58 protein-coding genes, 1 tRNA gene and 3 pseudogenes (2 of these 62 running past the window's edge) are annotated in these 56,222 nt (G+C 44.9%); 25 read left to right on the forward strand and 37 right to left on the reverse strand.

The window, feature by feature from the left end:
* Positions 1-564, reverse strand: partial view of a PhoH family protein gene (locus tag ACKU41_RS15445; protein ID WP_319778368.1) — the start only. 627 nt of this gene lie to the left of the window's left edge; 564 of the gene's 1,191 nt are visible here — the first part of the coding sequence; its start codon is at positions 562-564; its stop codon lies off the left edge, out of view.
* Positions 565-885: 321 nt separating this feature from the next.
* Entirely contained in the window at positions 886-2,736 is a 1,851-nt protein-coding gene (locus tag ACKU41_RS15450; protein WP_321402042.1) for an NTP transferase domain-containing protein, read from the reverse strand.
* 199 nt (positions 2,737-2,935) lie between these two features.
* Between ACKU41_RS15450 and ACKU41_RS15455 the strand changes: the two genes are divergently transcribed.
* The 3 genes from ACKU41_RS15455 (at position 2,936) to ACKU41_RS15465 (ending at position 5,225) form a co-directional block, all read left to right on the forward strand.
* Positions 2,936-3,712: a transporter substrate-binding domain-containing protein gene (locus tag ACKU41_RS15455; protein WP_319778370.1), complete on the forward strand. Its 777-nt coding sequence runs from the start codon at positions 2,936-2,938 to the stop codon at positions 3,710-3,712.
* A gap of 165 nt (positions 3,713-3,877) precedes the next feature.
* On the forward strand, positions 3,878-4,669 hold the full coding sequence (locus ACKU41_RS15460; RefSeq protein ID WP_319778371.1) for a 4Fe-4S binding protein: 792 nt from the start codon (positions 3,878-3,880) through the stop codon (positions 4,667-4,669).
* Between the two features lie 160 nt (positions 4,670-4,829).
* Complete coding sequence (locus ACKU41_RS15465; protein WP_319778373.1) at positions 4,830-5,225, forward strand: DUF3574 domain-containing protein; 396 nt, start codon at positions 4,830-4,832, stop codon at positions 5,223-5,225.
* Here ACKU41_RS15465 and ACKU41_RS15470 read toward each other — a convergent pair.
* From ACKU41_RS15470 to hmcA, 14 genes are all read right to left on the reverse strand, one after another.
* Positions 5,218-5,754, reverse strand: a complete 537-nt coding sequence (locus tag ACKU41_RS15470) for an ATP-binding protein (RefSeq protein WP_321402045.1) — start codon at positions 5,752-5,754, stop codon at positions 5,218-5,220. The two genes, ACKU41_RS15465 and ACKU41_RS15470, sit on opposite strands and share 8 nt — an antisense overlap.
* Complete coding sequence (gene pnuC, locus ACKU41_RS15475) at positions 5,742-6,362, reverse strand: nicotinamide riboside transporter PnuC (protein ID WP_321402047.1); 621 nt, start codon at positions 6,360-6,362, stop codon at positions 5,742-5,744. The genes ACKU41_RS15470 and pnuC overlap by 13 nt, the downstream gene beginning before the upstream one ends.
* A gap of 137 nt (positions 6,363-6,499) precedes the next feature.
* On the reverse strand, positions 6,500-8,767 hold the full coding sequence (locus ACKU41_RS15480; RefSeq protein ID WP_321402049.1) for a PAS domain S-box protein: 2,268 nt from the start codon (positions 8,765-8,767) through the stop codon (positions 6,500-6,502).
* Between the two features lie 70 nt (positions 8,768-8,837).
* Positions 8,838-9,269: an Rrf2 family transcriptional regulator gene (locus tag ACKU41_RS15485; protein WP_321402051.1), complete on the reverse strand. Its 432-nt coding sequence runs from the start codon at positions 9,267-9,269 to the stop codon at positions 8,838-8,840.
* A gap of 102 nt (positions 9,270-9,371) precedes the next feature.
* Positions 9,372-11,321: a response regulator gene (locus tag ACKU41_RS15490; RefSeq protein WP_321402054.1), complete on the reverse strand. Its 1,950-nt coding sequence runs from the start codon at positions 11,319-11,321 to the stop codon at positions 9,372-9,374.
* Between the two features lie 70 nt (positions 11,322-11,391).
* Positions 11,392-11,754 carry a DVU0259 family response regulator domain-containing protein gene (divK, locus tag ACKU41_RS15495; protein WP_319778380.1) on the reverse strand — a complete coding sequence of 121 codons (363 nt, stop codon included), beginning with the start codon at positions 11,752-11,754 and terminating at the stop codon, positions 11,392-11,394.
* 140 nt (positions 11,755-11,894) lie between these two features.
* Positions 11,895-12,248 (reverse strand): DVU0259 family response regulator domain-containing protein, encoded by a 354-nt coding sequence (divK, locus tag ACKU41_RS15500; RefSeq protein ID WP_319778381.1) that lies wholly within the window; start codon positions 12,246-12,248, stop codon positions 11,895-11,897.
* 99 nt (positions 12,249-12,347) lie between these two features.
* Positions 12,348-13,241 (reverse strand): universal stress protein, encoded by an 894-nt coding sequence (locus tag ACKU41_RS15505; protein ID WP_321402057.1) that lies wholly within the window; start codon positions 13,239-13,241, stop codon positions 12,348-12,350.
* Positions 13,242-13,298: 57 nt separating this feature from the next.
* The gene (gene hmcF, locus ACKU41_RS15510; RefSeq protein WP_321402058.1) at positions 13,299-14,687 is read right to left on the reverse strand and encodes a sulfate respiration complex iron-sulfur protein HmcF; all 1,389 of its coding nucleotides are present in this window, start codon (positions 14,685-14,687) and stop codon (positions 13,299-13,301) included.
* Between the two features lie 33 nt (positions 14,688-14,720).
* A complete protein-coding gene (hmcE, locus tag ACKU41_RS15515) occupies positions 14,721-15,398 on the reverse strand; it encodes a sulfate respiration complex protein HmcE (RefSeq protein WP_321402062.1) in 678 nt (225 codons plus the stop codon).
* Positions 15,399-15,420: 22 nt separating this feature from the next.
* Positions 15,421-15,582, reverse strand: coding sequence for a sulfate respiration complex protein HmcD (gene hmcD, locus ACKU41_RS15520; RefSeq protein WP_015851255.1), 162 nt, complete (start codon positions 15,580-15,582; stop codon positions 15,421-15,423).
* 24 nt (positions 15,583-15,606) lie between these two features.
* Complete coding sequence (gene hmcC, locus ACKU41_RS15525; protein WP_321402067.1) at positions 15,607-16,779, reverse strand: sulfate respiration complex protein HmcC; 1,173 nt, start codon at positions 16,777-16,779, stop codon at positions 15,607-15,609.
* On the reverse strand, positions 16,779-17,840 hold the full coding sequence (gene hmcB / locus ACKU41_RS15530) for a sulfate respiration complex iron-sulfur protein HmcB (protein ID WP_319778384.1): 1,062 nt from the start codon (positions 17,838-17,840) through the stop codon (positions 16,779-16,781). The genes hmcC and hmcB overlap by 1 nt, the downstream gene beginning before the upstream one ends.
* Before the next feature lie 29 nt (positions 17,841-17,869).
* Positions 17,870-19,507 carry a sulfate respiration complex hexadecaheme cytochrome HmcA gene (hmcA, locus tag ACKU41_RS15535; protein ID WP_321402069.1) on the reverse strand — a complete coding sequence of 546 codons (1,638 nt, stop codon included), beginning with the start codon at positions 19,505-19,507 and terminating at the stop codon, positions 17,870-17,872.
* Positions 19,508-20,122: 615 nt separating this feature from the next.
* Here hmcA and ACKU41_RS15540 point away from each other — a divergent pair.
* Positions 20,123-20,815: an amino acid racemase gene (locus tag ACKU41_RS15540; protein ID WP_321402071.1), complete on the forward strand. Its 693-nt coding sequence runs from the start codon at positions 20,123-20,125 to the stop codon at positions 20,813-20,815.
* A 58-nt stretch (positions 20,816-20,873) separates the two neighbouring features.
* Here ACKU41_RS15540 and ACKU41_RS15545 read toward each other — a convergent pair whose 3' ends face one another.
* On the reverse strand, positions 20,874-21,488 hold the full coding sequence (locus ACKU41_RS15545) for a LysE family translocator (RefSeq protein ID WP_321402073.1): 615 nt from the start codon (positions 21,486-21,488) through the stop codon (positions 20,874-20,876).
* A 125-nt stretch (positions 21,489-21,613) separates the two neighbouring features.
* Between ACKU41_RS15545 and ACKU41_RS15550 the strand changes: the two genes are divergently transcribed.
* The gene (locus ACKU41_RS15550; RefSeq protein WP_321402074.1) at positions 21,614-22,786 is read left to right on the forward strand and encodes an MFS transporter; all 1,173 of its coding nucleotides are present in this window, start codon (positions 21,614-21,616) and stop codon (positions 22,784-22,786) included.
* Positions 22,787-22,843: 57 nt separating this feature from the next.
* Complete coding sequence (locus ACKU41_RS15555; RefSeq protein WP_319778390.1) at positions 22,844-23,287, forward strand: nucleoside deaminase; 444 nt, start codon at positions 22,844-22,846, stop codon at positions 23,285-23,287.
* A 108-nt stretch (positions 23,288-23,395) separates the two neighbouring features.
* On the opposite strand, the gene ACKU41_RS15560 is transcribed toward ACKU41_RS15555, so the two are convergent.
* Positions 23,396-23,581 carry a 4Fe-4S binding protein gene (locus ACKU41_RS15560; RefSeq protein WP_321402078.1) on the reverse strand — a complete coding sequence of 62 codons (186 nt, stop codon included), beginning with the start codon at positions 23,579-23,581 and terminating at the stop codon, positions 23,396-23,398.
* Between the two features lie 454 nt (positions 23,582-24,035).
* Between ACKU41_RS15560 and ACKU41_RS15565 the strand changes: the two genes are divergently transcribed.
* Positions 24,036-24,191, forward strand: a complete 156-nt coding sequence (locus ACKU41_RS15565; protein ID WP_321402080.1) for a hypothetical protein — start codon at positions 24,036-24,038, stop codon at positions 24,189-24,191.
* Between the two features lie 315 nt (positions 24,192-24,506).
* Here ACKU41_RS15565 and ACKU41_RS15570 read toward each other — a convergent pair whose 3' ends face one another.
* The 3 genes from ACKU41_RS15570 to ACKU41_RS15580 all read right to left on the reverse strand — a co-directional run bounded on the left by ACKU41_RS15570 (position 24,507) and on the right by ACKU41_RS15580 (position 27,473).
* Positions 24,507-25,796: a TRAP transporter large permease gene (locus ACKU41_RS15570; RefSeq protein WP_321402083.1), complete on the reverse strand. Its 1,290-nt coding sequence runs from the start codon at positions 25,794-25,796 to the stop codon at positions 24,507-24,509.
* A gap of 1 nt (position 25,797) precedes the next feature.
* Entirely contained in the window at positions 25,798-26,280 is a 483-nt protein-coding gene (locus ACKU41_RS15575; protein ID WP_321402085.1) for a TRAP transporter small permease, read from the reverse strand.
* 122 nt (positions 26,281-26,402) lie between these two features.
* The gene (locus tag ACKU41_RS15580; RefSeq protein WP_321402087.1) at positions 26,403-27,473 is read right to left on the reverse strand and encodes a DctP family TRAP transporter solute-binding subunit; all 1,071 of its coding nucleotides are present in this window, start codon (positions 27,471-27,473) and stop codon (positions 26,403-26,405) included.
* A 119-nt stretch (positions 27,474-27,592) separates the two neighbouring features.
* Here ACKU41_RS15580 and ACKU41_RS15585 point away from each other — a divergent pair, with 119 nt between their 5' ends.
* Both ACKU41_RS15585 and ACKU41_RS15590 read left to right on the forward strand, forming a co-directional pair.
* Positions 27,593-27,835 (forward strand): hypothetical protein, encoded by a 243-nt coding sequence (locus tag ACKU41_RS15585; RefSeq protein WP_321402089.1) that lies wholly within the window; start codon positions 27,593-27,595, stop codon positions 27,833-27,835.
* Positions 27,836-28,251: 416 nt separating this feature from the next.
* Positions 28,252-29,430 carry a glycosyltransferase family 2 protein gene (locus ACKU41_RS15590; RefSeq protein WP_321402092.1) on the forward strand — a complete coding sequence of 393 codons (1,179 nt, stop codon included), beginning with the start codon at positions 28,252-28,254 and terminating at the stop codon, positions 29,428-29,430.
* Between the two features lie 104 nt (positions 29,431-29,534).
* Here ACKU41_RS15590 and ACKU41_RS15595 read toward each other — a convergent pair whose 3' ends face one another.
* The 8 genes from ACKU41_RS15595 to ACKU41_RS15630 all read right to left on the reverse strand — a co-directional run bounded on the left by ACKU41_RS15595 (position 29,535) and on the right by ACKU41_RS15630 (position 34,480).
* Positions 29,535-30,227, reverse strand: a complete 693-nt coding sequence (locus ACKU41_RS15595; protein WP_321402094.1) for a glutamine amidotransferase-related protein — start codon at positions 30,225-30,227, stop codon at positions 29,535-29,537.
* Between the two features lie 134 nt (positions 30,228-30,361).
* Entirely contained in the window at positions 30,362-30,517 is a 156-nt protein-coding gene (locus ACKU41_RS15600) for a hypothetical protein (protein WP_321402096.1), read from the reverse strand.
* Positions 30,475-30,762, reverse strand: coding sequence for a HAMP domain-containing protein (locus tag ACKU41_RS15605; protein ID WP_407944433.1), 288 nt, complete (start codon positions 30,760-30,762; stop codon positions 30,475-30,477). The genes ACKU41_RS15600 and ACKU41_RS15605 overlap by 43 nt, the downstream gene beginning before the upstream one ends.
* Positions 30,763-31,117: 355 nt before the next feature.
* The gene (locus tag ACKU41_RS15610; protein ID WP_321402098.1) at positions 31,118-32,374 is read right to left on the reverse strand and encodes an HD domain-containing phosphohydrolase; all 1,257 of its coding nucleotides are present in this window, start codon (positions 32,372-32,374) and stop codon (positions 31,118-31,120) included.
* Between the two features lie 447 nt (positions 32,375-32,821).
* A complete protein-coding gene (locus tag ACKU41_RS15615; protein ID WP_394700620.1) occupies positions 32,822-33,109 on the reverse strand; it encodes a type II toxin-antitoxin system RelE/ParE family toxin in 288 nt (95 codons plus the stop codon).
* Entirely contained in the window at positions 33,110-33,340 is a 231-nt protein-coding gene (locus ACKU41_RS15620; protein ID WP_319778400.1) for a type II toxin-antitoxin system ParD family antitoxin, read from the reverse strand.
* 270 nt (positions 33,341-33,610) lie between these two features.
* Positions 33,611-34,048 (reverse strand): hypothetical protein, encoded by a 438-nt coding sequence (locus tag ACKU41_RS15625; RefSeq protein ID WP_319778402.1) that lies wholly within the window; start codon positions 34,046-34,048, stop codon positions 33,611-33,613.
* A 3-nt stretch (positions 34,049-34,051) separates the two neighbouring features.
* The gene (locus tag ACKU41_RS15630; protein ID WP_319778404.1) at positions 34,052-34,480 is read right to left on the reverse strand and encodes a type II toxin-antitoxin system antitoxin SocA domain-containing protein; all 429 of its coding nucleotides are present in this window, start codon (positions 34,478-34,480) and stop codon (positions 34,052-34,054) included.
* A 44-nt stretch (positions 34,481-34,524) separates the two neighbouring features.
* On the opposite strand from ACKU41_RS15630, the gene ACKU41_RS15635 reads away from it, so the two are divergent.
* Both ACKU41_RS15635 and ACKU41_RS15640 read left to right on the forward strand, forming a co-directional pair.
* Complete coding sequence (locus tag ACKU41_RS15635; RefSeq protein WP_321402101.1) at positions 34,525-35,622, forward strand: RHS repeat-associated core domain-containing protein; 1,098 nt, start codon at positions 34,525-34,527, stop codon at positions 35,620-35,622.
* Positions 35,564-36,259 carry a hypothetical protein gene (locus tag ACKU41_RS15640; protein ID WP_321402103.1) on the forward strand — a complete coding sequence of 232 codons (696 nt, stop codon included), beginning with the start codon at positions 35,564-35,566 and terminating at the stop codon, positions 36,257-36,259. The genes ACKU41_RS15635 and ACKU41_RS15640 overlap by 59 nt, the downstream gene beginning before the upstream one ends.
* A 508-nt stretch (positions 36,260-36,767) precedes the next feature.
* On the opposite strand, the gene ACKU41_RS15645 is transcribed toward ACKU41_RS15640, so the two are convergent.
* Complete coding sequence (locus ACKU41_RS15645) at positions 36,768-37,067, reverse strand: type II toxin-antitoxin system RelE/ParE family toxin (RefSeq protein ID WP_321402105.1); 300 nt, start codon at positions 37,065-37,067, stop codon at positions 36,768-36,770.
* Positions 37,060-37,317, reverse strand: coding sequence for a type II toxin-antitoxin system ParD family antitoxin (locus ACKU41_RS15650; protein WP_321402106.1), 258 nt, complete (start codon positions 37,315-37,317; stop codon positions 37,060-37,062). The genes ACKU41_RS15645 and ACKU41_RS15650 overlap by 8 nt, the downstream gene beginning before the upstream one ends.
* A gap of 286 nt (positions 37,318-37,603) precedes the next feature.
* Here ACKU41_RS15650 and ACKU41_RS15655 point away from each other — a divergent pair, with 286 nt between their 5' ends.
* Both ACKU41_RS15655 and ACKU41_RS15660 read left to right on the forward strand, forming a co-directional pair.
* Positions 37,604-37,801: a hypothetical protein gene (locus tag ACKU41_RS15655; protein ID WP_321402109.1), complete on the forward strand. Its 198-nt coding sequence runs from the start codon at positions 37,604-37,606 to the stop codon at positions 37,799-37,801.
* Positions 37,802-37,873: 72 nt separating this feature from the next.
* The gene (locus ACKU41_RS15660) at positions 37,874-38,797 is read left to right on the forward strand and encodes a hypothetical protein (RefSeq protein WP_321402110.1); all 924 of its coding nucleotides are present in this window, start codon (positions 37,874-37,876) and stop codon (positions 38,795-38,797) included.
* A 497-nt stretch (positions 38,798-39,294) separates the two neighbouring features.
* Here the strand turns inward: ACKU41_RS15660 and ACKU41_RS15665 are convergent, their stop codons facing one another.
* Complete coding sequence (locus tag ACKU41_RS15665) at positions 39,295-39,981, reverse strand: hypothetical protein (protein WP_321402112.1); 687 nt, start codon at positions 39,979-39,981, stop codon at positions 39,295-39,297.
* Position 39,982: 1 nt separating this feature from the next.
* Positions 39,983-42,817 (reverse strand): N-6 DNA methylase, encoded by a 2,835-nt coding sequence (locus ACKU41_RS15670; protein ID WP_321402114.1) that lies wholly within the window; start codon positions 42,815-42,817, stop codon positions 39,983-39,985.
* A 256-nt stretch (positions 42,818-43,073) separates the two neighbouring features.
* Between ACKU41_RS15670 and ACKU41_RS15675 the strand changes: the two genes are divergently transcribed.
* Positions 43,074-43,472: a DUF6573 family protein gene (locus ACKU41_RS15675; RefSeq protein ID WP_321402116.1), complete on the forward strand. Its 399-nt coding sequence runs from the start codon at positions 43,074-43,076 to the stop codon at positions 43,470-43,472.
* Between the two features lie 79 nt (positions 43,473-43,551).
* Here the strand turns inward: ACKU41_RS15675 and ACKU41_RS15680 are convergent, their stop codons facing one another.
* Entirely contained in the window at positions 43,552-43,875 is a 324-nt protein-coding gene (locus tag ACKU41_RS15680; RefSeq protein WP_321402118.1) for a helix-turn-helix transcriptional regulator, read from the reverse strand.
* 217 nt (positions 43,876-44,092) lie between these two features.
* Here ACKU41_RS15680 and ACKU41_RS15685 point away from each other — a divergent pair.
* From ACKU41_RS15685 to ACKU41_RS15730, 10 genes and pseudogenes are all read left to right on the forward strand, one after another.
* Positions 44,093-44,521, forward strand: a pseudogene (locus ACKU41_RS15685) (flagellin); the annotation flags it as partial.
* A gap of 216 nt (positions 44,522-44,737) precedes the next feature.
* Positions 44,738-45,079, forward strand: a pseudogene (locus ACKU41_RS15690) (LamG-like jellyroll fold domain-containing protein); the annotation flags it as partial.
* Between the two features lie 42 nt (positions 45,080-45,121).
* Positions 45,122-45,601: pseudogene (locus ACKU41_RS15695) on the forward strand (flagellin); the annotation flags it as partial.
* A 306-nt stretch (positions 45,602-45,907) separates the two neighbouring features.
* Positions 45,908-46,078 carry a hypothetical protein gene (locus ACKU41_RS15700; protein WP_321402120.1) on the forward strand — a complete coding sequence of 57 codons (171 nt, stop codon included), beginning with the start codon at positions 45,908-45,910 and terminating at the stop codon, positions 46,076-46,078.
* A gap of 447 nt (positions 46,079-46,525) precedes the next feature.
* Complete coding sequence (locus tag ACKU41_RS15705; protein ID WP_321402122.1) at positions 46,526-46,981, forward strand: hypothetical protein; 456 nt, start codon at positions 46,526-46,528, stop codon at positions 46,979-46,981.
* 622 nt (positions 46,982-47,603) lie between these two features.
* Entirely contained in the window at positions 47,604-48,479 is an 876-nt protein-coding gene (locus tag ACKU41_RS15710; protein WP_321402125.1) for a hypothetical protein, read from the forward strand.
* Between the two features lies 1 nt (position 48,480).
* Positions 48,481-49,416, forward strand: coding sequence for a hypothetical protein (locus tag ACKU41_RS15715; RefSeq protein WP_321402127.1), 936 nt, complete (start codon positions 48,481-48,483; stop codon positions 49,414-49,416).
* A 365-nt stretch (positions 49,417-49,781) separates the two neighbouring features.
* Positions 49,782-50,831 (forward strand): replication initiation protein, encoded by a 1,050-nt coding sequence (locus ACKU41_RS15720; RefSeq protein ID WP_321402129.1) that lies wholly within the window; start codon positions 49,782-49,784, stop codon positions 50,829-50,831.
* Between the two features lie 793 nt (positions 50,832-51,624).
* Positions 51,625-52,182, forward strand: a complete 558-nt coding sequence (locus ACKU41_RS15725) for a tyrosine-type recombinase/integrase (protein WP_321402131.1) — start codon at positions 51,625-51,627, stop codon at positions 52,180-52,182.
* 612 nt (positions 52,183-52,794) lie between these two features.
* A complete protein-coding gene (locus ACKU41_RS15730) occupies positions 52,795-53,823 on the forward strand; it encodes a site-specific integrase (protein ID WP_321402132.1) in 1,029 nt (342 codons plus the stop codon).
* Between the two features lie 359 nt (positions 53,824-54,182).
* On the opposite strand, the gene ACKU41_RS15735 is transcribed toward ACKU41_RS15730, so the two are convergent.
* The 3 genes from ACKU41_RS15735 to ACKU41_RS15745 form a co-directional block, all read right to left on the reverse strand.
* A tRNA-Pro gene (locus ACKU41_RS15735) sits at positions 54,183-54,259 on the reverse strand.
* A gap of 111 nt (positions 54,260-54,370) precedes the next feature.
* Complete coding sequence (gene amrS, locus ACKU41_RS15740; RefSeq protein WP_321402134.1) at positions 54,371-55,384, reverse strand: AmmeMemoRadiSam system radical SAM enzyme; 1,014 nt, start codon at positions 55,382-55,384, stop codon at positions 54,371-54,373.
* Between the two features lie 19 nt (positions 55,385-55,403).
* On the reverse strand, positions 55,404-55,670 hold the full coding sequence (locus ACKU41_RS15745; protein WP_321402137.1) for a hypothetical protein: 267 nt from the start codon (positions 55,668-55,670) through the stop codon (positions 55,404-55,406).
* 158 nt (positions 55,671-55,828) lie between these two features.
* Here ACKU41_RS15745 and purM point away from each other — a divergent pair, with 158 nt between their 5' ends.
* A protein-coding gene (gene purM, locus ACKU41_RS15750) for a phosphoribosylformylglycinamidine cyclo-ligase (RefSeq protein WP_321402138.1) crosses the window boundary here: on the forward strand, positions 55,829-56,222 show its 5' portion. 653 nt of this gene lie beyond the right edge of the window; 394 of the gene's 1,047 nt are visible here — the first part of the coding sequence; the start codon lies at positions 55,829-55,831; the stop codon falls past the right edge of the window.

Raw genomic sequence — 56,222 nt, forward strand, 5'->3', positions numbered from 1 at the left:
AAGGGCAAGGTTCTGATAGATATTGCGCGGTTTCACGCCCCAGACTTCATGGGTGTAGGAAATGGTCTTGCTGCCCTTGTCGCCGTAGAAAACCGGGCTGCCGTTCTCCCAGCGGAAGCTGTTTACATAGGGCGTGTGCCCTTCGTCCACGAACCCGGTGTACATCTGGGAATCTGAGCGGAAGGGGTCGGAATCTTTGTATTCCTCGCATTTCAGGCTGTAGATTCCGGCTTTGATCTGTAGGATGCGGTCATTGGTGACCAGGATTGGGTTCTCGATGGAAGCGTTGAGGGTTTCCTTGAGGATGCGGTCATCCGGGCTGAGTTCGCCCAGTTTTTCCGCGAATTCTGGGGAAAGGATAGTTACCTTGTCATCCTTGAGGATGGAATGGACGGCCTGTGAGACAATGTGACCGATGCGCGGGTCCCGCTTGAGCTTATCAAGCTCGGTCAGTACCGTGTAAGGGAGGTGGACCTTGTTTTCCACTCCGTTGCGCAGGGCGGTGATACATTTGGGGTTTTCAATGAGCACGTTGGTGTCCAAAATAAAATTTTTCTGTCCCATAATTCCTCAACTCTTTTTGCGGTTTTACAAAAGAGAAAAGGCGACCTGTAGTCAGATCGCCTTGGCTATGAAAAATACATCCGTGATGTTCCGGTGGATATGCAGGTTTGCCCTGCCGGCTTCACTCTCATATTTATTTAGTACACATGAAGAGTAAGTTGTGAAACCTCAATTTATCCCGGTTGGGTTAATGTTTTGTAACATAGCTTAAGTGAGTTTTGGTTTTTTTCTGTTGAGGATTATTTTGGTAAATTCAGTGCCGTGAAATTAATGAGAAATTATACCAGAATAGAATTAAAGTTATAATTATGCCTGAAGTAATCAGCAGAACCTGATTACCTGAACCGTTTCGTCCTTTTGAACCTTTCCACAGTCTGCAGGCAGGATGATTATCCCGTTGCTTAAACTCATTATCTTGCGTGGTGAAAGGGATTTATCCAGCAGTGGGTCGGCAAAAATTTTTCCGTCCTTTTCATTTAACAGGCAGGGGCGCAGTTTTTCCCGCTCCCGTCCGCCTTTTACTTCTTCTGTAAGAATTGCCGTGATAGTGGATGAAATTTCCGTTTTGCCCTGCAGCATGGATAGCACCGGGTTGATAATGGTGTGGAAAGCAAGGTTAACAGCATTGGGCGGACCGGGCAGGCCGATTACAATGGATTTTTCCATTTTGAAGGCAAATATTGATTTTGCCGGGTGCATGGCCAGACCTTTGAATACAGGAATGCCTCCGGCCTGTTGGATGGAATTAAAAACAAAATCCCGGTTTCCGGGACCAGTGCCCCCGGTGGTGATGATGAGTCCGCAATCCCTGCAGGCCTGCACGGCTTCCGAAATGGCTTCAGGAGAATTTGCGCAGGGAGCAATGCGGATATCACGGATTCCGTATCGGCTGCAAAGAGACTTCATCAGAATGAGATTATCCGCCGGAATAAGGCCGCATTCTGTCTTTTTAGCCGGATCGCAGAGTTCATTGCCAACAGCCAGTACAGCTACCTTTGGCAGGGGATTGACCGGAATTGAGCATATTCCGGCATAAGCGAGCAGAGCGGCGCTACAGGGAGAGATAACCTTTCCTTTTTCAATAATTGTTTCACCTTCTAAAATATCTGATCCGGCTTTGCGGATAAACTCGCCCTTGCTGATCGGGGAATTGATACTGACGGTGCATTCGTCGCTGATTACTTTTTCAAAGGGGATAACCGTATCCGTTCCGTCAGGGATAATACCCCCGGTCAGAACCCTGACAGCCTGTCCTGCGCTGTTTTTATCCGGAACGGAACACGAGGGGCGAATTTCACCGGAATAAGCAAGCGCGACAGGATTATCGGCTGAAGCCCCGGAGGTGCATGCGCTGGGGATTGCAAAACCGTCCATGGCTGAGCGGTCATGTTCCGGCAGGGAGATATCAGAACATATCTTTTCAGCAGCGACCATACCGGAGCAATCTGTTACCGGGATATATGCGGCCTGAACCGGGAGCAGATTTTTGCGGATAAGTTTAAGGGCCGCGCTACGGGGAATGGTTTGGGGATAGCTGGCCTGTCCTGGAGCTTCTCCTTTCAGGCTTTTACGTATGCGGTCCAGTTGATCCGGGGTGTTTATATTGATGAATGTTTCCAGTTCATGGTCTGTGCTTTTCAAAACTTCCGTTTCAACTGTCCTGACCTTTACCTGCGGGAAAAAGCGGATGATCTGGAAAATATTGTTTTTCAGATTTTGTTCGATAAAAGGCAGGCAGCGTTTGGAGTATACAGCACAAAGAGGTTCGTAGAATCCGTCCGGGTGGATGGGTATGAGTACATCGTCTTCCTCTGTAACACGGCTGAGCAATTCGCTGATTAAACCTCGGTTCAGGAACGGGGAATCACAGGCTGTAACGAATACATGTCCGGTCTGCGCGTGATAGAGGGCCGCATGTATGCCGGTCAGTGAACTGCGGGCCTCGAAAATGTCACCCACCAGCCGCAGATCAAGGTCCGGGTGGTTTTCCGGGGTGCGGGTAATGACAAATGTTTCAGCACAAAGCCCGTCAAGAGTGCGGATAATTCTGCCGACCAGTTTTTCACCGGAAAGTTTCAGGCAGGATTTATCGGTCCTGCCCATGCGGCGGCCTTCGCCTCCAGCCAAGATGGCTGCACTGATATCGGGGTACTCTGCGTTGCTTCCGGTCATACCCCTTTATATTGCACAAAAGAGTTTTCAGTTCCATAACCTTTTATTATGCTGAAAAAAACCTGATTGTAGACAGTGGTTGTTAAAATAGATATTCCCAGTATAAGTGTTTACTTACTGTTTGCCGTCAGCCCGGCCCTTTTTTCTTTCATCTCACCATAATGTACTGTTCAGTGCAAAATTATAAGGAGTTATTACCATGAACCGTTATTTAGTACTTGCTGTAGTTGCCGCTGTTGCTGTTATGTTCTGCGCCACAATCAGCCATGCCCGTGATCTTGATGAAGTTCTTTCCACCAAAACTCTTAAGGTCGGAACGACTGGTGATTACAAGCCTTTTTCTTTTAAGGACAATGGTAAATATGAAGGTTTTGACATTGCCGTGGCCCAGAGTTTTGCTGATCGTCTAGGAGTAAAACTGGTGCTGGTACCCACTACATGGAAGACTCTGATGCAGGATCTCAAAGCTGGTAAATACGATATCGGTATGAGCGGCATTACCCGGACCATCGCCCGCCAGAAAGAAGCCTGTTTTTCGCAGGGGTACGTTACTTTCGGTAAGACTCCTCTCGTTGCTGCAGCTAAGGCCGGCGAATTCAAATCCATGGCCGACATTGATCGCAAGGGGGTCAAAATCGGGGTCAATCCCGGTGGTACTAACGAAAAATTTGTACGGGCTAATATTAAAAATGCGGAAATAGTTGTTTTTGAATCCAACCTCGCCATTCCTCCGGCTGTTGCTGCAGGAAAGGTTGATGTTATGATCACTGACAGTGTGGAAGCTGTTTATTACGCTGCCACCGACTCCAAACTGGCCGCGCCAATGCTCGACAATCTTTTTACCCGCAGTCAGCTCGGCTACCTTATCTCCGCAGATGCCGGCAGGCTTCAGGATACCGTTAATTTTATGATGGACCAGATGATCCTTAAAGGTGAAATGGCAAAGCTGAAGGCAAAATACCTGCATATGAACTAGCTATTCAGGTGGTTTATTCAGAGATTCAAAGCCGGGATCGTTTTGCCTTTCCCGGCTTTTTTGCGTCAGGCGGTTTACAACATCACCTCTGTAGCTGTACTTATGCATTCAGAAAGTAAAGTCACTTGGCGGATGTCTTACTTAGTAATCTGATATGGAGTTTTTATGTCCTGCAAGAATTTGAAAATGATCTGTTTTTCTCCCACCCGGACAACCCGTCGTATTCTGGATGCCATTGCTGAAGGAGTCGGTGCTGAGCAGACGGAAGTGATTGATGTCACCCGTGCGGACCGGGTACCCGAGGTCTGCGACTGTGCTGCTGATGATCTGGTGATAATCGGTGCTCCGGTATACAGTGGACGCATCCCCCTTACCGCCGTTGAGCGTTTTAAGGCCTTGAGGTCCTGTGGCAGTCCTGCTGTTCCTGTTGTGGTTTACGGCAATCGTGCTTATGAGGACGCCCTCATAGAACTCAGTGATATTGCAGCTGAAGCGGGATTCAAAACAGTTGCCGGTGCCGCGTTTATCGGTGAACATTCTTTTTCCACCGAGAAAACGCCCATTGCGGTCAGCCGTCCGGATGAAGACGATTTGGATAAGGCCTGCGAGTTCGGTAAATCCCTTGCCTCAAAGCTTGCTGACGGGGCCTTTGACGACTCAGCCTTTGAAGTTCCGGGAAATCGTCCTTACAAGGACCGTTCTCCCGGTATGTCAGCATCTCCGGTTTCCAGTGATGATTGCCAGCTTTGCGGAGCCTGTGAAAGGGTCTGTCCCACAGCGGCTATTGTTACAGGAGCTTCTGTGGAAACAGATCCTGATAAGTGCATTTTCTGCTGTGCCTGCGTAAAGGTCTGTGCCTTCGAAGCCCGTAAACTGGAAGTGCCCCGCCTGCTGGAAGTTTCTCAGTGGCTTGTTGATAATTTCAGTGAACGCCGTGAGCCTGAAGTCTTTATCTAACTTATGCTGTACGGGACTGCGGCGTCCCAGAAACCGGATACCCCTCTGAGAAGGGGATCCGGTTTTTATTGCACTTCTTTTATCTGGTTTAGCCGCCTTTATGCATAGTTTTGTGCTTCTATCTTAAAGTATTGCTGCTGATCCGGAGGATTTATTTTTTATGCGTGATCATATAAAAGTTCTGGCTGTTTTCGTTTTGATGCTGGCTTTTGGCTTGTCCGGCTGCGCAACAGGCAAATGGAACCGCTATGAGCTATATATGGGTCAGAGCTATCAGGATGGCAAAAAGAGGATCAGCTCCAAACAGTTCCAGACTTTCCTGAGTAATGAAGTTACTCCCGAATTCCGTGACGGCTATACCATCTATGATGCGCAGGGATTCTGGGGCGGCAAAAGCGGTTTTACCTATTCCGAAAGATGTAAAGTGCTCATGATCGTTTCCCCGGACAAGGATGCCGAACAGCGTGTTGATGCCATTGCCAAAGCCTACAAGGATAAATTCAAGCAGGAATCGGTGTTGAAGATTGTCAGCCCGGTTGAGGTTGGATTTAATTAAAAAAGTTTTTTTTTACCGCATCTAGGGCCTCATCAATTGCCCGGATGGATTTAAGAGTCCTTTCATTTAGTGGCCCATCTATGGCGTGAAAAGGAATGCCGCGTGATTTCAGCTCGTTTATGAACAGACCCTGCATGTAGTTACGCTTTTCCGGCATATCGCGCTGCCCGTCGGCCTCCCAATCAATATCAATGCCGCAGAGCAGGTAAAGACTTGGTCCGAGTCTATTGAGCTTATCGTCAAGCCAGCCCGGGGCTTCCTCAAAATAGTGTTTGGAATAGACAATGGACGAGATGATGTCCGTATCGCAGATTAGCGGATTATAACCTTTTGCGGCAGCTTCGGCTTCATACTGCAGTTGTCCCTGCGCTATGGGGATCACATCCTCCACAGCCAGAATTCCGTTTTTCATTTCGAAGTATTCGCGCAGGTATTCGGGTACGTATTCTATCTTGTAGTGTTTCGCCAATGCTGCTGCGAGGGTTGATTTTCCGGTGCACTCGGAACCGGTCAGAACTACGCGAAGCATTCTCGTTCCCGGTCTGCACGGTACGATTTAAGCCAGCTGATGAACCCGAGAACGGCCATGGCAGTGTAGACAACCATGAGTCCGCTGTATCCGGTCCAGCCTTTAGCGTAATATATGCCGATATACATAACATCGGCTGTGATCCAGAGCAGCCAGTTTTCCATGTATTTCTTGGCCAGCAGATATTGGGCGATAAGGGAAATTACAGTAGTCAAGGCATCCCACCATGGGAATGAAGCTGCAAGGTAATTCTCCATTAGATATCCGGCTGGAATGAAAGCAGCCACCCCTATGGCGGTAAGCCATAGAGCCAGTTTGCGTTCCATGCGCCGGACCTTGAGCGGAGTATTGTCGGTTCCGCCACGCAGCCATTGATACCAGCCGTAAAATCCGAGCACCACGTAGACAAATTGCAGGAAGGCATCGGAATAAAGTTTTCCTTGAAAGACGATGACCATCCATATTCCCACACTGACGATGCCGAAAGGCCAGCAGAGCGGATTCTGGCGAACGCTCAGTAGAATATAGATGAGTCCGGTGGCAATGGAGAGTTGTTCACCGAGGCCCATGGCAGTGATAAAATTTATGATGATGTTTATGATTTCCACTAGAAAGCCTATTGAAAGTTAATGTGATTCTAAAATATGTTATCCAGAAATTATCAGGAATGAGCATCCTTCTGAGGCGGATCAAGAAGGTTTAAGCCGCCGGAGGCGAAGTCCATTCATAAGAATTTAGCTGGTTATCAGCTTTCCAAATCTCCACGCGGAAAAGTTATGGTGAAGCAGGCTCCTGTGTCCTGTTTGGTGGATGCGCTGATGGTTCCGTTGTAGTCCTTGATAATACCATAAGATATGGAAAGGCCAAGTCCGGTTCCCTTACCAACGTCTTTGGTGGTGAAGAAAGGCTCGAAAAGACGGCCTTGAATGGGGTCGGGGATACCCGGCCCGGTATCGCAGACTTCAATAATGATCTTCTTGTCGGTGAAGTCGGTGGAAATGTATATTTTTTTGTTATCAGCCAGAGGAACAGCATCTTTCCAGCGTTCCTCAATGGCGTCGCGGGCATTGATGAGCAGGTTGATGACAACCTGTTCAAGCCGGTTGGCATCAGCCATGATTATGGGCAGGTGGCTGTTGAGATTCCATTCTACGCTGATATTGCGCAGGGTAAGCTGCCTGCTGAAGAAATCAAAGCCCCGGCGCAGGACATCATTAACCTGCACAGGTGTGGTTCTCATGTCCGACTTGCGGCCGAATTCACGCATGTGTTCAATTATCTTGCTGGCCCGGTTGACGTGCGTATCCACTCCTTCAGCCATTTCCTGCAGGATTTTGGGCTCAATCTGCTGATCACGTGACACTTTGCGTTTGAGCAGGTTGCTGATGGTCTTGAGGATGGCAAGAGGCTGATTCAGCTCGTGGGCAACACCGGAAGCCATTTCACCCAGCGTACTCATTTTACTGGCCTGAATCAGTTGCTGTTCCGCCTCCAGTTTCTGGGTAACGTCACTGCAGGTTATGATCAGGGTGCGGTTGCCGTCAAATTCAGCAGGGGAAATCCTGAGCATGGCGTAGATGGCGGTCCCGGATTTCGTAAACTGAGAACATGGCCCTATTTCCTGTTTGACTTTTAGCAGGTGAGCATAGTCGGCTTGTTCTTCTTCACGGAAAAGGAGCAGAAAGGAACTGCCCAGAATCATCTCTCGGGTATATCCGTATATTTCTTCTACAGGATCATTGCAGTTGAGGATGGTCAGATTTTCGGAATCCAATACAAAAACAGCCTGTGGGATGGAGTCGAAAATGGCGTGGTAGCGTTGTTCGGAAGCAGCCAGACTTTCTTCAAGCTCCTTGCGTCTGGTGATGTCGAGCATCATTTCCATGGCCGCTACAATATTACCATCCCGGTCCTTGATCGGCGAAGTGTATACAATCCAGTGGATGGGTTTGCCGTCCTTGGAAAGACCGGACTCTTCACTCATATGAGGAGTGTGGTCTGCGAAAGTTCTTTCAACCGGGCATTCCTCGCATTTGCAGTCCTGATCTTTGTTAATCTGGTAGCATTGCCTGCCGCGTGGCTTGCCGAAGTGCTTTTCATAAGCCTTGTTGTGACGGATAACCCTGAAGTTTAGGTCAACCACGGAAACCAGACAGGGGACGTTATCGAAGAGATCCCGGTATTCTTCCTTCTGTTCCAGCAGGGCGTGGTGTTTCTCCTGCACCTGCCTGCCCATCATGTTGAATGCGTCGGCCAGTGTCCCTATCTCATCTGTCTGGGCCAGTTGTATTTCTACAAAATCCTGGGCCGAACCAAGTTTGCGGGTGGCCTTAATAAGTCTTCTGATGGGTTTAAAGATGAAATTGAATGCAAAGATGAATAGTGCTCCGAAAGTAGCGATGAAGACCACCATTGCAATACCGACGTTTGCTTTCTCAAAGGTCATCAGAATGGCATTCTTTTTTTCAGTGGAGACTTCAAGGTCCAGCAGTCCGAGTAATTGTTCATTTTCATTATGAACATGGCACGGACCGGGAGCACATCCTTTTGAGTTCGGAATCGGGGTCATGATGCCCATGAAATCTTTGCCGTTTACTGTTTTCAGACGGGTGCGCTGCTCGAGTTTCATGGTGGCCGGGGGAGTTTCGTGTTTATGGCAGTTCCAGCAGGGCGGGCTTTTAATGTCTATGACGTTATTGATTTCATCCGGGTCGTTAGAGTAGATGATCCGCCCTTTTTTGTTAATGACCCGGATTGATTTGATTTCTCCCTGCCTGCTGATGTTGTTGATGTCGTTCTGGATGAATTCCTTGGAATCAAGCATCATGGCGTGGTGCAGGCTCAGGAGCACTGTGTCGGAAAGCATGGCAATGTCGGACTGAATATTGCCGGTAACATTCTTTTTGAAAAAGACTACATTAAAGCTTGTCCAGAGGATAACACTCAAAAGAAGGGTCACTCCGCCGGAAAGGAGCATTTTCATGATCAGGGTATGACGGTATTTTTTGAACAAGGAACACCCCCTGATCCGGCCTTGATCCGAATTGGAGATTGCGGCTGGTCAGCGGAGCAGCCAGAATTAATTATTCCGGTCTGTCCATGGGGCAGAGCCGGGCATCTTTAATCAGGTCGGCCAGAGTGTATGAATCGAGCATTTTGTACATAGCCTGATTAGCGTCATCCCATATGGAACGGCGCAGACAGACTGCAGCCCTTGGACAGGTGGTTACATCACCTTCACAGTCGAGGATTTTGTCTTCCCCTTCCAGAGTTTCGGTAAGTTTGCCGAGGGTTATTTTTTCAGGAGCCATTGTCAGCACATTGCCGCCGTTAGGACCGCGTTTGCCAATGATGTATCCGGAATCTTTAAGTATCTTGAGTATCTTTTCCAGATATTTAAGAGAAATATTTTCACGGCGTGCGGAATCTTTGCTGGGCACGGGACCGTTTTCAGAATGCAGGGCAATGTCGAGCAGAAGTCTTGCTCCGTATCTTGAGCGGGTGGTAAGTTTCATTAATTCTAAGTATATTTGGTTAAAATTATTAAGATATCCTATAGATTATTTTGCCCTTATAGCAGGATGCAGACAAGATTGAAAGCCGCAGTATGCTGGGTGTTATGAACAGGGAATCGATTGCTGTGCTTTTTTCTTTTCAACCTTACGCGGCAGCATGATGGTAAAGGTTGTTCCCTGCTGAGGTTCAGATTCCACCTGTATGCGGCCTCCGTGTTGCTCTATGGTCTGGTTGGATATGAACAACCCTATTCCGGTACCGCGTTTTCCTTTGGATGAGAAAAAGAGGGTAAATATTTTTTCTTTTGTTTCGCGATCCATTCCAGCACCGTTGTCGCTTATGGCAAGTTCAATTTTATCTCCCAGATCGCGGGCTGAAACATCAATTTTATATTTACGGTCAGGCTGATTAGGGGAGCATGCATCAACACCGTTTTCAAGGAAATTGACTATGGCAGCGGACATGGAACTGCTGTCCACGTCAATGTTTCCAAGATCTTCCGGAATATCGACACTGTACTGAACGTTCGCTGCTGCGGCTTTGGGGACGATCAAGGCCGCGGTGTCGCGCAGAAAATGTGCGGCTGAAACTGTTTCAACTTCTATTTCACGCGATTTGGCGTAATAAAGTATATCCAGAACCATCTTTTTGACCCGGCCCACAACATTTTTAAGTACGGCAGCGGCCTCGGTCACGCGTTCCTGATCATTTTTACGCAGGCCGGATTCAAGGCGGTAGATGCCTCCGTCAAGGGCGGTCAGCATGCCCTTTACCCCGTGGGACATGGAGCCGAGCATGAAACCGAGAGAAGTAAGATGGTCCTGCAGACGGCGTATCTCGGTTATGTCGGTGGACATCTCCATGACCTGTTTGATTTCTCCGTAAGCGTTGCGTAGGGGAGCAGACCAGACCAGCATGTTCTTCTGTTCCCCGTTTTGGGTGGTGACCACGGTTTCGGTCTGGTGGGATTCTCCGTCTTGAAAAGTGCGTTGTACAGGGCATTCATCGCAGGGACGTTCACGGTGTTTATAGGACGCGTAGCAGGGAGCCCCGAGATGTTCCGCAAAGTCTTCTTTGAAGCGGCGGTTAACCTCGGCGATGGTGAAGTCCCGGTTCTGGACCGAAATATAGCAGGGGGCCTCATCAAAGAGGCGCTGAAATTTGTACTGCGTTTCAAGCAGTTCGTCGTTAAGCCGTTTGAGTTCGGTCATATCCACGGAAATATCAAGGACTAACTCGATTTCCCCGTTCTTGTTGGGGATGGGAGCGGTGTAGACCGTAACCGGAATTTCCTCACCCTCTTTACCGATAAAAGTTTCTTTGCTGCGCTGGCCCTTGCCTGTATCAAAAGTCAACTGAACAGGACAGGCGTTTCCAGGAGTTTCTCGGTCTGAATATATGTCGAAGCTGTTTTTGCCGACCACATCTCCGAGCCGTTCTTTGAGCAGTTCGTTGGCGGCGACAATTTCAAGATAGCGGTTATGGATGGAGACAAGACAGGGCAGTTCGTTGAAAAGACCGCTTCCGGTTTCAACCTCGTGCGCAGCGCTGGAAAGGGCTTCGCTCAGGCCTTCAACAACCTGACAGGCTGCATTCTGGCGTTCAAGTTCAATAATCCGCTGGGTTTTTTCTTCTACCAGCCGTTCAAGGTTTTCAGTGTGCTCGCGGAGTTTATCCTTGAGCTCAATTTTTTCCATGACCCGGCCCAGTGAAATTTCTAGAACTTCATCATCAATCGGTTTGGTGATGAAATCAGCAGCGTCAAATTTGAGGGATTCAATGGCAAGGTCAATATCTCCATGCCCGGTGAGCATGATGACCTCAATGTGCGGGTAGTCTGCTTTGACAGCCTTGAGCAGTTCAATGCCGTCCATGCGCGGCATTTTAATATCAGTAAGAATTATGGACGGAGATATTTCGGGAATTGCCTTGAGCGCGGATTCTCCGTTTTCTGCCGTTTCCACCTCATAGCCCAGATCCATCAGGGTCAGTCCCAGAAAACGGCGGATTCCTTCTTCATCATCAACCAGCAGCAGCTTTTTAGTACTCATCGGCACACCTTAAGAAAAGCGATAAGTCCGGCATTGCCGGACGTAGGGGATAAGACGGGGAAAAGTCCTGTCAGCAGTCTTCTCCCAATGCTTTTCGCACAATTTCAATGACCTCGGTGGGGTCAAAGGGCTTTTTGATCGTAGCGACCGCGCGCTTGATGGCCATATGGATGCCGGGTAGACCGCTGATTACGATTACCGGAATCTCGGCAAATTGATCTTCCTGCGTCAGTCTGCGGTAAAATCTCGGTCCCCATTCATTGGGCATTTCAAGATCAAGCGTGATCAGATCGGGATTTTCAGCCATAGCTACGTCGTAGGCTGAAGTCCCGTCAAAAGCGCGGCAGGTGAGGTATCCGTGATCCTCGAAAACATTAACCAGGTAGTCCACAATGTACGGATCATCATCAACTACCATTATTTTTTTAGGCATGCTTGTCACCTTTTTAGGTATTGCAGGAGGTTATAAAGCCCCCGTGGGGAAAAGCGTACACCTTACTTCCGCACTCTTTCAAGTTAAAAAAAATGGCCGGTCAGCATATACTTGCCGACCGGCCCCGATATGGATTTCCGTTAGCCGATTGTGTCTTTCACAATCCTGATCAGCTCTTCGGCGTCGAAGGGCTTGGTCAGGGTGGCTACAGCCTTGGGAATTGCGTACTTGTTTGCCTGAAGGCCGCTGATTACTATTACCGGAGTTCTTTTGAACTCGTCGCTCTGGGTGAGCTTACGGTAAAAACGTGGCCCCCACTCGCCCGGCATTTCAAGATCAAGGGTGATCAGATCGGGTTTTTCAGCGGTTACAACCTCCATTGCAACTGCCCCGTCTTCGGCCATAACGGTTTCATAACCGTTGTCACCGAAAAGATCGCCAAGGTATGAACGGATATCCTGATCGTCATCTATAATTAAGATCTTCTTAGACATAATAACTCCTCCTGTTGAATCTTCCCCTTTATCATTCCCGGCAGCCTGAAGGTGTTTGGCCGCCGGGCGATAATAATTAGATTCAGTATTGCTTACAGCCTAAACTTTATCGGGCTTGCTGACACTGACCACCGGGCAGTTGGCCCGGAGAATCACCTGTTCGACAGTTGAGCCGATACGTGCTCTTTCCGGATCAAGCTCATTGGTGTGATGTGCGAGGCAGATAAGGTCCACGCTTTTTTCACGGGCGAGCTTGACGATTTCGACGTAGGGAGTTCCTTCCCATACTTCGATGTCATAGTTCTTGAAATCGCCCATGAGCGGGACATAGGTAGCCCTGATACGCTTGCGTGCGGCAATCAGTTTTTCCTCGATTTCATTCTGGTCCAGAACCTTGCCGCTGATGTCCAGGGCATGGAAGATAGTCAGGTCGCAGTCGAGTTCGCGGGCAGTTGAAAGAGCAAATTTAAATGCGCTTTCGGCCTGCTTGGAGAAGTCGGTACCAAAAAGGATGTTGGAGAACCCGCCCCAGTAGGATGCGGATTCACGGTGTATGGAAAGGACCGGGCAGCGGGCGGCTTTGGCCACCTTCTGCAGGGTGCTTCCGGGGTAGCCCTTATGGAAGGAAGCGTTCTCACCGGAGCTTGCAGCCATGATGATGAGGTCGCTGTCCGCCTTGCGGGCTTCGCGAAGGATTTCGCGTGCAGGGACACCGGTTGTCAGTACGATCTTGGCGTTATCAGCCCCTTCGAACTGTTTGGCGAAGGTGGTCTTGAGTTCTTCTTCGACCCAAGCGAGATATTCTTCATCAATCTCAACCTCTTCGCCGGTACGCACGTCGTTGACTACGTGGGAAAATGCCTTGGTGGGCACCCCCACAACATGGAAGATTGTTACTTCAGAACCGTAGCGTTTCGCCATGTCGAAAGCTACTCGGGCGGCACCAAAGCTCGCGGGGGAGCCAGTGCTTGCCAAAAGGATTTTTTTAAACATGTGACACCTCGTTCGTTGCGGACAATATCAGATCACCTGTCACGGAGACGGGTGTTACTACCATTCGACACGCATGCCTTCAGGAACATCGAGCATACCGATGATCAGAGGCTTGAGGAAAGACCAGCGGATGCCGATTTCATATTCCTCTTCAAGGTCACGGATGGCGTCCCAGCAGTTATGGCAGGGCGCGATGACCAGCTTACACCCGGTGGCGAGGATCTGGTCCATCTTTTTGCGCAGGGCCACGTTACGCTGTGCACGGTACAGGCCGACTCCGTTGAAGCCGCCGCCACCGCCGCAGCAGTAGTTGTGTTCCTTGTTGGGTGCCATTTCAACGAAATAGCCGGGCTCAACAATATAGCTGATGATTTCCCTGGTGATTTCCTTGAGACCGTGGTTACGAACGTAGTTACAGGAATCCTGCAAGGTTACGGGTTCCTTGATCCTCTTGGCAGGGTCAATCTTCAGTTTGCCTTCACGCAGGGCCTCAGCCAGCCATTCCACATAGTGGATGTACGGTTTGGGAGGCAGACCGTCTTCACGACCGGCCCAATATGGACCTTCGATGACTGTTGCACGGTGAGCGTGTCCGCATTCGGTGCCTATTACCCGGGCAGGATTGAGGCGTTCGATGGCGGAGTATACGTTGTTAACGTTATCCTTACAGCATTCCCAGTCACCGGCAAACATGGACAGAGAGGTCTGTTCCCAGCCTTCAGAAGGCACGGTCCAGTTTTCGCCTGCCACATGGAAGAGGATTGCGGCTTCAGCCACATCTTCAGGGTAGTGCTTGGGTTCACGGGCGTTACAAGTATACATGATGTCGGCGTCCTGCTTATCGACCGGGATGGTCAGACCTGGCCATTCTTCCTCGGTCTCTTCAGCCATCCATTCACATGTTTCAACCCAGTCCTCGGTGGTTACGTCCATCTGTGCGCGGTAAACGCGGTGCATGCCGGAACCGATTTTCAGTTCCCAAGGAACAAATCCCTGAGAGTAGAGGAGTCCGCGCAGGTAAGAGAACATGACCCCCATATCGATACCGTGGGGGCAGTACATGCCGCAGCGGTTGCAGCAGGTACACTGCGACCAAGCGACTTTCATGCAGTGGCGCATGAACTCGTTGTCCACCTGTCCTTTTTTCTTAACCATCTGTCCGAGTGTGGACTGGATCTTATAAGAAGGAACCTGCTCGGGAACGCAGTCGTTTACCTGATAGAGGAAACAGCTGTCCGCGCACATGCCGCAGTGGGCACAGATTTCGAGCCAGGTTTTAGTTCTGGATTTCATGGTTTTCTGGATAGTGGCCCACAAAGCGTTGGTATCCACATCCAGCTGTTCCATTTCAGCATAGTATTGCTTGCCGCTCTTATCTGAGAGAGTCAGCTTGAGCTGCTCGTCAGTGGTGATCGGCTGTCTGTTACAAAGCTTACCTTGAGGCATTTTGTTACTCCTGTTTTGGCTGTGTTTTTCCTGTTACCAGGAGAAGCTGGAGCCTTTCATGCCGCCGCGTTTGATGCCGTAGTCCATTCCGAGCTGGGCACGGGAACAGAAGAAGAGCACGCAGTGGCTGAGTTTGGTGAAAGGCAGGCACAGCAGCCAGATCTGGCCGGTGATGATGTGTGCCAGCAGCCAGAACTGGTAGTCACCCATGTGGTAACGGGCGATGAGGCCGGTTACAAAGGGAGCTACGGTGATCACCAGCAGCAGATAATCATAAGCTGTGGTGAGGATTCTCACTTCCGGGAGTGCGATGCGGCGCAGGATGATTGCAATACAGGCCACGATCACAGTCCATGAAAGCAGATCCGCAAAGAATGCGGGCATCTGCGGCAGACTGAATCCAAGGTTCTCCTGCAGCATGACGTTGTGTGCTGCAAGGAAAATCGGAGTTGCGAGCAGTCCGATATGGAAAGCAAAGAATATAAAGGTATAGCCGGGTTTTTTTCTCCATGCGCGTGCGCCCACGGGGTTCAGCCAGCTTATTATTGAATTGAATGCACCTTTAAGTCCGTAAGACATGTGGGCTCTGTATGCCACACGGTCGAGCTGCTGGTTGAGGCCCTTGAAGTAGAGCACTACGCGCACCAGCAGGCCGCCGAAGCTGATTGCGAAAACCAGCCAGCACCAAGGCCCGGTCAGAAGTTCGTACATTTTGTTTCTCCTCGTCTAGCGCTTAATGGTGGTCGCCATAGTTCTTTTTGTTTTCGTCACGGTAGGCTTTTCCGCCCATGAGGAACTGCCAGAACATAGTAACACCGACCAGTGCTCCACCCATCAGAAGGTACATGATACCTTTTGTGAATGTGTAGTATTCCTGAAGGTTATGTGCTTCCATTTTTCTGTCTCCTTGCGGGGCGGCCTAATGGTCGCCCTTGTAGTCGGGATGCTCGAAGAAAATGGGCATCCGGGTAGTGATGAAACGGAAGATCACGACACCGAGGGTAACGATGAAGATGGAAACTCCGATTTCAGTCATGCTGGGGAAGTACCTTTCAGACGCGGGCAGATGGTAGTTGAACGCGATCATGGAAACGTTGAACCTGTTGAAGACGATACCGAGAACGGTGATGATAGCCGCCTTCTTGATCAGGCCGGAGTTTCTGTCACGTACACCCACTGCATAGAGAAAGCAGGGCAGAGCCACGAAGCCGAGCATTTCGGTCAGGAACAGCAGTCCGTAACCGGATGCAAGGTAATGCCAGTTGTTATCGTAAGCTACGCCCATGGTTTTAATGAAGAAGTAGCCGAAGAGAACAAGTGATGTGGCCTTACCGAACCCGAATACCACGCTGTCGTGGTGCTTGAGGTATTCTTCGTCCATCATGCGGTGCAGGCCCTTGTGGGACATGGTGCCTTCGAAGATGACCATGGACATACCTGCAGCAATACTTGAAACAAAGAAGTAGAGCGGCATATAGGGTGAATACCAGAGCGGATGCAGCTTGGACGGGACGATGGTGTACAACGCGCCGAGGGATGACTGGTGCAGGGTGGAGAGCACTACGCCGAAGATGGTCAGGACCATGGTCAGTTTAACAACCACTTTTCTGATTTTCTTCCAGCCCAGCCATTCGAACATGGCCGGAGTGAACTCGATAAAGAGCACAGTCAGGTAAAGCATAACGCACAGACCTACTTCGAAAAGCAGGGAGGTGGTACCCTGGGAAACGAAGATGGGGTAAGGCAGCCTCCACGGACGACCGAGGTCGTACTGCAGTGCGAATACAACCAGAGCGTAGCCGAGGAATGCGGTCAGGATTGCCGGACGTACAGCGGAGTGAAAGCGCTTGAGTCCGAATACATAGCAGGCTGCGGAAGTTGTGTATCCGCCGGCTGCAAGGGCAACACCGCAGAGCAGGTCGAATCCGATCCAGATTCCCCACGGGTTGTTGTCATCAAGGTTGGTTACGGGGCCGATTCCCTGAGTGAACCTGAGCACAGTGAGGATCAGGCCTACTACGAGGATGGCGCCGGTTACCAGATTGAAGGTATTGAAGGCCGATTTAGGGCCGTTATTCGCGGGAGTGGACATTAGGATTCCTCCTTCTCGCTGTTTTCATCCTGCTCTTCTTCTTTGGGAGCAAGTGCTTCTTCTACAGCTTTCTTGACTTCGACTTCGATCTTGCGCTTGTTGGCAACATCAGCCTTTTCAAGAGCTTCGGAGAGAGTTTTTTCAGCTTCTGCGCTTGCCCTGGCAAGAGCGTTATCCACAGCTTCCTTGCGTTCTTCGTCGGCGATTTTGCTGTTGCGTTTGCTTACAGCGTAGATGCCGCCGAGAAGCACGGGCCAGAGGCCCGCAACCATGGGAACCGCTGCCAGAGCGCCGGCAGTGAGTTCGGGGGCGGATTTGGTGCCGAGATCCTCGCGCATGCCTATTTCTTTGAAAGGCACACCGGAGAGGTACATCCAGCTGGTACCGCCCATTTCATCTTCACCGTAGAGGTGGTCGACGTAACGGTCGGGATTGCGGCGGATGCGTTCGCGGGCGATCTTGATCAGCTTGTCCCTTTCACCGAAGACGAGTGCTTCTTTGGGACACTCGGCAACACAGCCGGGAAGCTGGCCCTTGGCCTGACGGGGTGCGCACATGTCGCACTTCATAACCCGCGGGGTCAGGGGTTCGTCATATTCGTAAGTCGGGATTTCAAATGGGCAGGCTACCATGCAGTAGCGACAGCCGACACAAACCGACTCATCATAAACAACTGCGCCGTTGGGCAGTTTCTTGAATGCTTTTACGAAGCATGCGGACGCACAGGCAGGCTCAAGACAGTGGTTGCACTGGGACTTGCGGAATACGGGATGTTCCGGAGTTCCGTATTTGTTGACCACGGTGAAGGTCTTGGCATCTGTTCTGCGTTTGGTGTCCAGCACGGAAAGGTCATCGAATTTCTTCTCGGGTTCGGGAAGTTTGTTGACCTTGTTGCATGCTGCTTCACATTTGCGGCAGCCGATGCAGCGGGTAGCGTCAAAGAGTACACCCTTACTTCCGGGATAACCTTTGAACTCTTTGCCTCCGGCCTCAGCTCCTGTGGGGAGGGCTGCTCCCACACAGGTTGCACCCAGCACTCCGAGGAATGTTCTGCGTAACATTTATCTGTTCTCCTTCAGGCTATCCGTTACTATTTCTTCGCGTGACATGCGGTGCAGTCAGTTGAAGCAGGCTTCTTGAGGTTCATAGCGTCATGACAGGTCATGCACTGAACGTGGTAAGCAGCCTTGAGGGCCGGACGTCCGTCCTGAACTTTTCCACCGTGACAGCTGGCGCAGCTCGGAGGAGTTGCACTTGCAGGGCTGTTGTGGTGGCAGCTTCCGCACACGGTAAGAGGTGTGCTGTGGAAAGCGTTAGCCATTTTGTCACCCTTCATGCCGTCGACCAAGGACATGATGATCTTACGGTGGGGCAGCTTGCTGGCTTTGTATTCATTTTCAAGGACGTTGATGGTCACGAATTCGGGGATGTCCTTTTCTGCAACCAGAACCGGGGACTCGGGACGCTCCATGATCAGCTCAGTTGCCATGGCAGCCTTGGCGGAGGCATCCATTTCAACAGGTTCGCTGGAGGTGGAAGCAGGTCCGTTGTGGCAGACCGCACAGGTCTCCTCGGACTTGATTGCGTTTTTGGGCATGAGTTCGTGACAGCCTGCACATTTGGGATCTTTTTGCTTTACGGCATGACAGCCCACACAGGATCTGGTGCTGTCTGCTTTGTGCATAGCCTTGTCGAGAGTTACAAATCCGCCTTCTTTGGAACCACGAACGGTGTGACATGAGGAGCATGACTTATTCATGGTTTTGTGGTGGCAGGAGCTGCATGAATCAGTGTATCCTTCGTGGGCCTTGTGGTTGAAGGATACTGCAGCCATGGTTGCCTTTACAGCAACGTTATCCTGCACCGGAGCGGTGAGCAGCACAGCATCGGGCTGTTGTCTGGGGAGGCGGGGCAGTTTGTTGCCCAGCTTTTTCATAACAGCAGCGTTGTCTTCCTTGATTTCTTCAGCCTGCATTTTACCGTGGCAACCGGCACAGTCGACAGGACCGGTCTTTTCGGCTTTGGCAGCTTTCATTTCAAGGTGGCAGCTTACACACTGACCGTGGTAGGCTTCAGATGTAGTCAGTTTCACATCACCTTTGGGTTCTGCGGTGTGACATACGCTGCAGTTTTCTTCCTGTCCCTTCACGTACTCAAGCTTCTTGTCGATGCTGTTATATACGTGGTGACAGCTTCCACAGTTGGTGTCCTGCCCATCATCTTTGGCAATGAGTTTGGAGTCCCAGTGGCGGTAGTGGAGGATGTTCTCCATGCCTGCGGGAGCCCGATCAGCCTTGATTTCAGGTTCGGCCACGTGACAGCTGCGGCATTCACCAACCTGAGGTCCGGTTTTCTTTCCGGCCTTGGCGTCGGCAGCATGACAGCTGATACAACCGTTGTGGTAAATTTCTTTGAGCTGTTTGGGAGTACCGTTTTCAAGTCTTTTGAACTTGTAGGATACAGTCCCTTCGTTTTTCTGATGGCAGGCAGTGCAGTCTTTGCCCTGCTCAACCATAGCCTTAGTGTGTGTATCGTGGAGAAACACAACAGAAGGCAGTTCCAGTTCTTCCTGAGCGGCAATAGTGTCGATCATAATAAGATCAGGACGCTTGTTGCCGTTTTCCTGCGGGGTTCCGACCATGCTCAGCGCTTCCATGTGGAAGCCGAGCACCCCGGCCAGGACAATCAGGATACCGGACAATCGCAATAGTTTCTTTCCGTTTGCCATGATATGGATCCCCTCTCAATGCAATTGGTCTCGAAGTTGAATACTCCGGGCCTTTGTTGCTCCGGTCGGTTTTTTATCGTTATTCCGGGCTGTTACTTCCCCCATGGAAAGCCGTGTAATGGAAATACGTTCAAGACCGTTCCGGCGCGCCTCATTCCCCATCAACCGGGTTGGTATTAATACCTCCTAGGTCGATAGGTTTTTATACCTGCTCGATAGGTATGTTATTAATCAAGGGTACGTCAAGGGAGTTTTGTAAAAAGTGTGGGTAAAAAAAGTGCTCTTTTTCAGAGTATCTTGGTCTGGATTTAGTGTTTGTAAAGTTTACAAAAAAATAAGTTTAATATCCCGTAATAACTTATAAAATTAATATTTTTTCTTATTTTAACTTTTAATGATTTACAAAATTTATTTATCTTTATTATTTCTATTTTTGAAAAATGATTATTGAAGTATGCAGAGAGGGTTATTGCAGTTTTAGCTCGGGGCATGTTTGTGCATGATGTGATGTTTTACTCTGTGCTGATTGGTATGGACTGTTTTGTGTATTTTACAGTACAGATTTGCATGGTACTCCTCTTGAGTTTATAAATAATCTGAACATAAGGAGGTCATATGAAGACTTTAGGCGTTCTTGGCGGAATGAGTTGGGAGTCGACTGTTTCATACTATAAATTACTAAATGATGGTGTGCGAGAGAGAAGGGGCGGTTTGCATTCCTGCCCTATGGTAATGCACAGTGTTGATTTTGCCCCTTTTGCGGAACAAATGGGGCAAAACGACTGGGAGAGTATTACGGCCGGATTGGTAAGGGGGGCGATGAGTGTTGAAGCCGGGGGGGCTGAAGCTTTGATCATTGCCACCAACACCATGCACAAAGCTGCGGATAAAGTTCAGGCTGCGGTGAATATACCCTTGTTGCACATGGCTGATGCTATTGCAGCGGGAGCCAAAGCCGTAGGAGCTTCGAGTCTGGGGCTGCTTGGAACTGCTTTTACCATGGAGCAGGATTTCTTGTCCCGTCCGCTTAAAGAGAATTACGGGTTGGATGTGATGGTGCCGGACAGTGATGGACGGGCAATGGTTCACCGGACAATTTTTGCAGAACTTTGTTGTGGAAAACTTATCGATAAGACTCGTGAAGAATATATCGAAATAATAGAAAAAATTGCTGCAAACGGAGCCGAAGCAATTGTCCTGGGCTGTACCGAGATAGGTTTATTGGTAAAGCCTGAGGATGTATCTGTGCCGCTGATTGATACAGTAGAGGCTCATGTGGAACTGGCTTTGAATTACGTGTTGAAATAGTTTTATTGTTTCAGTGAAGAGAAAAAAATGTGACCTCGAACAGCATCCGAAGGTCTGGTTATTCGGTAGCTACCGCAATTCCGGAGCCGATCAGGACCGATCCGGCACAGCGGTTGGCTATTTTCCAGACTTTCGGGCTGCGGATGGCAGCACGGCTGCGGTCACCCAGCCATGCATAGGCCAGCAGCACTGTGAGTACCGTCGGAATGACTGAGCAGGTTACGACAATTACATCTGCAGCGGTCAGAGCTTGCAGATTTATGAATCCGGGCAGGAATCCGCAATAAAATGCGATCAGTTTAGGGTTGCCCAGTGACACGCATAAACCGGCAAGGTATGTCTTGCCGGTTCCTTTTGCCTGGGGCAGACTGGAGTTGGCGGCAACAGGCCGGGTTGCCCTCCAGCTTTTGATCCCAAGGTATATCAAATAGGCCGCACCGGCCCATTTCAGGACTATAAATCCCGTCCCCAACTTCTGGGCTACCAAGCCCATGCCGAAAATAGCCATAAGCAGATAGCAAAGATCGCCACTGACTACGCCCAGACAATAAATAGCAGTGGATTTAAATCCACGCGCAACAGACTGCGCGATAATGGACATGACCCCCGGTCCGGGGATCAACGCAAAAATCGTAACAGCAAATATCAGCGCAATTGTTGATGTAAAGGTCATTTTTTTACTCCATGGTTCTTCATTTGATTACCCATCATGTTTTGGGAGGTCCACCATTTTGTCATTGGCAGTGCGGGCAGAGTCGTCTACTAATAACTATCAAAAATCAAACTGGAAACCGGTGCATGGCTGAAAAGCAATCTCTTCCCCTCCTTGAGTTTATTACTTTGTGTTGCGTAGTCTTCATGGCTGTTTGCAATATTTCCGTTTACTACAGCCTGAATGTTTATCTGCTGGGTCTAGGATTTACGAAAACTGTTTCAGGCTTCTTGATAAGTGTCTATTCGCTGTCCGGTATGCTTATGTATCTTACGGTCAGTAGTTTGATTACTGCCGGAAATGCTTACCGATTCATGTTTGCGGGTATGGTGCTGGTGAGTCTGTGCGGTGGCGGTTATCTTTGTATGCACGATTTTTGGCCGCTTTTGCTGCTGCGCATAGGTCAGGGGGTAGGCATATTCATGGTCCTTGCCCCCTGCGTGGCCATTCTTGTTTCCATGGTCAGTCAGGAAAACGTGGGGTCGGCATTCAGTTTGTATTCTACGGCCCTGTTACTTCCCTATGCTGTAATGCCTCATGTCTCAGAACAGTTGGGGCCTTTTGTAGATGGTCCTGAATTGATTTATGCCGCAACAGCCGGACTTATTCCGGTGGCTTTTCTACTGACCTTGTTTCTCCGTTTCCGTACTTCCGGTATGAAAAAAAATGGACAGGAAACGATGAGAGATATTTCTACCCGTGAATCCTATGCCAATCTTTCGCGCTTGAAAATTATCTCTGTGCTGGCAGTTAACGGTGTGTATTTCATGATTTTTACCGGGCTGTTTTTTCTGTTTCAGGATTTTGCCCATTCTAGGGGAGTGGTCCGGGCCGGATACTTCTTTTCGTTACAGATGGGCGTGATGATCGCCATCCGTTTATTCGGCGGAACTCTTTTTGACCGTTTTTCAAAGCGTGCGCTGATCGTGACTGCCTTTGTCTTTACGGCTGGCGGTTTTATCCTGCTCAACGGGTTGCACGATGAAGGCATGCTGTTGCCGGTAGCCGTGATTTTCGGGATAGGTATGGGACTAAGCGCTCCGGCTTTGAATTCTCTGATGTTTGTGGTCAGTGAACCCCGTTTTCGCAGCTTTAATGTAAATATGATGATGTTTACCGTGCATATGGGATCTTTTTTCGGACCGTTGCTTGGTGGAATTGCGGTTGATTCAATCGGGTATAACGGTTTTTGGGATATTGCTGCTGCAGGGACATTGGGCACGGCTTTGGTTTTTATGTTGCTGGGCAGGGTCAAGTAATTCTGTTCTGGCTTGATTCAGTAAATGCCGTTAAGTTGAAGGGTAAAGGGGTTGTGTATGTCTGATATGGATATGATCTTTATGGAAGAGGCTTACAAGCTGGCGAAGAAAAGTTTTGATGAAGGCGGCTTGCCGATAGGAGCTGTGCTGGTTCGTGATGGTGAAATTATAGGCAGCGGTCATAATCAGCGGGTACAGAAGGGGGATCCCATCGCTCACGGCGAGATGGACTGCATCCGCAATGCCGGGAGGCAGAAGACCTATAGGGATTTAACCATTTATACTACCTTGTCCCCATGTATGATGTGCTCCGGAACAATTGTGCAGTTCGGCATTCCTCGTGTTGTCATCGGTGAAAATCGCAACTTCGGCGGTAACGAGGAGTTTTTGAAATCCAGAGGAGTACAGGTAACTGTTTTGGATCACCCGAAATGCATCGAATTAATGGAAAGACTGAAAGCCGAAAAGCCCGCACTCTGGGCGGAGGATATTGGGGAGTAGTCTGTTGTTCCTGATTTATGGGAAGATGTTTTAATGGGTCAATTTACCCTGTTGTAGAGTTTGTCTATTTATTGACCGGCTGTTTTTGAAACAGCCGGTCAAAGTTTTTTAATCGCCGGTATTGTCACTGATAATTGCATTGAAACCGCATTCGGCTTCGCATGCACCGCAATCAATGCAGTTGTCATTTATTTCATAATAATTGGTACCGGCGGCATGGATGATTGCCTCTGAAGGACAAGCGCTTTGACATGCACCACAAAACTGGCATTCATCCGGGTCTATTTTACGCATTCTAATCTCCTTAAAACTACATTAATGTTAAATGTCTTTTGTCTTGGCGTTAATCTGTCGATTCAGATTTACACTTTTGGGTGTAGTGGTGTCAATATGAAGGTTTTACATCTCGCGCTAAGACGTATAATGTCATTCTAGTCGCTGTGAGTGGTTGTGTTCAGGCTTATAGGGGGTAGATTTTGGTCAGACATGCTTAAGAAAGTTTATTCTTGCCTGTTTTTCATATTTCGTAAAAAAAAATGAATTATGGCGTGTTTGCTTGTCTGACTTTGGCGAATTTGAAAAATATCCTTTAGATGCAATCTTGATTCATTTTGTCACTATGATTAGTTTTTTGCGTAGAAAATGGGCATCTGTTGGCGCCCAACTATATTTTGTAAATGTTCAAGTCAGGTAGCATATGTGTTTAAATTCCATACAGGTTCCTATTTTTAAAAAGTTTAGTAAGGCAATGAATCTTGATGTTGATTCTTATATCTATGAATATTCTCTGGAATTTATAGGTGTGCGTAGAAATGCTCTTGAGGAGCTCAGTGAGCAGGAAGGGGATGTCTGGATCAACAAGGCTTATGTTGATTCGTTGAAGGATGTAGATTTAGGGTGTTGAAAATATCATAGAGCTTAGAGTTTCATCCGCTCCAAATATTAAAAAGCTTAGTGTGGTTCTTCTAAAAACGGTTTTATATCTATCAAGCATAAGGTCTCGGGCTGCAGATAAGTGTTATCTGCAGCGTAATTGGAAAGGCTGAACTTGCGTATGTCTAAGTGCGCAGTTCAGCTTTTTTATCTTTCTGATCTCCAGCCCATTTTCAATCGTCTGCAGGGCCGGACCCAGTAGACGATGGCTCTTTGTTAGGGATAAAGAAAGCCCCCGAAATACACATCTTTTCGGGGGCCTTGATTGAATTTAAGTTCATACCTGCTAAGGTGAATAAAGCCCTGCCCAGACAGGCAGGTACAGGGAGAGAATCGGCAGGCAGGAGAGAATTATCAGTACAATGAAGTCCATAGCCACATAGGGAATGGCTTCCTTGGCTATTTCGTCCACTTCACATCCGGCAAGGTTGGCTGCTGTAAACAGGTTAACCCCTACAGGTGGGGTCGCCTGACCTATAGCCAATGCTGAGATGAAAATAACACCGTAGAAAACCGGGTCGATGTTGAATGCGCTCAGCACCGGGATGAGTATCGGCATAACCAGATAGGATATGGAAATGGCATCAAGCAGCATTCCCAGACCGAACAGGAGCAGGTTGACAAGAATGATCATGACCACTGCGTTGGGGGATACCTTGATAATGAAGTCTGCAAGGGTGTCGATTACTCCGGTAACGGATGCCGCCCAAGTGAAAATTCCTGCAAAAGCGACAATAAACATGATTACCGAGCTGGTGACGGCAGAGTCTACAAGGATTTCCATCAGATCTCGCCAACTGATGGACCGATAGATGACCACTGCTACGAAAAGACTGTAGAACACAGCTACTACGGCAGCTTCTGTCGGTGTAAACACGCCTGTGTATATTCCGCCCAGAATTACCATCGGAGCAAGAAGTGCCCAGAATGATTTTCTCAAAGCGGTCATCAGCTCCGCAAAGCTGCCGCGTTTGCTCAGTCCCCGGTATCCACGTTTGTGTGAAATGTACCATGCCACCACAATGGTTCCGATCCCGGTGAGGATGCCGGGAATGATACCGGCAACAAAAAGTGCAGAAACAGAAACGGAAGTGATGTTGCCGTAAATAATGAAGGCGATGGAAGGCGGGATGATGATGGACAGGTCCGAAGCGTTGGCAATGGTCGCTCCTGCAAAGGCTTTGTCGTAACCGTTCCTGAGCATGGGAGCCATTAGAATCATGCCCACAGCAGCAGTTGTTGCCGGACCTGAGCCGGACATGGCCCCCCAGAACATGCAGGTCAGCACCGCTACGATGGAGAGACCTCCTGTGGCCCGGCCCACCAGCAACTCAAAAAAAGAGGCAATGTGCGCCGCAATCCCTGCCCGTTGAAGGATAACACCCGCCAATACAAAAAACGGAATTGCCAGCAGAGGAAACGAAGCGATACCCGAGGCGAAGTTCACCCCGAGCATTTCCGCTCCCAGATCAAAATAAATAATGGTGGCAACAGCGGAAACACCGAGAGATGTTCCAATGGGAGCCCCTATGATCATGAGAGCAAAAAAGAGGACCAGAATAAGTATAAATTCCATATTATTCTTCCCCTTCCCGACCGTTCAGCTTGTTCATTGCATCACGGTATATTCCCCTGAATATGAAAATGGAAAACAACGGCAGTCCGGCGTAATAAATCCAGACCGGAATATCCAGTGAAGCGGACCGGGCCTGAAACAGGGTTATCTCGTCATAGATGGCCTGAATCATGAACCAGTTGAGCACCAGAAACAATCCTGCGGCCAGCAGGGAGTAAATGAGCACAGAAGCCTTCTGCAGCTTTTTGGGAAAGTGGTTGAAAAAAGTTACCATGCCGAGGTGTTCACTGCGCTCAAAAGCGATCCCGATCCCGATTATGGTGATCCAGACAAAAAGGTTGATGGTGATTTCCTCAGTGGCGGCAAGGGAGAAATGAAATATATAGCGGCTCAGGACATTAATGAAAGCAATCAGTACCATGACTGCCATAAAAATTGCTACCAGCCAGTGATCAAGCCGATAACCGAACAATAACTTCTTCACAGGTAAACTCCCGGATTCGAATTCCATTGCAGAACCCGATTATAGGGCTGCCCCGAAAATGAATTTCGGGGCAGACATGATTGGAAACAAAACTTGGGGGGCAAAATAGACCCCTGCGAAACCTAGCGGCCCATGTCGGCCTTGGCTTTTTCGTAAACTTCAGGTCCGATCTTTTTGACCCATTTGTCGTAGACCGGGAGAGTGGCTTCTTCAAACGCCTTCAGTTCTTCGGGAGTAAGAGTATGAACTTCCATACCTTTACCCTGCATGAATGCGATGGGATCAGGTACTTCCATGGTGTAGTTGAATTCGTTTTTCAGGATATTCAGGGATTTGTCTCCGTCCAGTCCGGCACGGCACAGGGCGGTTTCAAAGCGTCCGGCTTCTTTAGCCGCTTCCATGATCTGTTCCTGAATTTCTTTAGGGAAGGCTTTCCATTCGCGCTGGTTCCAGTAGATAATCAGTGGATCGGCAAGGTAGTTCCACATGGTTACGTACTTGTGGTATTGGTAAATCTGAACCGGAATCAGCACACCCACAGGGTTTTCCTGACCGTCCACAACTCCCTGCTGGAAGCCCGCAACAGCATCACCCCAGTTCATGTTTACCGGGTCGGCACCAAGCTGGCGAAAGGTGTCGATGAACAGTGGGTTACCCACAACGCGGATACGCAGTCCTTTCATATCTTCAGGTTTTTTTACGAGCACCTTTGAGTTGGTCAGCTGACGGAAACCGTTTTCTGCCCAAGCCAGAGGTTGGAGGCGTTTTTTCTCCATGGCTTGAAAAATACTTTTACCTGCTTCCCCGAACTTGACCTTGTCCATTGATTCGAAGTCATTGAGAAAGAAAGGAAGATGAAAAATATTGGCCTCAGGAATGACCGGGCTGATGTTGATGGTGGAGTCCATTGCGCAGTCAATTACGCCTTTGGCTACCATCTGAGAACTTTTAAGCTGTGCCCCCTTAAGTAGTGCGGACCCGAAATAGGGTTTGATGTTGATCTGGCCGTGGGTTTTTTCCTTGACCAGTTCCGCGAATTTGGTGGCGCCCATACCCCAGTAGAATTTGGGGCCCACAGTCACCTGCATTTTGTATTCTTTTTTAAATTTGGCAGCATTGGCGGAAACCGCCATCATCATAACCATAGCGGTAAGGGCTACAGCAACCTTGAAAATACGTTTAAAATCAAACATGTACCAACTCTCTGCATCAGTAAGTTAATGTTGAGTGACATCCGTGTCCTTCCGGCCATGGACAGCTCAACCAAAGCTATATGTAAACTGGAGTTGCCCCGCAAAACTGTGGAGTTCATGTGATTAATGAAGGGATGTCTTTTCACAAGGAACACCGGACACGACAAAAAAGACGTGATGACGAAATCACGCGAGTTGAATCCGCAAGATATCGGCTGCAGGGCAGACTCTCAGGTAAACCTGGAATGGATCAAGTTGGAGCGACTGAAGGTATTGAGAGACTTTCAGAACTGATCGAAACAAAATGGGAAATGTTGCAGGAAATTTACCTGATAAAAGTTGCAGGATATCACCATAAGTAAGAACAAATGTCTAGTTTTTTAGGTTTGATGAAACAAAAGCATCAAAACGTTTCAAATCATTTTAAACCTCAATTACAGATGGCAATGCTAAAAAATATGAATCAACGTTATCGAATATATCCAAACGCAGGTTATTGAGACTCCGGTTCAATGGGGTTATCTTGCTCAAGCAGTAATCTTATGGAATGTTAAGTGTAATCAAAGCTAAGTGGTAATGCCGTGGCTCAGGTGGGCACTGTTTTGAATAATTCACCCTTCAGAAAAATAATTACGTTTTTTAAACTCTTAATTCGGAAAGCTATGCTGTCGGGTTACGTCGGCGTTGATTAGTAAAATTCCGGTAGATTTAAATGTTGTGGTTGGGGGGATGAATGCCCCATACAAATAGAAAAAATGCATTATTATAAAGGATGAAAATGAAATATTATCTTGGGTTATGCGCAATCGCAAAAAACGAGACTAAATATCTGGAAGAATGGGTAAGATACCATTTGGGTATTGGTGTCGAACATATTATTCTTTTTGACAATGATAGCGACATTCCTGTTTCAGAAACATTGAAAGACTGGATATCAGCAGGTGCAATAACAGTCATCGAAGCTCCGGGGGCTTGTAAACAACTTCCGTGCTACGAGACGGCATTATCTAAGTTTGGAGCACAATTCTGTTGGCTTGGCTTTATTGATCTGGATGAATTTATTGTCACAAAAAATCAGATGAGTCTTCCTGAATTTTTATTGGCATACGAACCATATGGCGGATTAGGAGTCAATTGGGTCTGCTTTGGATCTTCAGGATATATTGAAAGCCCCGACGACTATGTAATACGGGCATATAAACTGCGTCTACCGGATGAACATAACAAGAATCTTCATATCAAATCTATCATACAACCATCAAAAGTTAAGAGCATTGCTTCCAATCCGCACTCTTTTTTGTTTAAGGAAGGTTTTTTCGCGGTCAATGAATTGAAACACCCTATTCCTGCCGGATCAGCCTTTTCCTATTTTACAAATGAATTAATACAAATAAATCACTACGTAACAAGATCACGTGAAGATTATATTGCAAAAATTAAACGGGGAAAAGCCGACAGAGAATCAGAACCGCCATCAGTAATAAATGAACCTTTTGAAGGTGAAGTCTCCGATAATTCTAACAAAAAACAATTATTCCATTTGTTGAGGACAAAGGACCTGTCTCCCAGAGAATTTCTTGAGAATAGTATTTTTCATCAGAATACCTTTTTATCAGAGTCAGACTTAATAACACAACTTGCCAGACTTGTAGCCCAACAAAAAATTACCGACGCCATACCGCTTATACTCAGACTGTCCTTGACTGTTTCTGAGGAGAAATCTCTGCCAGTAAAATTAAAAATTCTTAATATTCAAAAACGGTTTGGTGCTGTAATTGAACTGTCTGAACATTTTTTTAAAACTCATTATTCAAGGGAAATAGTGAAAGAATACCGTTTTGCGGTTAAAAATATTGGTGATAGTAATAATGATATAAAAATCGAAAACATAGAGAGATTAATTAACTTTTTGTATGGTTATCATGGAGATGTTCCCAACTCAGAAGCATTTCGTTGATGTTGGTAAGACTGATAATTACGAGCAACTCTCCATATGGGATAAATAAGTGTCTATTTGCGTTTAGCCACTTAGGATATTGTTTTGATGCGTAAAGTTTTCGGCTAGGATAATTGAATCCAGTTTTTTAAAATCAGGTCGTTTTGTTTAAATTCATCTGGAGAAACGTCGGTCCGGCAATGGATTTCTTCAAATAACGGATCTTTTTTTCTAATATCTTCCGTAAATTCGAATACATCATAATATGTAAAGTCCGGGTGGAATTGAACTCCCCAGATTTTTTCCCCTCTTACCTGAAATCCGTGAATAGTACATCTGTCTGAAGTTGCCGTAATCTCGAACCTGTCATCTAGATCGAACACCTCATCATAATGAAAAACCGCTGATTTCAGGGAGCCAACCGTATGGAAAATCTGGTTGTCGGATAATTTTATGTTTGTCCATCCAATTTCCGGGGTTGACGACTTTCGAACATGGTTTTTCCCGATTATGTGCCTGACCAAAAACTGATGCCCAAAACATATACCTAGGATGGATTTATTCTTCGACATGAAGTGATCGATAATAGCGTCTAGTCTAGGATACCAAGAACATTCTTCCATGGCACTTTCCGTGGAGCCCGAGATAAGCAAGTGCGTATAGTCATTTAAGTTGTGACTATCAGCCAAATTACTCAGGTGGATTGTGTCATATTTTATATCAATGGTTTCAAATACCTCGGCTATTCTTTGATCAAAACTTTTTTTTAATGATTGTTCAAAGAGAAGATTGAGGACAAGAACATGTTTAGTGTGCATCAGGGGGCTCTCTAAATAGGATAAGCTTCGGAGAAGGAGTTGAATGATAGTTATACCGGGGAAATCGTCCGTTTAATTTTTTTCGATATCCAAAAAATAAAAATATAGCAATTTGAACGGTTGAAAGGGTCGGCCTACGATTGGGCCAACCCTTTTTTTACATGTGGAATATGTTCTTCCGATGCGGCGGCAATGGCCTGAACCATTTCCGTAGTGGAATTGATCATATCTATAATTCCGCCGATGGCTAGTCCTGCTTCGCCAGCAAGCTCTGTGCTGCTTTCAACCACTTTGGATGTTTTTTCCATTCTGTTGATAGAGTTGGACGTGCCACCCTTTGACGCATAGCCTCCTCGGCTTTTCGAGTGGCTTCTTGTGCCTGAATAGCTTTATCTTCAGTTTCTTCTGTTTTGGCCGTTATTTCAGCTAGATTATTTCGCAGGGTCGCAGCCATGGAATTTAGGGCAGACTGAAGTTGAGCTGTTTCATCATTACCATTTGCAGCAAGATCTATGTCAAAATTTCCGTTTGTTATCTGAGTCGCTGCTTTTACACTTTCCTAAAGAGCTTTCGAGATGCGATTTGAAAGGAGAATAGCCAGCCCTGCTGCCGCAGTATGGAAAGCAAGGCAACTGCTATGTATATTCTGGTAGTATTTGAAATGGTTTTATCCATTTGAACGACATTATTTTTTGGGTCAACAATTTTTCAGCGGTGTTACAGGGGGGGGGGAACCTGTTTGGGTCACCAAAAGGTTTACCGGAATGGTATGCCCTTTTTTGGGAGTGATCATGGGGCTCGAAGGCGGTGTTGAGTACTCTTCTCTATAGCGAAGCCATATTGGCAACTTTGGTTCAATCAAAGATTGCATAGAAATAGAGATCGTTGGATCATTTAAGCAATTCTTGAATGGATAGTTGTTTTTTAGCTAATTCGCTGCATTTGGGAGCATCATTCTCGACCAGACTTACAATAGTGCTATCAAGCCTACTTTCATTTTTCATCTTTGTCAGTATGGATAACGATTGTTCCAGCGACATACCCTTACGATAGGGTCTGTCCTGTAGCAGGGCTTGAAAGACATCTGCGACCGCAATTATTCTCGCGGGCAGGGGAATTTTCCCTTTTTCAGGATGGAATGGATAGCCAGTTCCAATGTCGTTTTCGTGGTGGTAGGCTGCCCAGAGGGCTATCTCTTCAAGGCCGGTAACAGGGCGTAAAATTTCAAATGTCTCGTAGCTGTGTTGGTTGATTATTGCTCGTTCAGTGGGGCTTAACGGTCCTTTTTTTTCAAGGATATTGTCTGGAATATGTAATTTTCCTATGTCATGGAGATATGCTGCTATTTCAATTTTATCTACTACAATGTCGGGTAGGCCATATTTTATTGCAATATGTCGCGATAGATTTGCAACTCCATATGAGTGCTGGACAGTGAATGAACTCTTTTGGTCAATAATGTATGAAAAGATTTTTGCAAGTTGTTTTAAATCTGCCAATGATATAATTTTAGTGGATTCCAATGATCCCATTTCCCATGCAAACTTTTCTATATGTCTATCTTCAAGTGAAAGCCAAAAGGCTTCAGCCTGTGAAATATCTAAGAATGTTTTTACAAATTCAGGATTGAAATAGGTGTTAGACTTTTCTGCGATGCTTTTTTTGATAGTTTCAATGTGAAGAAGTATGTTCTTTTCGTAGTATGGAGCTGCTGTAATATCTATTCTGTCTGCAATAAAAATGAGATTGGCTACTCTTTTGTCGAAAATTGTGGTCTCTGCATGCTGTAGCTCTTCCCACGGAGTGTGATGATATAATATAGGAATGGCCATTTTTTTTAATGGTTCGAAATGTGATAACAAATCGTGTCCTATGCGGCAGTGTAGTCCGGATTGCTCCCAGTCAAAAAGGTTTGCCAAATAGGAGTGAACAGTATCAGAGGATACGCCGCAATCGTGAAGTAATCCAAGCTCATATATGAAAAAAAGATTTTCGTCGCTGAAATTCAAAGCTTTTGCCATTTGCAAAGCAATATAGCCAACCCGTTTGCCGTGATTGGTGTCATTCATGCCCACTAAACTGACGGCATTTTCTATTGCCAACACCATTTGGCGAAGATCCACTGAAATTGTCTCTGGATAATCCATAAGATTCTTCTTAGCTGATTTATAGGTTTGGTTTTAATAATTCTATCAAAAACACAATGTGGGGGGAAGTTAAAATAAAAGTGTTCTTGTGTTTGTCTAATTTAGGTAGAAGGGTACGAAAAAACAATAATATAGTTAGATTATGCCCAAGTCGTATTGTTTTGTGGGAAAAAATGACTTTGGATATTTATAATATGAGTAACCAGAGGTTCACCAAAATGTTGACACCCAAAAATAAAAGGACCAATCAGCGGTATGCTAACTGGTCCTTTTACTTGGATTTTATGATGTTCGGAGCAGGAGGATTTGAACCCCCGGCATCTTGCTCCCAAAGTCGTTTGCGAATGTTGCAACCGTTTAATTCATTGAATAATTTTTCGAATTGGGGACATTTTTTTGGGGATTTTTGGGAGGTTTTGGGGGTGAATGGTTCCCCGTGGAATTCAACTAAAGTTGTCGTTCCACATCCATGCTTTGATGCAAAATCCTGCTGATTATGACTGTGTTCTTAGCAATGTGATAAAAAATTAGATGTTTCCCTACCGGATATTTACGGTAGCCATTTCGGATATGATCGCAATTCACACCAAGTCTATAATTCTCTGCAAGCATATGGAAGGTCGAATCCATTTGGGTCAGATAGTCATTGCGCTGTGCGGTCCCCCATGTCTTTTGAGTGTATCGCGCAATGTTTTTCAAGTCAGCATAAGCTTTATTGGTTAACTTGAAATTCATCTAGCGATCCAATTCTTCCATAATGCTTTCAAGCGAGTAGTCGGAAAGACCGCTTTCCTCTCCTTCCCGTAGTGCCTGTCGCAGGGCTTTTAATTTGGTCTCTCTTTCTTCAAGGAGTCTCAGTCCTGCACGTATTGTCTCGCTTGCGGAATTGAAGCGACCGGATTTTACCTGATCGGTGATAAAAGTATCAAAATGTTCGCCGAGTGTTACGCTGGTATTTTTTTGCATGGTGGCCTCCCTTGTTTGGATATACTTATAAATAATATTTGTTGGTATTGTTGGCAAGGAGGAGAGTTTCTTCGGAAACATTGGGTCGATCTCGTATGAGGTCGGCCCTTTTCTTTTTGCCTGCGGCGGGTGGTGACGGGATTAAGTGCTAGTCCTTACTCTGATCATAAATTTTTTGAGTTCGTGGCTGTCGGGTTCCGACCATGAAAAAATGAAGAATTGAGTATTTGGTGACACGGGTGTGCCGAGGGCGGAGTGGGGTCTCCTGTGCTATGTGTGCTTTTTCTCGGAAGGGCAAACTTGGTGCTGAGGATCAAACCATAATATCTGAAAAATATTTCCTTTCAATATTCCCCAAAGTCGAGGTTTTCCACCGAACCTTAATCGATACAGAGCATCAACTTTTATTTTCAATGTGTTCAGTCTTGCTTGTGCTCGTGGAACTAATCGGCCAACAGGGACGGCATGATTATATTGTTGTTTTTCATGAAATATTTCGGCTATAGTCTGTTTTTCATATGCATGTAGTTTGTCTGCATACCTATTCAAATGTTTGGGTAAAGAAGTCCACGGAGATTCAGGTGCTTGGTCCATCAAGTTAAAGTGCCATGAAATATGGCTATCCAAAATTTGTTCTGGATTTTCTGAAAATTTAACCGTTTTGGACGGTGTGGGATTTTGGTTAATTTTAGCTGTTTTCTTCGCCATCTTCTAAAGACCACTATAGTATTCAGCCATAGCGCTTTGAGTAATTTCCGTATTACAAGAAGAACCATCAGGGCATCCTGCCCTTGCGTCGAGCCAAGGTTTTTCTAAGTGAGTCAAAGCTACTAACCATTGAGCACTTTTGTCTCCGTATGTTTTTAAAACGGAGTCTATAGTTTCTTTCTCGTCAGCGGATAGATTGGAAGAATTTCCATCTTCTATGAGATTTATCTTAAATTGTCCTCTGTGTTTAGCAAACAGAGAAGGCACAACAGGACCATTCGCCCAAGCTTGTATTGGTTCGGCGAAAAGCGGTGCTTCATCCCAAACTAATGACCAAGCTTGACTATAATATACAAGTTTTTGCAGTTTTATCGTGGTGAGTTCTTTTTTTTGCTCTAAAATATATGCTGCAACATCAAGACAATTTGCCATGACTTCCTCCTCCTTTATTTTCCTATTCATTAATTAGGCCTCGCATGTTGATAAGTCAATACGAATGCCTGTCCAATGGTCAACTCTGTAAGGTTATTCTGCCTGGTGGTCGGATCATTGAATACGTTTGTGATAAACGTGGTGTGCGCATTGCTAAGAAAATTAACGGTAAGATTGTTGAAAAGTATAAATGGAAAGATTTCAGCACACTTGAAGCAATTACTGACAGTAAGGGTAAGAATAAGTGGACCTTCAATCATGATGAAGAAGCAAGCCAGATCGTCGCGGTCTTTGAAGGGAAGACGTATTATTTAGCGAGGGATCAAGTCGGATCAGTTTTTATGGTTGCTGATGATCAAGGAAATGAGCTAAAGAAAATTATCTATGATTCGTTTGGAAATATATTAACAGATACATACAAACAATTTCATCTGCCGCTAGGTTTTGCCTCCGGACTTAATGATAAGGATACCGGGTTGGTTCATTTCGGTTTTCGGGAGTATGATCCTGAAGTAGGGCGTTTCACTGCCCAAGATCCGCTTGGGTATGGCGGTGGTGATGTAGATGTTTATGGGTATTGTCTGGATGATCCGATCAATTTTAATGATGCAATGGGATTGGAGGCTGGTGGAATTTGGGGAACAACTCCTAGAAGAGAAGATGTTAAAATTTATTATATATGGAAAGCGAATGAGGGAGCGTGTGATACTTGTGTAAAAAAGAATGGAGAAGTGTTTGAAACTCCGGCAACAGAACGACCTCATCCCAATTGTAAATGCCAGCAGATTGAATTTACTAGGTGGAAAGAGTGCTCTGAATGGAAGTTTATTAAAGAGCTTAAAACCTTAACTTACGAACTTGTTCGTGTTCATTTTTCTGATTTAACAGCAAATACCGGGCTCGCTACATGGCACAGGAAATATCTTGCTGAAGAAGGACGCACGGTGAAAAAAATTCGGGAAGTCGGCGATGGACCGGTGGAACAGTTGTCGGAAAAAGAAGAAACACGAATCGTAAGGAAAATGGAGGTGCGCACTGTACCTGCGTTTAGATTTACTGGGGGAGTAGATGCAGGAGATGGAGATGTGGGATCAACGACAAACCCATGGACTGGTGAAGGTGTCCCGATTCCTAAAAGGTAGTTTTTTATTGTGTTTGCTGTTTGTTCTAACTGATATTGCCTTTGGGGCTGAAGATTTAGATCGTAATGCTACCATGTTCTTAGGCCCACCGATGGGGCAGTCCCTTACCTTAAAAGGGCAAGATGGCAGTATTACTAGTCGTTTCTGTAGTTCTGTTTCTGATGGTGTCTTTTATATTGAGGAAAGAACAAGGTTGCCCGCTAGGAAGATACAGCTGAATGGTATTAATTTGTCCAAATATCCGGCAGATGTAATTAAGATTATGAAAGGAGAGAAGGATATCGTTAATAATTATACCTTGAGGGCTGATGGGCCGAGAATAGTTGGCAGAAGCCTTACATTCAAAGGCGAAGAGGGTGTTCTTGCTGATTTTGAAAAACAGCAATGGACCCAGAATGGAAAGTCAAATGGTGTAGAAGTCAGTATTGATTGTAAAATTGTAAAGTACAGCAAAAAAGTTATCTTGGGAAAGTTGAGAACATTGGTCCATGTCGAATCTGCATATATTGCTGATGGGGTTACGTACAAGGAGCTGGCTATTATTGCTTCCGGTTTATGGGTTATTTATCGTGAAGCATTGTCTCCCGGGGCACCTATTGTCTTGATTAATCTTGAAGAAGATTTGAACTTTAAATAAAATAGCTCAAAGCCAGTCTCCCCGGAGGCTGGCTTTTTATTATGGGGGCGTCTTGCTTTCCTGCCAAGTGTGCTGATGGTAATAATGTATTTGGGTAGAAAATGTAGCTTGAGTCTATATGTCTGAAAATATGTATTAAAATTGTGGTGTGGCCTACATCGATACTTAGGCAATCTCACCTCGTTTTGTTTCACATTTTTCAAAAAGTCCCCAATTGAGTCCCCAACAACGAAAAAGCCCTTACGTAAAGTATAACGTAAGGGCTTGAATTTACTGGTCGGAGCAGGAGGATTTGAACCCCCGGCATCTTGCTCCCAAAGAACGAAGTTTACACCATAGTCCTTGAAATAATTAAACTTTATTTTTATTGGTCAACATTTTTTCAGTGGTGTTATAGGGGTGTTGAACCTCTTTGGTTCACCAAAATGTTGACCTGAATTTGGGGTGCTGATTTTAAATTTCATGCACCCTTGATGATGCTGGTTTTCAAATTGTGATGTCGAATAAACTATTCTGTGGGCAAATTAGATTTAATGTCCATCCTCTGGTGCAGCACGCCGATGATATCAATATGAGTTTGGCTGATCAGGTAAAAGACAACATGCTTGTTTACTGAGATAGAATGATATCCGGGTTTAATTTCCGGTCTGCTTCGTCCAAGTTCAGGATTTGCGAGTAAACTTTTCAGTCGTGTTTCTATATCCATGAGATATGAATCCGCCTTGGCTTCACCCCATGTTTCGAAACTGTATTTCCATATGTCTTTCAGGTGCTCCTTGGCAGCAGGGGTAAAGCGGATTTTACGCATCGCTTTCGAGTTTTGCTTCTTTGATGATGTCCGGGATGGTGGAATCTGTGAAATTACCGCTTTTGGCCTGCTCTTCGCCTACAGCCAGCTTTTTTTGCATGGCTTCGATTTTCATCATATTTACAAGGTCTTCGTTGGTGATCATAAACCTTAAAGCTTCGCGGATAACTTCGCTGGCATTATTGTAATGTCCGGATTGGACTTTGCTTTTAACCTGCGCTTCCAGTTCGGGAGTAAGTGAAATGTGCATGGTTCCTCCTTTGTTGAGGTAAATATAAGGATGGATACAAGGATTGTCAAAGTTTGGAGGGTGTAGCTGGGGCCAGATTTATAGTGCTTGCTTTAATTTAATTAAAAATAATTAAGCCTTGACTGTGATATTTTAAGGAGTAAATTTTAGGGGCATTTGATGTGTCTGCCTTGATGTTAGTAAATCCAATCCTTGCTCAAGCTAGATGTTTTTAATGAGCTTGTCTTAGCCTTCTTTATTCTGAAGGCTATTTTTGGAATTAACTAATAAAAAATAGGTAATTATAATGATTGAAATAGACATATTGAGTGCAATACTGTCGGACCCTGATTTATTTAAGTTTACGGTTTCTGCAATCACTGTCAACAGGTTGATAAGCACTGTCGATAAATGGCTTGATATAAAAAAATATCGAGGTCGTTTTGAGGAGATGAAACTAAAACTTGAACATGGTCTACAGGACTTTGTGCCAGCATCAGCATAAAGTTGGAGGGAGAATATTTCTCCCTCCTCTAATAAATAATATGTTTACGCATACTGAATATGAGTTAATAAGATGGATAGTAAAAGTGAGATAGACTACTGGCAAACTAGGTATAATCTTCCACACATAGGGCATCTTTCTTTGGAGGCATTGGAAGCTCGTTTGGATGACCTTTTGATGAATTTTGGTCGTCAGATAAGAAATGGAAAGCCTGTTTTACTCTCTCCTCGTGGGGGAACTAGATTTACCCTATTGCTTGAACAAACTATGCAAGAGTTTAAAAGGCGTAAAGTAGTAATTGCTGGCTCAAAAATTTTTGATATTCCACATGTTGTTGATGAAAATTCAATCCTGTTAGATGAACAGCTTGAAGCTATATCTCAACAATATTCTGGTAGAATATTGGTCAAGTATGGAAAAAAAGAGCATGTTCAAGACATGCTCGATAGAGGTTCTTTCTTAGTTTCTCCAGCATCATATTATGATGATGAATCCTTAAATATTGCCGTGAAAGATAATGAATTGGAACGGAAAAATTTGGTTTCTTCTCATGGTGTAGAGATTAATGTTTTAAACGGGGATGGTTCAAAAGGGGAGTCTATACAGCCAATCGGACCAATTGAATATCGTTCAATAATTGAAACGAATTATTATGTCTGGTGTGGTAGCGACTTGTTACAAAGTCGTTTGTTCACTGATTTTGAATGTGATGCATGCTTGGTAGTTACTGAACCTAAGATTTTTATTGAGAAGATATTAGATGCAGTCCTTTCGGTTCGGTGCGGGTGGGCTGATGGTTATCAAATGATTTCATATTATGATCCCCTTGAGTATCCCAGTAAAGACGTAGATCCATTAGGCTATAAGCATTTTAGGTATTGGTATCAATCAGAACATCGTTTGATCTGGTTGCCGCCGGAGAACGTAGACAAATTGGAAAGGATATTTGTTGAGGTTGGTCCTCTTCATGATTTAGCTGAAATTGTTACGGTTTAGGCCCAATGATCATACAATTATGATTTGCGTGCTTTATTGATTATCAACCAAGATATTGTCCCTTCCAACATTTCTTAAACACCATTATTATAGTACCTTAATCACTTTCCTCCAACACTTTGGTCAACCAGAGGTTCACCAGAATGTTGACATCCAAAAAATAAAAGGACCAATCAGCTATACGCTAAATGGTCCTTTTACTTGGATTTTTAAGTGGTCGGAGCAGGAGGATTTGAACCCCCGGCATCTTGCTCCCAAAGCATGGTAAAATTGCTATAACAGTTGAAATAATTGAGCTTTATTTTGCTTGGTCAACATTTTTTCAGTGGTGTTATAGGGGTGTTGAACCTCTTTGGTTCACCAAAATGTTGACCGGAATAGTGGTCAATTTTTCTCACTGATTCTGGGGCTCGTGATTTTATGAAAACCGTATTTATCGTATTTGAAGAAATAGAAAAATAATGTGTGAACGAGTTCCTCGTATTGAGTTTCTTTGCCTAGTTTTCCTGCATATCTACCCATAAATGGTGTAAAGTAATAATTGAATCATTTGTTCTTAAGTGTTCAGATTTTATTCGAGCAGTCCTTTTGTCAACGTCGCTCTCAAGTTTTGACAACTTTTCATCAGCAGACCACGCAAGGTCACTGGAGGTTGTTGTTAATTCGTCAATGTATCCATTTATTGTATTATGAAAATGCAAAAAGCTGTCTCGCTGAACATAGCCAATCATCCCTGCTACGTTTTGATCAGCACCGTGAAGTCTCAATTTATATCGCTGAATACCACCGGAAGCTTTGTCCTCGCCTGTTACATACTCGCGTTTTCTAGACGATGAAGGAGCTGGAAGTCGTTTAGCTTCAAATGTGGTTATAACTTCATACTTTGAGTGATAAGTCCCGGCAGAAATGAGCTGTTTTGTTGGCTTTGCAGCCATATCAACTCGGCGTCGGGATGCTTGATGTTGCTCGTGATGAAAAAGAAAAGCCTCCTCACCAGCAGCTTCTGCATTCAGAAAAGTGCAGAACTGCTCATTCAACAACTCTTCAGCTTCAACAGTCTTATCTCTTTCTAAGTCATCCCGCCAAAGAGAAAGACTGCTGTACACAAAGTCTATTACCCGATTTATTAGGAGGTTTTTTAGATAGGAGGGAGGTTTACCTACTTTTGCATTCAACTCAATCATGCTAGTGGTCTCCGTCCAAAACATCACTTAAGACATCGTCTGCGTCCTTCAGTGCTGTTGAGCGTATCCAATAACGAAGACGGTCTGGCTTTATAAAGATGAGCATGTCTTCATCATATAGACGAATGATACGAGTTGTATAAAATGTTTCGCTATGCGACTTGAAAATTGCTGATTTTATTTTTTCAGACCAACCATCATCAATTAATTTCTTAGTGGCATTTCCTTCAAAAGAAAATGCTTGAAACAGGAGTCCGTTAGATGCTTCACTCCCACATACAGAGACTTTTGGAAAGACACTTCTTAGCACTCTCAGAAATGTTGCTTGGTAAGTATTCAGTGCGGTTTTATCTACACTAGAAGTTAATAATTTTGAAGTCTGTCCGCGGCGTACATATTCTGCAAGGTAGTCATTTATATCATGAATGATTTCTTCTTCCCACGGAGCCAAAGCCCATTCATTGTCTACTGGCCATGGTAGTCGGCAGATTTCACTCATAAGAGGAGCGGTGGCTTTACCTACAAGAATTTGAGAACCCAAAAGGAAACAGCTAGCTTTTAGTTTCCTTCGGTTAGAAATAAAAAAATTGCGGAATTGTTGCAACTGAGCAGAATGTTGCGGTTGTCCATAGATTCCAATAATTTTGTCTTTGTAAGCCAAAGCCCCTTCATCCCAATAAGCGCAAGGCAGATTTGCGTTCTCTTTGATTAAGACAAGTGGGCCACGAAATCTTTCTTCAGAATATGGTGTGTCGAACAACTTTGCCTTTACGGTACTAAGTAAACACGGATCAATTGCGTCTGATTTAAACGTTGTTGTTTCAAGTAATTGTTTTCCTGTAAGCCAACTTGCATGATGTTTGGCTTTTTTATCACCTGCAATATACCCTTCGCCTAATTTACAACCTATCCTAGCAACTTCATCTGATAGTGTTGGTAACTGACTTAATTTTTTGGCTAGATTAAGGGCTCGTCCTCCACCAAGCAAATTTGCTCTCCATATCCAATGAATGCTACGAGCATCGTCCAATGATACATAATGATGGTCATAATAATCAAGCTCAAAACTGATGCGTCCTTTTGCTGTCTGTGTTCTACGAAACGTCCAGTGCTTTATCCTGTGATCTTCATCGGGATTTTTTGAAGTAACTAATAAAGCGACAATCTTAGGATCTGCTCCTTCAAATAAACCTCTAATTGAAACAAAATCTAAAACGGTATCGATTTGGACCGATTCAAAAAGTTCTGCACGAAACTGTTGAGTTTTCTCGTTATAAAGCACACCAGCCGGTTGAATTAGGCAGGCTTTTCCTGACTTAGCTAAATATGACTGACAGCATCGTTTCAAAATGTAGTAAGCAATTTGTTTGTCTGGAATGGACTCCATGCTCTCTAACGATTGGCGCATGGCAGTGGTCATTTTAGATTTAAATGGAGGGTTGCCTATGATGACATCGAACCCTTTAGCACCTGACGTCTTTTGAATTGCTCGAGAAATCGCATGGGCGAAATCGCCTACGAATAAATTCTGCTCTATCATTGTATCAAAACGCAGATCATTCCATATGATTTCAGGTTGAAGGGCATCGCAAATAGCCAAAGCTAAACTAAAGGCTGTTAAATGCACTGCTTCTTCTTGGATTTCAATCCCAAAAATTGTATTTTTTAAAAGCTTCTTTAGTATTTGTGGCGTAGGTCTTTTCCAATTATTTTTAGAAAGCCAAGCATAAATGAGCCTTCGAAATGCAGCCACAAGGAAAACACCTGATCCACATGTTGGATCAAGAACAGTCTCATCGCCTTGAATATTTTTTAGAGGCAAAATCTGATCTAAAAGCAAATTGACAAGAAATGGTGGCGTAAACACAGCTCCATTGTCTTTGTCTGCAAAATATTGATATATGTGACTCAAAACTTCTACCGGGATGTGTTTGAAAGAATATATGTCCCAGAAGTAGAGTTGGCCCTTCGAGTCATAGTTTGCTTCAACGACTTCTGCCAGTTTGCGAAGTGTGCTCTCGTCAATTACCATTGCGTCTTGATCAAGAGTGAAGATGTCCCCATTGAATTTATTTTGTAATGCCAGAAACATCTTTCGAACACTATCAACGTTTGCAGATTTTAATACGTCTAAAAAGGATGTAGCGTTTTCGTGATATGTTGAAAACCAATTACGAAATGCAGAGGGGAAAACTCCCCTGTCTTCGAGGTATTTAATAAGAAGCGTTAAGAGTAAAAGGCGACGAGCTGCAGGATTTTTTGAACCTTCTAGTTTTCTATCCGCCATCTTAACTTTATCGATCAAGACTTTATGTGCAGCATTATCACGATCTATTAAATGAAGATTACGTTTGTCTTCCCAAAAGGTTCCATCCGCAAGCCGGTATGATGAATACTGGTCAAACTGACATTGATCTAATCCTGTTGCAATATCACCAATTATTTCGATTCGTTCAGCGGGAGAATATTTCCATTCATTTTTGTTCGTTACTGTTTTTCCAGCAGCACAGGAAAATATGTCAACGTGGTTGTTCCAGTCAACATACAGCAGGGGGGTTGCGCCACTCAGCCACAGTTCGTGATGCAAATCTTTAATCTGATCTTGCGAAAAAGTTTCATCTGCATTTACGACGACATATGCAGCAACTTGAGATGAACGACCATCAGAAAATCTTCTAAAGAAAATGTAGTCAATATTCGAGCACAAAAAATACGCTTGACGAATAGCTATTTGTTCGTCAAGCGGCAATAAAGTCGATGGTGAATTTGACACCTTTTCGAGCCCTGGAGGAGCTGTCTCTTGTGTTAAGTGAAGGTTTGCAAGATACTGGTTCATGGCTATTTTTGTAGGAGATTTAAAGGACTATGTCATCTTGTTTTTTCTGCCATAAGTTTATTTGGATTTTAGTTCATTGTTCTGGCAAACAAAAAACTTTTTTCGTAGGGTGTCCATATTTTAACATTATTCCCTCCAACCTGATCCACAGAATCACCCAAAAAATCACCAGCCCCTCGTGACCAAATCAAACTAATCAGGATAACCTTCAATTTTCATGATTATTTAACAATATGAAATTGAAGGAGATTTACTGATGCACGGACTTGACGATTCACTGTTCAACGTACTCTTTTCGTATACTCGGAAACAAGCAATCGAAGATGGAAATTTAATCGATGTGACCGAACAGGCTAAACAGACCGGATTCAAGGTTTCAGTAGCGGTGTCGCTGAACCTGTATGCGAAATACATCACTCCACCAAGCGGACTTGAAGGCGAAGGGCAGTCCGTTACTGGTAGGCTTCACGATCTATTAACCATGTGCTTGTTGGCGATGCAGGATAAGCTGGACCAGAGCAGGATAAGCTTTCAGGTCTTATTTTTAATGCAGTCACAGCCGAGGACCCTTGAAGAAGTAGAAGTGATCTGCCAGTGCGGGCCAGACGATGATATGAAGCCCTGTATTACTCTGATGCTGCCGGATGATGATTAGCTCGCGGGTAAAATGAATAAACAGGACGGAAAAGCGTTCTGTGTTATTTTTGGGGATTTGGGGCTGGTTGTCTCAGTAACTACCGAGAAATGATCCGAGTGATACCGTAAAGCTGGCGCAGGGTGTTATTGTCAGCTTTGGAAATATAGTCGCTCATGAGTTTTCGTAGGTCTTCTGTGGACAACTGGAACTCTGCGGTATCAAACAGCTCGGCTACTGATACACCAAGTGCCAGTCCTATTTTTCCCAGAACATTGATGGTCGCATTGGCCTTCCCACGCTCTACATCTCCTAAATACTGCACAGATATTCCGCACAGTTCAGCAAGCTTGTCCTGTGTCAGTCCTTGAGATTTTCTCAACGATTTCAAATGTTCACCAAATACGCTTTGCAAGTCGTTCATTGTATCCTCCAGATGTAAACCTAAAGGATAGACGAGAATACTGAGTTTAAAAATAAAGTATGGACTTCTTTTTGCAGATAAACATCAACTATAGACGATGTTTCGACCTAAGATGTCGACTGAAGCGTTGTTTTTCGTTGGTTTGATGAGCTTTCTGGAACTGGAATTGGAGTGTGAGCAAGGAAATTATTTCCTGTGTAGCTGGAGTGGATAAAGAATGAGCTTGACCATAAATCATAATCTGATGGCGGGTAGTGCTGCCCGTAATCTGAGTACCCACTATGTAGAGTTGGGTACATCAGTACGGAGACTGTCTTCAGGACTGCGAGTAGGAACAGCAGCAGATGATGCAGCTGGCCTTGCTGTGCGTGAGTTGATGCGCTCAGATATTAGGTCAATTAACCAAGGGATCAGAAATGCCAACGATGCGGTATCCATGATCCAGACTGCCGATGGAGCATTGCAGGTCATTGATGAAAAGCTGATCCGGTTGAAGGAGCTGGCTACACAGGCTGCAACGGGTACGTACAATGCTGATCAGCGACAGATAATCGACTCAGAGTTTCAGGCTATGAAAGCTGAGATTGATAGGATCGCAAAAGCAACCGACTTCAATGGCATTTATTTACTTAAAGGTGGGATAAGTTCTGAATATCTCGTGCCGGAATATCTGTCTGACGACTTTATGCATTTCACCTTTAATGGGACATATACTGGCGAACATGGCGAAGTTTCCTCGCCGTTAACAACAGCATCGTTTACAGGGAGCGGACCGGAAGGGAGTAGTGCCGTTCGGGTTGTTAATAATTCGGTATCGCTCCCAGAAGTTGATTGGACGACTTTTGGAAACGAAGCGACTCTATCAATCTGGGTCAATGAAGAGAATATTGTCAGTCCTTTTCAGAATTCCTATGTGACGTTTAACGGTGGTTTTGTTCATATGCACCGGGATGGGGGCAACCTCCAGTACAAGATAGGCAACAATACGCTGACAGTTCCATTCGATAACGCAGATAGGGGGCAATGGGTTCAGCACACGATGGTTTTAGATGCAGACCATTTCAGCGCATATCAGAATGGTGAACTCGTTGCTCAAACCAGCACTGTGACACCAGTTGGAACACCAGCAGTTCTTCGCCCAACGGAGAATGCAATTGCTAGAAACTATTGGAGTCATAGCCCTACTGACCGGCGACAAGCAGCCAGAACAACCGGAAGCTTTGACGACTTGAGATTCTACACAAAAGCTCTGGATGAAGAAGGCGTTGAGCAATTAAACAACTATACTCCTGAAGGGGATCATGAATTTGCGACAGAAGAGCAGGACCTTCTAGTCCACTTCGGGCCGGGTAACGACAGCGCAGAAGACTATTATGGTGTCGGTATCGGTTCAGCGACTACAGATTCATTGGGCATTTCATCAACTGGCGTGAATACCCAAGAACGTGCTCAAAATGCTCTGGAAGTAATTGATGATGCCATGATCAAGAAAGATAAGATCAGAGCTCATCTGGGAGCCATGCAGAATCGGCTGGAGAATACGATAACCAACCTATCCATTCAGGCCGAGAACTTACAAGCATCCGAATCCAGAATATCCGATGTTGATGTGGCAACAGAAATGACCGAGTTCGTGCGCCGACAAATTTTAACTCAATCCGCTACTGCTATGCTGGCCCAAGCCAATAGTCTACCGAAGATGGCTATGCAGCTGATTGGCGGGTAGAGCAGACTGGTCTTGAAGAACAACTCCACTTTTCCCCTATATGTGAAAATTTGAAAATGGTCTTGCTTAGTTTTCTGACTTGTTTGGGACCTCGGCTGTTTGCTCGGTTTTAATGTAAGATATAGTTTAGTAATTGACTTTAAAAATAATCTATAGACTATATTTAGGTTGGTTGCTATAAACTATATCCTAGTATTTGATCATGAAAAACGCTTTTAGTTTGTATTTTCGGAAATGTTTTGTCACAGAGGCGTGTTGTTTTCGAATACCAAATAATAGATATATAATCAATAAAAGGAGGTGTTTATGGATACCAAGACATGTCACAAGTGTGGTGCTGAAAACCTGTTGAAACAGAAGAATTGTTATAATTGTGGAGAGAAGCTTTCGGTTGGCTCCAATATTCTGTATCTGTTCAAAATTGGTGCTATCATTCTGGTCGGTTATGTAGTGGCTAAATTGTTTGGCTTTAGCTAATGGTATGGTGATCTCCCAGAACTTGGATGTTTTGGGAGAAGCCATTTGTTTTATTGTATTGAACGGCAGGTTGGCTGGCCTGTTTGCTCTTCGTGAATCGTCCGGGACCTCGGCTGTTACTGCTTAATAGATGGTTGGCTATTCCGGTTTCTGTGGTGTTCATGATAACGGCAGCTTCACTGAATCAGGGCCACTGTCCAGTTTCCTAGATCCAAATCCCCGGCCCGACCCCACCGCCAGCTCCTGCTCCAGCGTCCATTAAAATCCTTCGCACAAAACAGCCCCTTCCTGCGCATTTTAAAATTTTTATGATGGTTTGGTTATCCCCTGAAATTAAAACCTTGGAAACTTGGAATGTACGATTTGGAAGTATATTTTATCTAGAGCTGGTACGTGCTTTTCTCCTGAAATCTAAAGATATTATATTTAAAACATCAGGAGGCTAGTATGGCTAAAAAGCAGAATGAAAATGTAGAAGTTAAGGCGAAGAAAGGTTTCACAGAGTCCCGTTACAATCCGACCCTGCTGCGGCAGATGTGTGAGAATAACGTGGACGCTGCAACTGCCAAGCAGAAGCTGGGCCTTAGCTCTCTACAGAGTTTGAGGCAACATCTTATGCGCCTCAGCGTGACTGATAACCAGCTACGGACACTACCGGAATTGTATTCGCGTTCCAGCAGTACAATCAGAATCGGTAAGTATGGCCTGAAACTATCTGCTAAGAAGCTGGAGAGTCTCGGAGACTTCCCGGTAGGCTCAGAGTTTACCGTTGAAGTTGAAGATGGAAAGATCATTCTTGAAATGATTTCCGCAGGCGGTGCCGAGGACCCGGCAGATGATGCTGTTACCGATCATAAAGGCGAAAGCGGAACTGAAGCACCTGAAGAAGCCAGTGAAGCTTAACGAAATGGAGTCACAGCAAATAATATGTTGTGGCTCCGTTTTCTATTTTTGCAGCAGTGGTACCCTGAAGCTGAACGTGCGAGAATGTCTACCAGCCAAATTTGATGGACCCCATCAAAAAATTGCATGACAGTTATTTCAAAACTATCCGCATGGACAATTCAGACTGGTCCAGAGATGGACTCTGGCGTATCGCTGATGAATCTCCAGACTAATAACCCTTTGGGGTAGTCCTTCCTTCTTATAGAATCCATCCTTATCTCGATATTTTTTTAGCCATGACGAACCCGCAGCAGTGACAACGCACAGTGTTTTTTCTTGCGTTGATTATTGTTCACGGTGCGTAGTTTTGGCTATCTCATACAGTATGAAATACTTGTTTCATGCCGTACCTCATTTTATTTTAAAAATTTTAATATGGATATGACGTACGTGTAAGCCAGCTCAGTTGGCTTGAGAAAAAACATCTTATCATACATCGCCATTCATCATTCAAAAAAAGTAAGCAATTTAAGCAACTTGAGACAAAAGTGGTCATCTTAATCAGTTCTGATTTAATTGTTTGTAATGACTGACTTTTTTTTGGAAATGAATCGAGTATGAGCAAAAAATAGGAGAAGTCATGGATTATGTACCTGTAGCGGAAAAGATCTTGAAGCATGTGATTAACAATGGCCTCGAAGGCAGAGTTGATGAGCTGGTTTCAAGTGATCTTGATGAACAATCTCTACTGGCCTCATTGTCTGAGGTCTTCACTGAGATTGAACAGAGTCTGGGTAGAACTGCACTTATTGATGATATTGCGAAAGCAATCCTGAGTGTCTTATCTGGAAAGATATTACTCAAGGCCAAACAGTTGATTGGTCATGGCAAATGGAGGTTCTATGCAATGGAGCATTTCGATATGAATGAACATGAAAGAAATATTCGCATGAAAGCTGCAAGCATTATAGGGATTGAAAACTATTTCTTTCTAGGCTGGAAAAGAATCTCAGCTTTAACTCAAGCAACAAAGAGATCAAAACAACCTGATCCATTCAAAGAAATTGTGAAAAATATAAGTTACACAATTGATCCATATCATCCAGATGATTTTGAGCACTTTAATACTCTGGTAAATGGATACATCATCTGGGCCAATAAGATTGGCAACCTGAAGAATAAAATAAAATTTGAACAGATTGTTGATGCAGTTGAATGTGAAGTTGAATTTGATGGTGCATTTATTAAGAGACTTGAAAAGTCTAATAATCCTGCCGTTTCATTATACAACTATATTGACTTTGAAACTGTTAAAGCAACTACTCATTGCACTCGTAACGTAAAGTCAAAAAGAAGAGAACTAGCAACCCTTATTAACAAATTATCTTTTGTGGGTTCAATGGTCATTGAAAATGCTGATGATTATTTGAAAAAGGTAACTATTGATAGTCTTGATAAATGTGCTGGGGTTGTGAATAAACTGCTTGATATGAAACGTACTGAATTAGGAGTTTAATATGCGTTTTTTTCAAAGTTCTATTACAACGGCAATTGTCTCAGAGCTTCGTATTCTTGCTCCTGATCTGAGGGTCAATGCCTTGCGTTCTTATAGAACAGATGGACCTGAAACACTAAGACTTTTAGAATCTGGCTTGGTTCAAACAGAAGATCATATCTTAGATTCAGGAGTCTGGGGTTTGACCCAAGGGACATTGAAACACAAGAGCAATGTCAAAATTTATGCAAAGTCCTTGATGCGCATTGGCAGTAAGTTTCGCTTCTATATGAATTTCGATGAAGTCTTCATGGATGAAGGCACTGAAGAGTTCGATGATAAGGCCATCGCAACCAACCTGAAGAATCAGAAATATCTTGAAGATCAAGGCTTGAATCCTGTTCCAGTCATTCACAGTCTGGATGATGATGAAATTGGCTATTACATCGATATTAAAGAAGCTAAGGGGTATGAATACATAGCAATTGGTTCAACTCAAGCCAAAGTCCAAAAAGAACGTAAGAAGTTGGAAAAAGCTATCGATCGCTTGTATGCGGCAGGCTACAAGATTCATCTATTCGGAGTCGGTAGCTACAAGAATCTGACAGGTTTGAAGATATGGTCTTGTGATGCATCTTCATTTGCACAATGGGCCAGTTGTGGAAGAGTTGTGTTTCTTTCCGAACAGCAGAGCACTAAGAAGGAGATCACATTTTCCTTTCTGTCTCACGATGATGCTGGTAATCCTGTTGAAGATTTTATTGATGACCATAAAGAAGGCTCTGCAATACTTGCTGAATATCAAAAGAAGATTCTTGATCCGCTGGGTTTGAATATTGGAACGCTGTATTCAGACCCAATTTCAAGGATGCTTGCGAATTGTTACTACTACTGCCAGCTTGAAAAGGTTCTGACTGAAGAGCAAATCAAAGCTGGAGTGAAATTCAACGAGTGGTAATATTATCTGGTGGGGAAGAATTTTTTCGATCTTCCTCACCTTTTTACGTTTTAGGTCTTGATTATGTAATTGGTAACGGCAGAACCAACAGGTCATTCATCGGTCTTGCCGTTACCGCCCACAGCTTTTCGATTGCTACGTATCTATTATATCTTTAAAAATTTGCCACATCCTCAAAGTACAAGACCAGCTCATTCTGAAAATGCTTCTGGACAATCCTGAATCAGACTAGCTCATCCTGAAAATGCTTCTGGACGATTCTGATTCAACATGCCTCAGCCTGATGACCGTTCTGCGTTGAACTCTTTTAATAATACAATTAGTTAAAGATATAAATGGGATAAATCCAGAACAGGAGGAATCCCATGAAAATAGTTGGGCCAGAAGAACGTTTGTATAGACATTTAAGTCCACGTCCCAGAGCTGCTGATGACAAGAAAGGTCCGTGGTATATTTACGGAAAAGATCAAGCTCTGACGTACAGATTTATTCAACTTCCAAATCAGAAACGGAAATATATATGTTTGGATTTGGACTATGAAATGGCCGGTGCCAGATGGATGGATGAAGTCATGCTGGAACCGACCATTACCATAATTAATCCAGAGAACACTCATGCCAAGTACATGTTTGAACTCAAGAGTCCTGTACTGTTTCCATTAGCAAATGGGAATAGTGCCAGTTGGATAAGCCAGAAAGCTATCCGGTTCTATCACAACGTCAAGAAAGGTTTGGATGCAGTTCTTGACGGTGATACTGGATACACAGGACATGCGATAAACAATCCGTTTAATCCGCACTGGAAAGTTCACTGGAGAGATATTCAATACGATCTTCAAGAGTTGTCAGAATATATTCCGTATGAGCATAAAGAGTTCGTTTTGCCTGATGATGAAATCTGCGAAGGTCGTGAGAAGCTAATGTTTCATCACTGCCGGAAGATCGCGTACCGTATGGTGAAGAACTATTCGACCTTTGAAGACTTCCGTGCTGCCGTTGAAAAACTTGTCTTAGATTTTTATCATAACACAGCTAAGCTTATTGAAAGTGATCATGAATTAACCATCACAGAAGCTTACAGTGTCATCAAATCGATTAGCAACTGGACTTGGAATAAGAAAAATGATCCCAATTTCAAGCAGTATATGTATAACCGTGGAGCGATGAATTTAGGCTCCATTGGATATGATCTGCCGGAAGATGAGCTTGAGCAGGAACGTAAACATCGTCAGTCCATTGGTGCTCACTACACAAATCGTCAGCAGGTTAATAAAACTCGTCATAAAATATTGAATGCTATTACAACCTTGAAAGCAAACGGAGAAAAAGTAACACGAAAAAAGATCCACAATATCACTGGTCTTGGACAATCAACTTTAAATAACTATAAAACCATCATCAATGACAATAAATAATATCTATATTATATAAAAGTCTAATCAATAATACCTATTAACTTTAGTGTTATAATGTATCGTTAATTACTTTATATATATGATATATAAATTGAATTTTGTGTATATCGTATATTATTAATATATTAATTACCAATTATATATATTATATTTACCATCTTCCCACCACCTCCCCCTATTCTTTTCGCCACTATCTAATAAAGCATTTGGGCATTTTTTATAGTCTGTACTGAGTCTGATGAATGAGAATAAAGAACTATTTCTTTTTATTATGTTGATTAGTCTGCTTAGAATTATATTTAGTAACATATTATAAAGATATATAGTACCAATGTTGACCAGTGTAGCTACATCTTTAACATTGGAGGTGCTATGGAAGATGCTAAAAGTAAAAGTCATTCAAATACTTTTGCGGATAGTTAGATCACCATTGACCCGTGAAATGCTTAAGTCTGCTTTAATCGTATTCATACGAAGAAAAGTATAATTGGGCATTATCTGAAGAAGGCTGCTCTTCATGGGCAGTCTTTTCTTTTTTACGTTCTTAGCTCTTTTGAACGGCAAGTCTTCTGCACCGTCAGCCTCGTCATCTACTTTGAACCAATAGAGATATTGGTATCCACCGAACCAAAGTACGTTTTTTAGGAAAATCGTACATTTAGGTGTTCAATCCAAAAAAATCTACGAACTTGAACGGTTTACAGGCGAAGCTGAAAATTCAGTTTCATCCGTGCCGTTTTGAATGTTTGGTTTTACCATTTTAAAAACAATTTCGTACATTAAAGGAGGAGAAATGCGAGTAGAGCCTATCCGGTCGAAGAAGGACATTAAGAACATCAAGCGGCTGTTGCAGGACCATCCCCGGAATCTGCTGCTGTTCGTGATGGGCATTAACTCAGGGCTGAGAACGCAGGATATTCTGACATTGCGCGTTAAGGATATGCTGGACCAAAAGGTCGGTGACCGGATCGTGGTCACTGAGAAGAAAACCGGAAAACAGAATGTCATTATCATCAACAAAGAAATCGCAAAATCCTTTCAGAACTATCTAGAGCATTGCCAGCCACATGAAGGTCAATTCCTATTCATGAGTCGCAAAGGCAAAAACTACCCCATCACCACCTACAGAGTCACAGGGCTCATGAAAGAATGGACCAGTGCAATTAACTTGAAGGGAAATTATGGCGCACATAGCTTACGGAAAACTTTCTGCTATCAGCAGCGGGTTGAATTCGGTATCCCATGGGAATTATTAAGCAAACGTCTTAACCACTTTAGTCCTCGAACGACCCAAATTTATATAGGCGTCCAAAATTCTGAAGTGGAGGAGATTCTGCTGAACAACATCTAGACTGGCTCGTAGGAGCATCTGCATACCAGTTTTGCAGGTGCTCCTAGTCTTTTGGTGTAATCAGAAGATAATTTATCAAAATGACATTTTAGCAGAACAAGAAAGTGTTTGGGTTGAGAATCGTAAGTTTTAAATAGTTAGATGTCTTTTATTTTAATTGGTTAATGATCAGAATTAAGTTTTGAGTGTCGTTTTTTGGGGTGCTAGTTCATAACGAAATTGAAGCTGTTCAAGTAGAAGTGTGTTTGAGAAGTGTTTGAGGTGTATATGATTAGATGATGAATCATAGCTAATACTCAAAATGACTATAAGTGCTCAATTTAAAAAGCTATACATGGAAAATTGAGGCTGCTATAACTAGAGTCATGAGCGAAAATTACACCCCAGAGGGACCATACATGACAACTCAGGCAGCCGCAGAATATGCGGACTATTCCTATGATCATTTTCGGGGTCTGGTGAAAAAATATCAAATACCCAGACGCGGGCCGAACAATAATCGTTTCGCTGTGTCTGACCTTGATCGTTGGATGAGCAACCCGAACTCCTTTTGTGAAGCATCTGTTCCCACAAGGACTAGGAAGATCAAAAAAGTGAATATGTAGGAGTAATATGAGTACACATCAACGTAAGAACGGTACTTGGTTTGTCCGTTATCGTGAAAATGGTAAGCAGGTGAACCATACCTGTGGCAAAGGTGAAGCTGGTCGCCTTGAAGCAGAACGCCTAGATGCAGAGATCAAGGCGAAAAAGGACCTCGCTAAAACTGAAGTCTTGGTGTTCCCGGAAGACCAGAAGAAGATTGAGTATTTTGACGACCTTGCTGTCCAGTACTTTGATGATGTTGCTGCTGACGGATGGAAGCAGTGGAGAAAGGATTGGAGTGTTCTTCTGGATAACAATCTGACTGAAGAGCTGTCACAGATTCCTATCAGTCGCTTGACCCAGAGTTTCATCGTCAATTTGCTGAAGAAGAAATTCAAAGAAGCATCTCCAAGAACCCGTGGTAAGTATGCTCGCTATCTCAAGACCATGTTCAAGTGGGCAGAGGAACGGGGACTCATTGATAAGAATCCGTTGCAGTTTCTGAAGGGGAAGAAGTATCCCAAGAAGCCTCTGAACATTGATATGGAGACAATCAAGCTTATCAAAGCCGAGGCTAGTGAGCATCTGGCATTTGCGATTGATATTTTGTGCAATACCGGTGTGCGTACTGGTGAAAGCGAGCTTCTTTCCATGAAGTATAGCGACATCAACTGGAAGCAATCTTCCATACGGGTGTTCGCCAAGAAGACTAACAGCTACAGGGTACTGCCGCTGAAGCCGGAGTTTTTGGAGAAGCTTAAGGAGAAGCAGAAGACTAGTGAATCAGGGTTTCTGGTCGAGTACAAGGGGCGTCCTGTTAAGTCTCTTGGTAATAGTTTCAGAAGGGTTCGTAGAAAGCTGAAACTCAATGAGAAGATTGTTTTGTACGATCTTCGCCACTGGTACTGCACCAGCCTGTTATCCGGTGGTGCTCCAGTAAACACCGTGGCGCAGCTCATGGGGCATTCTTCGGCGAAGATGACTCTGGACGTGTACGGGCATGTCATTCCGGGCGATACTGCCAAGGCTTTGCAATACCTGCCGGACATTGGATAGCTGCTGAAATCAGAACAGATTAAATTGACCGCCTATTGCATGCGGTAATGGGAGCATCAGAAATGGTGCTCCTTTTCTTTTATCCAGACAATCCAAAAATTAGCGTTAAACCGGACACCATGTCTCAGTTGGTGTTTAAGGGAAGCAGGATATCTTGCAGGAGAGTGTTAGAGGTGGACCTGTAATTAGGGGATGGGGGTCTTCCGCTCATACTCCATTAAATATCCTTATTACAGTGTCTTAAACACTTTTCTCCAACACTTTGGTCAACCCAAGGTTCACCAAAAATGTTGACTACCCAAAAATAAAAGGACCAATCAGCTATATGCTAAATGGTCCTTTTACTTGGATTTTTATGATGGTCGGAGCAGGAGGATTTGAACCCCCGGCATCTTGCTCCCAAAGCAAGCGCGCTACCAGACTGCGCCATGCTCCGACTTGTTTCGTGCAGAAAGGGGAAATACTTGAATTGTATTTGGTTGGCAAGAACTAAATGCAATTTTTCCGTTTTTTATTCGTTCTCCGGTCTTATATATTGTTTAACTATTCAAAATACCCCGCTAATTTTACATCCACAATACTTGCACATTCCTTCTTGCAGGGCTGTCTTTCTGACATCAAAACCTAATCTTTTAATAACCTCCTCCTTGCAGGAAGGGCAGAATGTTGATGTGTTTTCCTCTCCGGGAACATTGCCGATGTAAACGTATTCCAGACCGGCATCTCTTCCCGTTTTGCGGGCCCTTTGCAAGGCTTGCATGGGGGTAACCGGGCAATCCTGCAGTTTGTAGTCCGGATGGAAACGTGAAATATGCCACGGAACTTCTGTGCCAAGCTCTTCGGAGATGAAAGCGGCCAACTGGTTCAGCTCGTCCTGAGAATCGTTTTTGCCGGGTATGAGCAGGGTCGTAACCTCCACCCACCAGTCGTTTTTTTTCATGTGCTTGAGATTGTCGAGGACAGGACTCAGACGGCCGCCGCAGACATCGCGGTAGAAATCATCATTGAAGGCTTTGAGGTCGATATTGGCGGCATCAATTAAGCCGGTCAGTTCATCAATGCAGCCCGGGCTTTGGAATCCGTTTGAGACAATGACGTTTTTAAGCCCCTTGGCTTGGGCTAGGCGGGCGGTGTCCTGCATCAACTCGAAAAATATGGTCGGCTCGGAATAGGTATAGGATATGGAGGCACAGTTATGACTTATTGCCGCTTCTACCAGAATTTCCGGGGTTACTTTCTGCCCGGTGATTTCCCGGCCTGTTTTGGGATGCTGGGAAAGGGATGCATTTTGGCAGAATGTGCAAGCGAAATTGCATCCCTGCGTACCCAATGAAAAAGTGCTGGTGCCGGGCAGGAAGTGGTAAAGCGGTTTTTTCTCAACCGGGTCCACGTTAATGGCTGCAACCAGTTCATAGGTGCGGGTCAGCAGTTGGCCGTCAACATTTTGCCGCACCCCGCATTTTCCGTGTTCATTTTTGTCGATTATACAGAAATGGCTGCACAGGCGGCATTGCAGCTTACCATCGTTGAGGGTTTTCCAGAGTCTGGCCGGATGAAGCATGCTGTTCCTTGATTTTAGATCAGGGTTTTATTTCAGGAACCACGAAAATGGGACCTACCTGCCGGGATTCCTTTTCTTCGTCTTCCTGTTTTGGTTTTACTCGTATCGTATTGGAATCATTGTCCGATTGAATAGTAACTTGGTTGTTGTCTCCTCCTGTCCCCATTCTGATAGGTTTGCGGTCCTTGGCGGTGTCCTTGTTTATGAATTTAGTCCCCGCAAAGGCATTGCCGCACAGGAGGACTCCCAGAATAATCAAAGCCGTGAGCAAAGTTTTCTTGTACATGGTTTTTCTCCGTGGCATAGTATAAACTCATATTTGGTCCTGTGCAAACAACGGACCTTTTCTTTTTCCGGTTGTGGAAAATGGGTGATGTTGTTCCTTGAACTTATGCGGGATTCAGCATATACAGTCCGTTCTTAGAGACTGTTAGGAGAAATAATATGGCAAGTCGTTCTGATGCATACAAGGCCGCCGGTGTTGACATTGATGCGGCCAATGATTTTATAGGCCGCATTAAAGGTATGGTGGGTTCCACCTTCACCAAAGGTGTGGTCACAGATATTGGCGGGTTCGGCGGGCTGTTCAAGCTTGACCTGACCCAGATGGAAGAGCCCGTACTGGTGGCAGGAGCCGACGGTGTGGGAACCAAACTTAAACTCGCTTTTGCTGTGAACAAGCATGATACTATCGGTATCGACCTTGTGGCAATGAGCGTAAACGATATTCTCGTTCAGGGTGCAAAACCCCTGTTCTTCCTTGACTATTTCGCAACCGGCAAATTGGAGTCCGGTGTGGCTGAAGAAGTCATCGCGGGTGTTGTGGAAGGCTGTAAGC

This window comes from Maridesulfovibrio sp., assembly GCF_963678865.1.
In the GTDB taxonomy this organism is placed as follows: Bacteria; Desulfobacterota; Desulfovibrionia; order Desulfovibrionales; family Desulfovibrionaceae; genus Maridesulfovibrio.

Excerpts from the sequence above, each read along its gene's own strand:
- ACKU41_RS15450 (WP_321402042.1), bottom strand. The coding sequence starts at position 2,736 with ATGACCGGAAGCAACGCAGAGTACCCCGATATCAGTGCAGCCATCTTG.
- ACKU41_RS15455 (WP_319778370.1), top strand. The coding sequence starts at position 2,936 with ATGAACCGTTATTTAGTACTTGCTGTAGTTGCCGCTGTTGCTGTTATG.
- ACKU41_RS15460 (WP_319778371.1), top strand. The coding sequence starts at position 3,878 with ATGTCCTGCAAGAATTTGAAAATGATCTGTTTTTCTCCCACCCGGACA.
- ACKU41_RS15465 (WP_319778373.1), top strand. The coding sequence starts at position 4,830 with ATGCGTGATCATATAAAAGTTCTGGCTGTTTTCGTTTTGATGCTGGCT.
- ACKU41_RS15470 (WP_321402045.1), bottom strand. The coding sequence starts at position 5,754 with ATGCTTCGCGTAGTTCTGACCGGTTCCGAGTGCACCGGAAAATCAACC.
- ACKU41_RS15485 (WP_321402051.1), bottom strand. The coding sequence starts at position 9,269 with ATGAAACTTACCACCCGCTCAAGATACGGAGCAAGACTTCTGCTCGAC.
- ACKU41_RS15490 (WP_321402054.1), bottom strand. The coding sequence starts at position 11,321 with ATGAGTACTAAAAAGCTGCTGCTGGTTGATGATGAAGAAGGAATCCGC.
- divK (WP_319778380.1), bottom strand. The coding sequence starts at position 11,754 with ATGCCTAAAAAAATAATGGTAGTTGATGATGATCCGTACATTGTGGAC.
- divK (WP_319778381.1), bottom strand. The coding sequence starts at position 12,248 with ATGTCTAAGAAGATCTTAATTATAGATGACGATCAGGATATCCGTTCA.
- ACKU41_RS15505 (WP_321402057.1), bottom strand. The coding sequence starts at position 13,241 with ATGTTTAAAAAAATCCTTTTGGCAAGCACTGGCTCCCCCGCGAGCTTT.
- hmcF (WP_321402058.1), bottom strand. The coding sequence starts at position 14,687 with ATGCCTCAAGGTAAGCTTTGTAACAGACAGCCGATCACCACTGACGAG.
- hmcE (WP_321402062.1), bottom strand. The coding sequence starts at position 15,398 with ATGTACGAACTTCTGACCGGGCCTTGGTGCTGGCTGGTTTTCGCAATC.
- hmcD (WP_015851255.1), bottom strand. The coding sequence starts at position 15,582 with ATGGAAGCACATAACCTTCAGGAATACTACACATTCACAAAAGGTATC.
- hmcC (WP_321402067.1), bottom strand. The coding sequence starts at position 16,779 with ATGTCCACTCCCGCGAATAACGGCCCTAAATCGGCCTTCAATACCTTC.
- hmcB (WP_319778384.1), bottom strand. The coding sequence starts at position 17,840 with ATGTTACGCAGAACATTCCTCGGAGTGCTGGGTGCAACCTGTGTGGGA.
- hmcA (WP_321402069.1), bottom strand. The coding sequence starts at position 19,507 with ATGGCAAACGGAAAGAAACTATTGCGATTGTCCGGTATCCTGATTGTC.
- ACKU41_RS15540 (WP_321402071.1), top strand. The coding sequence starts at position 20,123 with ATGAAGACTTTAGGCGTTCTTGGCGGAATGAGTTGGGAGTCGACTGTT.
- ACKU41_RS15545 (WP_321402073.1), bottom strand. The coding sequence starts at position 21,488 with ATGACCTTTACATCAACAATTGCGCTGATATTTGCTGTTACGATTTTT.
- ACKU41_RS15550 (WP_321402074.1), top strand. The coding sequence starts at position 21,614 with ATGGCTGAAAAGCAATCTCTTCCCCTCCTTGAGTTTATTACTTTGTGT.
- ACKU41_RS15555 (WP_319778390.1), top strand. The coding sequence starts at position 22,844 with ATGTCTGATATGGATATGATCTTTATGGAAGAGGCTTACAAGCTGGCG.
- ACKU41_RS15560 (WP_321402078.1), bottom strand. The coding sequence starts at position 23,581 with ATGCGTAAAATAGACCCGGATGAATGCCAGTTTTGTGGTGCATGTCAA.
- ACKU41_RS15565 (WP_321402080.1), top strand. The coding sequence starts at position 24,036 with ATGAATCTTGATGTTGATTCTTATATCTATGAATATTCTCTGGAATTT.
- ACKU41_RS15570 (WP_321402083.1), bottom strand. The coding sequence starts at position 25,796 with ATGGAATTTATACTTATTCTGGTCCTCTTTTTTGCTCTCATGATCATA.
- ACKU41_RS15580 (WP_321402087.1), bottom strand. The coding sequence starts at position 27,473 with ATGTTTGATTTTAAACGTATTTTCAAGGTTGCTGTAGCCCTTACCGCT.
- ACKU41_RS15590 (WP_321402092.1), top strand. The coding sequence starts at position 28,252 with ATGAAATATTATCTTGGGTTATGCGCAATCGCAAAAAACGAGACTAAA.
- ACKU41_RS15595 (WP_321402094.1), bottom strand. The coding sequence starts at position 30,227 with ATGCACACTAAACATGTTCTTGTCCTCAATCTTCTCTTTGAACAATCA.
- ACKU41_RS15610 (WP_321402098.1), bottom strand. The coding sequence starts at position 32,374 with ATGGATTATCCAGAGACAATTTCAGTGGATCTTCGCCAAATGGTGTTG.
- ACKU41_RS15615 (WP_394700620.1), bottom strand. The coding sequence starts at position 33,109 with ATGAATTTCAAGTTAACCAATAAAGCTTATGCTGACTTGAAAAACATT.
- ACKU41_RS15620 (WP_319778400.1), bottom strand. The coding sequence starts at position 33,340 with ATGCAAAAAAATACCAGCGTAACACTCGGCGAACATTTTGATACTTTT.
- ACKU41_RS15625 (WP_319778402.1), bottom strand. The coding sequence starts at position 34,048 with ATGGCGAAGAAAACAGCTAAAATTAACCAAAATCCCACACCGTCCAAA.
- ACKU41_RS15630 (WP_319778404.1), bottom strand. The coding sequence starts at position 34,480 with ATGGCAAATTGTCTTGATGTTGCAGCATATATTTTAGAGCAAAAAAAA.
- ACKU41_RS15635 (WP_321402101.1), top strand. The coding sequence starts at position 34,525 with ATGTTGATAAGTCAATACGAATGCCTGTCCAATGGTCAACTCTGTAAG.
- ACKU41_RS15640 (WP_321402103.1), top strand. The coding sequence starts at position 35,564 with ATGTGGGATCAACGACAAACCCATGGACTGGTGAAGGTGTCCCGATTC.
- ACKU41_RS15645 (WP_321402105.1), bottom strand. The coding sequence starts at position 37,067 with ATGCGTAAAATCCGCTTTACCCCTGCTGCCAAGGAGCACCTGAAAGAC.
- ACKU41_RS15650 (WP_321402106.1), bottom strand. The coding sequence starts at position 37,317 with ATGCACATTTCACTTACTCCCGAACTGGAAGCGCAGGTTAAAAGCAAA.
- ACKU41_RS15655 (WP_321402109.1), top strand. The coding sequence starts at position 37,604 with ATGATTGAAATAGACATATTGAGTGCAATACTGTCGGACCCTGATTTA.
- ACKU41_RS15660 (WP_321402110.1), top strand. The coding sequence starts at position 37,874 with ATGGATAGTAAAAGTGAGATAGACTACTGGCAAACTAGGTATAATCTT.
- ACKU41_RS15665 (WP_321402112.1), bottom strand. The coding sequence starts at position 39,981 with ATGATTGAGTTGAATGCAAAAGTAGGTAAACCTCCCTCCTATCTAAAA.
- ACKU41_RS15670 (WP_321402114.1), bottom strand. The coding sequence starts at position 42,817 with ATGAACCAGTATCTTGCAAACCTTCACTTAACACAAGAGACAGCTCCT.
- ACKU41_RS15675 (WP_321402116.1), top strand. The coding sequence starts at position 43,074 with ATGCACGGACTTGACGATTCACTGTTCAACGTACTCTTTTCGTATACT.
- ACKU41_RS15680 (WP_321402118.1), bottom strand. The coding sequence starts at position 43,875 with ATGAACGACTTGCAAAGCGTATTTGGTGAACATTTGAAATCGTTGAGA.
- ACKU41_RS15700 (WP_321402120.1), top strand. The coding sequence starts at position 45,908 with ATGGATACCAAGACATGTCACAAGTGTGGTGCTGAAAACCTGTTGAAA.
- ACKU41_RS15705 (WP_321402122.1), top strand. The coding sequence starts at position 46,526 with ATGGCTAAAAAGCAGAATGAAAATGTAGAAGTTAAGGCGAAGAAAGGT.
- ACKU41_RS15710 (WP_321402125.1), top strand. The coding sequence starts at position 47,604 with ATGGATTATGTACCTGTAGCGGAAAAGATCTTGAAGCATGTGATTAAC.
- ACKU41_RS15715 (WP_321402127.1), top strand. The coding sequence starts at position 48,481 with ATGCGTTTTTTTCAAAGTTCTATTACAACGGCAATTGTCTCAGAGCTT.
- ACKU41_RS15720 (WP_321402129.1), top strand. The coding sequence starts at position 49,782 with ATGAAAATAGTTGGGCCAGAAGAACGTTTGTATAGACATTTAAGTCCA.
- ACKU41_RS15725 (WP_321402131.1), top strand. The coding sequence starts at position 51,625 with ATGCGAGTAGAGCCTATCCGGTCGAAGAAGGACATTAAGAACATCAAG.
- ACKU41_RS15730 (WP_321402132.1), top strand. The coding sequence starts at position 52,795 with ATGAGTACACATCAACGTAAGAACGGTACTTGGTTTGTCCGTTATCGT.
- amrS (WP_321402134.1), bottom strand. The coding sequence starts at position 55,384 with ATGCTTCATCCGGCCAGACTCTGGAAAACCCTCAACGATGGTAAGCTG.
- ACKU41_RS15745 (WP_321402137.1), bottom strand. The coding sequence starts at position 55,670 with ATGTACAAGAAAACTTTGCTCACGGCTTTGATTATTCTGGGAGTCCTC.